Source organism: Pseudomonas sp. P97.38, from assembly GCF_001269745.1.
GTDB classification, from domain to species: Bacteria; Pseudomonadota; Gammaproteobacteria; order Pseudomonadales; family Pseudomonadaceae; genus Aquipseudomonas; species Aquipseudomonas chlororaphis_E.
On record NZ_LHVJ01000020.1, the window covers coordinates 56791 to 114461 of the forward strand.

Sequence of the window (57671 nt, forward strand, 5' to 3'; positions counted from 1 at the left end):
TTGGCCCCGAAGTGCCGCTGGTCGCCGGTGTGGTCGATCTGTTCCGCGCTCGCGGCCTGGATTGCTTCGGCCCAACGGCGGGCGCCGCCCAGTTGGAAGGTTCCAAAGCGTTCACCAAGGATTTCCTGGCACGCCACAAGATCCCGACCGCCGACTACCAGAACTTCACCGAGATCGAACCGGCCCTGGCGTACCTGCGCGAGAAAGGCGCACCGATCGTGATCAAGGCCGATGGCCTGGCCGCCGGTAAAGGTGTGATCGTTGCCATGACCCTGGGCGAAGCCGAAGACGCCGTGCGCGACATGCTGGCCGGCAACGCCTTCGGCGATGCCGGTTCTCGCGTGGTGATCGAAGAGTTCCTCGACGGCGAGGAAGCCAGCTTCATCGTCATGGTCGACGGCAAGAACGTCTTGCCCATGGCCACCAGCCAGGACCACAAGCGTGTCGGCGATGGCGACAGCGGCCCGAACACCGGCGGCATGGGGGCCTACTCTCCGGCTCCGGTGGTCACCGCCCAAGTGCACCAGCGCGTCATGGACCAGGTGATCTGGCCGACCGTGCGCGGCATGGCCGAGGAAGGCAATGTCTACACCGGTTTCCTCTATGCCGGCCTGATGATCGACAAGGCTGGTAACCCAAAAGTCATCGAATTCAACTGCCGTTTCGGCGATCCTGAGACCCAACCGGTGATGCTGCGCCTGCAATCGAGCCTGGTGCTGCTGGTCGAAGCCGCGCTGGCCCAGGCGCTGGACAAGGTCGAAGCCCAGTGGGATCCACGCCCAAGCGTGGGTGTCGTGCTGGCCGCCGGCGGTTACCCGGGCGACTACGCCAAGGGCAGCGCCATCCAGGGCCTGGACGCCGCCGCCCGGTTGGAAGGCAAGGTCTTCCACGCCGGCACGGCGCTGAAGGATGGCCAGGTGGTCACCGCCGGCGGTCGCGTCCTGTGCGCCACCGCCATGGGCGCCAGTGTCGACGACGCTCAGCAGCAGGCTTACCGCCTGGCCGCCGAGATCGACTGGGAAGGTTGCTTCTACCGCAAGGACATTGGCTACCGTGCCATTGCCCGCGAGCGTGGCGAAAATCTGGAATAACCCGGCTATTGAGTCCGGCAAGGGTCTGTGGCCCTTGCCGGACTGTTCCGGCGCCGCGCATAGTTATAATCTGGCATCAACCTACGAAGGGATTTCGCCGTGCGCTGGCTCAGGATTGCCATAGGCTTTACCGTCACCCTGCTGACACTGCTCTGCATGCTCCCGGCCCAGGCCGCGCCAGGCAGTGGATGGGCGGTATTGCTCGACGAACAGGGCGACCTCAAGCTGAGCGACATCCGCTCTGCCCGCTACACCAATCAATTCAGTCCCATCGACCTCGACCGCCTCAAGGCCGCCGAAGCCGGCGGGGCATTGTGGCTGCGCTTTCGCCTGGCCCCCGACAAGCACGAACAGATCCTGCGAGTCTTCGCTCCCGACCTCTCGCGCCTCAATCTCTACGTGCTCGACGGCGACACCCTGGTGGACCAACAAACCACCGGCAATGAGCTGCCGCGCAACGAACACCCCGTGCCCAGCAGCGATTTCATGCTGGCGCTGCCCCACAGCGACAAGCCCCTGGACGTCTACCTGCGCCTGGCTTCGCGCCATGAACTGCGCCCCTACGTCACCCTGCAACCGGCCGTCCTGGCCGCGGCCGACCAGAACCAGACGCTGATCTATGGCTTGCTGTTCGGCTGCATCGCCATGTTGATCCTGCATAACCTCACCCGGTACGCCTACACCCGTTCGCGCAGTTGCCTGTGGCTGGCCGCGTGCGAAGGCCTGCTGATGCTCAGCCTGTTGCTGTTGTTGAACCTGGCCGGGCCGTGGCTGCCGGACTGGCCGGAGGTCCAGACCCCGGGGGCCTACCTGGCCTTGCTGCTGACCGCCCCCTGCGGGCTGATGTTCGCCTACCGATTCTTCGCCCCATTGGGGCCGCATCCGTTGAATCGGCTGCTGCTGGGCGACATCGTGTTCACCGTGCTGTGCAGCCTGTTGCTGCTGTTCGTCAACACGCTGCCGCTCAATATCATGACCTACGGGCTGGTGGCCCTGGCCGGCCTGAGCATGCTGTTCGTCAGCGCCTGGCACTGGCAGAAGGGCTACCGGCCGGCCCGGCTGTTCGTCGCGGCCATGGTGGTCTTCAACCTGGGCACGCTGATCATCCTCCCGGCGCTGCAAGGGCTCACGGAAGTTCCGCCCCAGGGCCTGATCATCACCCTGCTGGTCTTCATCTGCATCAGCGGCCTGTTGATGAGCGTGGCCTTGGGCGAGCGCCAGCGCTCGATCAACGAAAGCCGCTTCAGCATCAGCCGCGACCTGGCGGCCAGCAACGCCGAGATCAACGCCAAGGCCGAGTTCCTGGCGAAGATCAGCCACGAGATCCGCACACCCATGAACGGCGTGCTTGGCATGACCGAGCTGCTGCTGGGCACGCCGCTGTCGGTCAAGCAGCGCGACTACGTGCAGACAATCCACAGCGCCGGTAACGAGCTGCTGACCCTGATCAACGAGATCCTCGACATCTCCCGACTCGAATCCGGGCAAATCGAACTGGATGACGTGCAGTTCGACCTCAACGCGCTGATCGAGGATTGCCTGAGCATCTTCCGCGCCAAGGCCGAACAGCAGAACGTCGAGCTGATCAGCTTCATTCAGCCCCAGGTGCCGCGCGTGATCAGCGGCGACCCGACGCGGTTGCGCCAGGCGCTGCTGAGCCTGTTGGAAAACGCCTTGAAAAAGACCGACGAGGGAGAAGTCTTGATCGTCGTGGCCCTCGACGAGCGCAGCGACCAACCGCGCCTGCGCATTGCCGTGCAGGACAGCGGCTCGCCCATGGACGCGCAAGAGCGCGACACGCTGATGCACGCCGAATTGCACAGCAAGAATTTCCTCTCGGCCACGCGCCTGGGCGGCAACCTGGGCCTGGTGATCGCGCGCCAGTTGATCATCCTGATGCACGGCGAGTTCGGCATCAAAAGCGGCAGCAACCAGGGCAGCACCTTGTGGCTGACCTTGCCGCTGGACCCTGATCGCCTCGAACACCCGACGTCCGACCTCGACGGCCCGCTGCAAGGAGCCCGGGTGCTGATCGTCGACGACAACGACACCTGCCGCAAGGTGCTGGTGCAGCAGTGCAGCGCCTGGGGCCTGAACGTCAGCGCCGTGCCATCGGGCAAGGAAGCCCTGGCACTGCTGCGCACCAAGGCACACCTGCGCGACTATTTCGACGTGGTGCTGCTGGACCAGAACATGCCGGGCATGACCGGCATGCAACTGGCGGCCAAGATCAAGGAAGACCCGAGCCTGAACCACGACATCCTGCTGATCATGCTCACCGGCATCAGCAACGCACCGAGCAAGATCGTGGCGCGCAACAGCGGGGTCAAGCGCATCCTCGCCAAACCGGTGGCCGGCTACACCCTCAAGACCACCCTGGCGGACGAACTGAACCAGCGCAACCGGGGCCAGGCGACGCACTCGCCGGCCAACACCGGCCCTACTGCGCCGGTGATCGTACCCAGCGACTTCCGTATCCTGGTGGCCGAGGACAACAGTATTTCCACCAAGGTCATCCGGGGCATGCTCGGCAAGCTCAACCTGCAACCCGACACCGCCAGCAATGGCGAGGAAGCCCTCAAGGCCATGAAGGCGCAGCGCTACGACCTGGTCCTGATGGACTGCGAAATGCCGATCCTCGACGGGTTCTCCGCCACCCAGCAGCTGCGCGCCTGGGAAGTCGGCAACCAGCGGACCCGCACGCCGGTGGTGGCGCTCACCGCGCACATCCTCGCCGAACACAAGGAGCGCGCGCGCCAGGCCGGGATGGACGGGCACATGGCCAAGCCGGTGGAACTGTCGCAGTTGCGCGAGTTGATCGAGCACTGGGTGGCCCAGCGTGACCAGCAGAACCGCACGGCGCAGACGACCTGAGCCGACAGACGGCAAAACGCCTGTTAGACTCGCGTCGTCTCCCTTCGCCTGAGCCTCGACCATGCTCCACGTGCTGTTCAGCGTTTACCTGAAGATGCTGGTGCTCTACAGCCCCTTCTTCGTGCTCTCGTGCTTCATCGGCCTGACGCGTGGCTATTCACGCAAGGAACAGCGGCGCCTGGCCTGGAAAGTCGCGACCGCGACGTTGGTGTCCAGCGTGTTGCTGTACCTGTTCGGGCGAGTGATCTTCAGTGTCTTCGGCATCACCGTGGATGCGTTCCGTATCGGCGCCGGCAGCGTGCTGTTCATCTCGGCGCTGGGCATGGCCCAGGGCAAATCGGCGGTGCAGACCGACAATGTCCAGCAGGACGTGACCATCGTCCCGCTGACCATTCCATTGACCGTCGGCCCCGGCACCATCGGCGCCCTGCTGGTGATGGGCGTGAGCCAGCCGCACTGGGACGACAAACTCATGGCCATCATCAGCATCGCCCTGGCGAGTTTCACCGTCGGCGTCGTGCTTTACCTGTCCAGCCGCATCGAGCGGATCCTCGGCGACCAGGGCCTGCAAATCGTCAGCCGCCTGATGGGCTTGTTCGTTTGTGCGTTGGCCGCGCAGATTATCTTCACCGGCGTCAGGGGCTATCTGGTCCCCTGACGGCCGCGCCCGCGCAAGCGATCAATCCACCGGGTGAGTGGCCACGGCCGTCGAGGCACTGGCCAGGGCCTTGAGCGTCGCACTGCCCTGGGTGTCCCGCCAGGCGAGCAATACCTGCACCAACGTCGAGACGGCATAACTTCGCGCCTCTGCGAACGCCAGTTGCAGGTTGTTGCGCACGCAGGCATCGCGAGCGTTCGCGTCGCGCAGGATCACGCTGTGCCCGCTGTCCGGATCAATGATCACCAGGTGTTCCTCGACCAGGCTCAGCATCAGCCTGTCCGGCTCATCCACCTCCCAGACCAGACTGGCGGGATGCTTCGCCGGGGCATCCGGCAAATGCCAGCCGTCGACGATCACCGACTCGAGTTTCAACCAGAGCGCCTTGGTCAACCGGCAACCGGTCGCCCCCTGCCCCATCCGCAAGACCAGGGTGGTGACGTCGTCCGGCAACAGCAGCAAAACCTCATCGACCTTCATCGCCCCCTCGACGACCAACACCTCGGCATTGCGCTGGACATAATCGAGCGGCCCGGCGCTCGCCCGGTCCGGATAGGTCAACAACCGGCGATCCTTGTCTTCGTGCAGCAATACGTTGCGCCGCTGGCGCGTGCCCAGCACGGCAAACGACTCGGGTATCGCGGCACGCGGCACGCGAATCATCCGGCCGGTTTCAACCACCAGCCACTTCAGGCTGTCGTCAGCCTCGATCGACAGCAGCGCGGCGTGGGGCTGGCCGTCCACCAATCGCCTGAGGTTTGCGGACAGTTCGCCCACCTGAGTGGCGACCCAGGCCTGGGTGACGCCGCAGATCATCGCCGGCTCCCGGTCACGCAAACGCATCACCACGCCGTCGAATGTGACACCCCGCAACCCCGTTCCCTCGACGGTGAGCCCGGCAAACTGACACGGTGCCCATTCGCGCGTTGCCACGGGCAGCGCGCCCGCCTGCAACAGCTTCGTCCCTTCGGCAAACGCGACCTCCAGGCCCTGCGGGTCGATAAAGCCCTGGCGCTGGACTTCGCCACTGGCCACGTCGAATAACCAGGCTGCCTCGCCGTCCGGGGTCATGCCCAACAGGCGCACCTCGCGTCCAGATCCCAGGTCGGCCAGCAACAGCCGACCGCCCAGGTACCAGGCACACAACGCTGCGTCGCCGCTGGCGTTGCGCAACCCGACGATGGCCAGGCGCTCGGCCGCGTAGTGCCGGGCCAGCGGCGCCAAGGCCTGCCACCAACGCGGGCGGTCCTTGAGCCATGCATCGCTGACGCCGCCCAGCGCCAGTTGGCCCTGTTCCGTCAGGTTGAAGAACAGGCCCTGCGAGGTCAGCGCCACGTAGCCGCCCTCGACGGCGACGACATGCTCGAGGTTTTCCGGCTGTATCCAGGTCTGCGACCACTGCCCCGCCGCCGAGCGCTGCTGGCGGCACAGCGTCTGGTCGAGCGCGTAGTAGATGACAAACACGTCATCGTCGCCGGCCGGCGTGAGCAGGGTCATGTCGGTCATGTGCTTGATCGAGTCATTCCAGCCGCGATAGCGGTGCCCAGGGCTCGTCGAGGGACGGATGATCAACCGGTCGCTGCGGCGCACCCAGGCCATGTCGCGCCAATGGGTGCGAATTTTCCAGCACACCGACACGAACGCCGCCGGCTGCCAGTCGACATTCACGAATGCCCGGTCACCGCTGTCCGGCGCGAAGGCGTGATAGCTGCCGAGCACCTGCGACCAGTCGGCCAGCGTGTCACGGGCGCTGAGCAGCGCTTCCAGCGCGTTGTCCCGGTCGCGGATGATCGAGCTCAGCACCAGTTGCCCGTCATGAATCACATAGACCAGCACATCGCTGGCCTGGTCCTGGCGGGTGATCTGCTGCTCCACGTGGATCACTCCCTGGGCGTCGGCCTCGATGCGGGTGATCCGCATGGCGCCGGCGGCCACGCCGGTATTGACCAGCAAGCGATACCGGTGGCTGAGCAGTCCGGTCGCGGCATCGACCTGCCATATCAGGAAGTTCTCCGGCTCGTAGAACCAGGCGTAGCCGCCTGCCACCGCGCCCAGCAGCGCGTCCTCGGCCTCCAGCACATCCTCGTCGCGGATGTAGAGGAAACGGTCCTGCCCTGCGTCGTACCAGGCCGTGGTGGTGCGGGGTTCGTCGGGTTTCTCGAACGGAATCGGGTAATGGCGCACCTGGGTGTAAGGCATCACCAGGCGATGGGCACGGGCCATGTCCTTGAGGTGCGCCTGCAACGCCTGCCGGTCCATGCCCGGCGGCACAACCTGTTCCACCAGGGCCAGCTCACGCTCGCCCAGCACAAACTGGAACACCTGGTCGTTGCGCAGTCGCAGCAACGTCTGGTGGCGACCGGCACCGGAGAACGTGACCGGCACGCCCCCCAAGAACAGCTTCCCGGAAGGCTCGATGCGTACGTCGCCCTCCTCGGCCCAGGCTGCCTCGAGCACCCAACTCGAGGTGCCGGAACCTGGCGACTCGAGGGTCAGGCTCACGCCGGGATTGAGCGCCACGGTGCACCGTTGGCCGGCGCCCTGGATCCGGTAGGTCACGGTGTCGCGCCAGGCCGGTGGGATGACCGGCACCGCCAGCGAGCGCTCGACGGCGTCGAGCAGCACGTCGATCACCGTTGGCCGGAAGGCCGGCTGCGTCAGGCGATGAAGGATGTATTCGCTGGGGAACGAGTAGAAGGAAAACAGGAACAGCCATCGCCCCTCGGCGTTCTTTTTCTCCAGGCGCCGCGCCACATCGAACCCGGGGTCATGGCGCAGCGTGGCGAAAGGCAGCGCCTTGTATTCATAGCCATAGCAGGTTTGCGGGGTGCACGGCAGTACCAGGGCTTGTCCGGCCGGCACCGTGAACGGGACGCGCTCCGGCAGTGCCAGTTCTCGGCGAATGTCGATCGCCCGCGCGTAATCGGCATCAAACGTCGGCACACCGAAATGGTCCCGCAGCGGGTACAGTTTCGGGCCGTCCAGCCTCAGTTCGCCGCTCGCCAGGTCCAGCGCCTGGACGATCAGCGACGCCCGCGGCAGCCAGGCACGGTGACTCGCCTGGTATCGATAGGCCTGGAGATGGGCCTTCGCCACGTCATCGAAGAACAGCCCGACCTGCCTGGCCTCTTCGGCAATGCCGGCGAAGCCCTGGGCCAGTGCGGCCACGCCCACCGCCAGGCCACCCAGAATGACGGCGGTACCACCGAGCACCGCACCGGCGGTGGCACCGGCGGCATAAGCACCCGCCGACAACAGCAGCCCGGCGGAATCGAACGCCAGTTGCGTACCGAACTGGGCACGGGCCACTTCATCCTGGGCGGTGACCAACTGGTAGATGTCGAAGCCGACATTCGCCAGCTGCAGCAAACCACCGGTCGCTTCACTGATGCTGCCGCCCACGGCGGCCTTGACCACGGGCGCCACGGTGTCGGCGATCAACCGATCCTCGGCCAGTGCCTGCCGGACCAGGCCGACGAGGCCGGCGATGTCAGCCACATTACCGTGCACCAGTTGCGCGTAGTTGACATAGGCATGCAGGCGAACCGCCAAAGACAGCGGCCGGTCGGGCCCTTCCTGGGCCCTCAGCGCGTTCATCAGCGCCTGCACGGCGAAGCCGGCGTTCAGGGTGTGGACGCCGCCCACTTCGGTGGGATCGACCGGCACGGCGGGCCGGTTGGCCAGGGTGGTAAAACATTCCGCCAGATACTGCTTGATCCGCGGCAGGCGAGCGTCCTCCGTGCGGACCTGCACCAGGCGCTCGGCGTTCGACGGATCGATGAAACTCATGCGGTAGGCGCCCTCCGTCGTCACCTCCAGGGTGTCGAACAGCGGCACCAACCCGGGCGCCAAGCGATTGGCCTGCCGCAGGTCGGCCGTCACCTGTGCCATCTGCCGCGCCCAGCCGTGACCGTCCAGCGCCAACAGGCAACTGCCCAGGCGCGGGTTGCTCATCAGCGACTGCCCACGGGCCGAGGCCAGCCGCTGCCTGACCGGGCGTTTCGACTGCTCCGGCAAACCGCCCGGCTGCAGCAGGTCGACAACCCGCACCGCCCCCGGCAATGCCAGCTTCGACAGCCGTGCGCCGTCCAGCTCGATCAGGTCGAACGTCGGCAATGCCGCATCGCCATAGGCCGCGTATTGGCCGGCCATGCCCTGCTGGACGAAGAACCGGTTCAACGCCTGCCCGAACCGCGCCGGGTGCTCGAACTCGAACACGCCAAAATTGGGATCGTAGAAGTGATAAGTGCCTTGCTCGCCCTCGAAGGTTTTGGCCACCAGCATCGCGTGGTTATCGGAGTTGAGCATCAGCGTGCTGGTGGCGGTACGGGCCTTGAGGATCTGCACCACCTCGTCCAGGCTCGAACGCGCCAGGGCGCTGCCGACGTCGCCGACCTGTACGTCGCGCAAGGACTCCAGGCTGTTGAGGAAGGTCACCGAGTCGCTGCCCTCGGGTTCGAGCACCCCGAGATAGAACCGTCCGCGCAAGGTATAGGCCGCCGCCGCGCCTTCTGTCAGGGCGGCAGCCATGGCCAGGGCCAAGGGGTAGCACCGCCCGCCCACCCGATCGCCCGAGCCCTGGAGCAGCAGGTCCTGGGGCACGAGCTTGATCGCGGCGTTGTCGAAAACATCCAGGACATTGCCCAGGCGCTCGGCGATCCGATCGCGATATTCCAGCTTGGCCATCTGCTGGATCCGTGCAGCCAGGCGGCCCCACTGGCGCAACGTCATCGGTTGCTCCAGGGCGTTTTTCTTCAAGCCCAAGGCCGTTTCGCCATGGACCGGCGGATCCACCGGGTGGCCCAGCCCGGCGAGAAATGCCGGCGCCTGGTGCTGGTAAAGCAAGCGCTCGATCGTCGCGTAACGGCCGGCGGTGCCCAGTTCGACGAGGCTGTTGGCCAGGTTCTCGACCTGCGGCCGCAGCGCGTCGAAGCTGCGGTTATCCAGGGCGTTGGCCCCCACCAGCGCACCGAGCTGCAAGCGTTGCAGCGGGCTCAACTGGGCGAATTCGAAAGCGCCTTTGGCAAACCGCCCCAGCAGTTCGTCGATGGACAACTGGCGGGTCTGCGAGTCGCTCAACGAGGCGGGGGGCAATACACCCGCGTCCTGGGCCCGGATCGCCTGGCGCTCATCGAAGCTCAGGGGGATGGCCTTGTTGAATGTCACCGTGCCGTCATAGCCCTGGCTCATGCGCATCATGAACGGCTCGCCCAACTGATCGGCCAGGTGCTGCAACACACCCGTCGACAACACGTGGCGGCCCTCGACCAGCGGCCAACCATCGTCGAACTCCAGCGTCCGGTGGTGCAGCAGTTGCTTGAGGTCTCCCTGATAGCGGGCCTTGAATCGCCCGTCCTGCCAGCGCTGTTGTTCATCGGCAAGCCATTGCACGGTGTCGTTCTGGTTCTCTTTCCAGGAATGGTCCAGCTCTTCCTCGGTGGCCAGGTTGACCGTGTCGACGGCGTCGATGGTCATCTGCCTGCGCCACTCCAGGGCCGTTCGCGGGGTCAGGTTCGCTCGCTCGTAGTCCGCCATGCCGTCGCGCATGGCGGCAGGCCCGGTGAGGTAGATCGTCACCTCGCTCTGCGGGCGGAGACCATCGCTGTAGTAGGTGGCGGCGGCGTGAGCCAGGAGCGACACCGCCAACTCATCTTCCGCCGCCAGCTCGTGCAAGGGGCCGAACACTTGTGTCGCCACCTGGGTCGCCAGTGCGATCAAGCCCTCGACATCGGTCAGGCCGGTGTTCTGTTCATCGGCCAGGCGCGCGGTGGCCTCGACGATTTCATAGTTGAGCCGGAACCGTTCGATCACCGCTTCGAGCATCGCCGAGCCGGGGTGGGCCATCAGGAACGCATTGCTCAGGGTGTGTCGCTGGGCGACCGCTCGCAGCCCGTCCAGGGGCGCCAGGCGCTCCAGCGGAGCACGGAACACCTGCTTGAGCTCGGGTCGGCTGTCGGCAAACCGTTCCAGTGCGGCCCGGTGCTGCGCCGGAATCTGCTTGAAATAGCCGGTGTAGCGATCGCGCAGGGCCTGGCGGCCCGGCATCCACTCGGGGTTGCGATCCAGCAACAGTTGCAACACCCCCAGGCGCGCGTCGGTCTTGAACGCCCGGATGTCCACCTCGCCGAGTGAGTCCAGCAGCGGCGGCAGGCTATCGACGTCGGCATATCGACCCCCTTCGGTGAACAATGCCTCGACCCGCACGATATCGGACGCCGCCGCGAAATTGCCGCGCAGGCTGATCTCGCGCTGGTAGAGCGCGTCCAGTTGCAGCGACACCTCACCACTGCCCAGGTCACGCAAGATCACGCCGCTTTCGCCCAAAGCCGCGACACTCTGTTGATTGGCACGCTTCAGGGCACGCAGTCGTGCTTCATCCTGGCCATAGGCGCGAACCAGCAAATCGATACGCGCAGCGTCGGCGCTGCCGCCCTTTGCCAGCGCTTGGGTGATATGTGCGTACATCTGCTGCTTGAGGACGATGGCGCGTTCTTCATAGCGATCACCCAGTTTGATCGCATCGGCAATGACGTCCCCGCCATCGAGCATGGCATGGGCCTTGGCCGCCTCGACGATGATCCGGTTGGTTTCATAGGCCAGCAATGCATCGCTGTCGTACCAGAGCCTGAGCGAGTGCCCCTGGGGCGCCATCACCTGCCGCCAGAGGTTGATGTAGTCGCGCTGGATGGCACCGACGCCGCCCCCCAGCCAGGCAAAATGCAGATGCTTCGGCACCTCGGTGGCGGGCTGTTTCAACTGTTCCAGGCTGCTGTGCAGGCGCGCCTCGAAACCTTCCACACGGCGGTAGATGTGCGTCAGGCTGTCGAGGTTTTCATCCGCGCTCGCCGGCGGCGACAGCTCCGAGGCCCGGCGCTGGCGACGGTTGCCGCCCAACGCGCCCAGCGCCTGCTTGAGCAACCCCAAGGGCTCGAGCATCTGCGGGCTGTCCAGCGAAGCGATGCAACCGGTGTAATAACGCAACACGGCATCATATTGATCGGTGCCCTGGTAGGCCGCCAAGGCATGTTCAAGTTCTTTCAACTTGAACACATTCAGGAAACTGACAAAGTCCTCGGCCATTGAATCATTGGCGCCACTCATAAAGTAAATACTTCCCTGTATCTTTCATCCACCGTCAGACGCCATTGAACAACCGCCTGCATGAAACAAGCGGTTATTCAAGGCCGACGCAAGAGTGTTAGTTATGAAGTGCGAGGATGATCAGGCCAACCGGCGCCGACTGAACCGTTGACGCAAGACTTGCCGACGATGTTCGCCAAGGTACTCTTCGATCTCGCCCCGAAACTCTTCATAGCGGGCCGGATTGAATGTCACGAACGACTTGCCGCGAAAAATATCCCGCGCCGAAGCCTGCCAATTCACAAAAAGAACACCGCCGTTACTGGAAGTGCCGTGCTGGCGTATCGACGTCGACGAGGCAATCAGCACACCATTGGCCAATTGTTCGCAGGGGATGACCGACAGGCGCGCGCCTTCGGCCGTCTTGACCTGGCCGTTGTACAAGGCGAGGGTCTGCTCATCTTTCTTCAGGCCCTCGAGGGTGGTGTCCACCACGGCACCGAGCACCGAGACCGCCGGGACGCTGGCCTTCACGCCATCGATGATGCCCTTGACGATATCGCTGATCACGTAATCGATGTCCACCCGGGTCGAACGCTCGGAGTAGCGGGTATAGCCGTCATCGGCGATGAAGCAGCCGAGGTCGCGCAGGCACTGGATGAAAGCGTCATACCAGGCCAGGGTGTTCTTGCCGGTGGGGACTTCATAGTTGGCTTCCATGATCGCCATGGTCATCAGGTTTTCCATGATCGCCATGTTGTTGAGCGACATGTTGTGGCCATAGCCCAGCAGCGCGTCGCCCAGCATCAGCGCATCCAGCGCCTTGGTCGGGTTGTCATCGTGCTGCACGCCGACGCTGCGGCGCATGCGCCGGCTGGTGGAGGCCAGGGGTTTGCGCCGGTTCAAACGGCCCCTGATCAATTCAATGCTGTGGGCAATGTCGAGTTCACTTTCCAACGTATTCATACAATATCCTTATTTGAGTTGATGGCCGCTCCTGCGGCTCAGCGACAATCTAGTTCAGTCATTTAAAAAACCACAACCCCAGCTGATTACAACGTATGTAGATCAATTATTATTTTGATCGCTCATATTTACTCTCAAATAAAACCCTCCCGTCGATTCAAACAACGCGGGGGCTGCGCTATAAAAAATATCGCAAACCACTCACGTTGTAATTTGTACTGGAGCAAACTTCATGACCCTGGCAACTTTCTCGGGACTGGTCACAGGCCCGAACTTATTTTCTTATATCGGCGCCTTGCACCTGCAAGAGCACGATGACCTTGCCGACTGCCACAATATCGCGACGAAATCGGCGGACCTGGCCCACCATCGCTATCTCGCCGCCAAAGACTGGTTCGAAGAATACGTGCGCACCCTCTGGTTCCTCGGGTGGTCGCTGTACGGCGACGCCATCAACACCCGCACGGCCCATGTCGTCGCCGGTTCCGTGGCGGACTTCTTGGTACAGAGCGCGGCCGCGATGAAAGATGTACGCCAGGCGAATGCGATGATCGACACGCTGGACAACTTGCAGTCCGATCACGGGGCCCTGTCATCCTTCGATGGCGAAACCCGCCAGGGAGAAACCTTCCAGGTCATCCCGGCGCGATACGACGCACAGGGCCACCTGAACATCGCCCTCTACAAACTCGAACTGAAGGTTGAAACCAGGCGCAGCCGGTTCCTGTTCTGGCAATGGGAGAAGCGCTCGGCCACGATCGTCCAGCAACGGGCCTTCCTGCAACTGGACAGGCGCGAATTCGAGGCCAAGCGGGCCTTGATGAAAAAGCACCTGGAGGCCCACCGCATGCGCCGGTTCACCTTGAAGAAAACCGCCCCATGAAGCGGCCGGGCAGCAAGCGATTGCGCCGGCCATTGGCTCACGCGCCGGGCTTTTCACCGTACCAGCGCGGCGTGTACACCCATTCACCGCCCCCGCTGCGCGGGAACGCACAGGTGGTGGAGGAACCGATCAGCACCATGGTGCGCATGTCCACCTGGTCCGGGGTCAACTGCCCCAGCGTCGTGACCCGCAGGGTCTGGCCCGGACGGCCGATGTCACGGCCCAGCACCACCGGCGTCTGCGCGGTGCGGTGCTGCGCGACGATCTCCAGCGCCCGCTCCAGTTGCCAGGGCCGGGATCGGGAAATCGGGTTGTAGAACGCCAGGGCCAGGTCCGCTTCGGCCGCCAGGTCCAGGCGCTTTTCGATGATCGACCACGGCTTGAGGTTGTCCGACAGCGACATCACGCAGAAGTCATGGCCCAGCGGTGCGCCCGCCTGGGCGGCCGTCGCCAGCGACGCCGAGACCCCGGGAAGGATCTGCAGGTCAACCGCGTGCCAACGAGCATCCGTTGCTTCGTGCAACGCTTCGAGGACGGCGGCGGCCATGGCGAACACACCCGGATCGCCGGAAGAGACCACCACCACGGAGCGCCCCTGGGCTGCCAGTTCGAAGGCATGGCGGGCGCGCTGCATTTCTTCGCGGTTGTCGGTGCAGTGCTGCACCTGGTCGGCCCGGAAAGGGCCGGCCATGCGCACGTAGGTTTCGTAGCCCAGCACATCGGTGGCGCGATCGAGCTCGGCGCGCACCGCCGGCACCATCAACTCGGCAGCGCCCGGGCCCAGGCCGATCACCGCCAGGCGCCCGCGCGGGCGACCGATTCGCTGCGGGTCGACGGGCTGTTCGGCCACGGCGACGGCACGTTCGCCCAGCACCCGGACCGACGCCGGCTGACCTAGGGTTGCCCCCAGCCATGGGCCGAGTTCGCCCTCCGCCGACGCAAACCGCAGCGGTACATTCAGGGCTGCCGCCGCGTCATGCAATTCGCCGCGAACCATATCGCTGTCCGCCGCCAGCAGGCAGGCCAGCGACTGCACCGCCAGGCCAGCCTCCTCCAAGGTCTCGGCAATGGCCGGTGACGCGCCCGCCGCCAGCGCGACCACGACCGTGCGCGGGTAGATGCGCAACTCGTCCGTCGCCGGCACGCCCGCGGCGCTGTCGACACGAATCGCCAATCGCGCCTGGGGGTGCTGGGGCAACTGTGCCGGGTCCAGCCACGGCGCGGCCCCGTCGATACGCACCGACGCACCGGCCAGCAGGTCGGACACGAAGCGCTTGCCCTGCTCCAGGTCGCCGAGGTGATAGCCGCTTGGCGGATTGAGCAGGCAGGTGCCGAAACGCAGTTCGCCGCTGGTGGTGATCGCCGGTGCCACTTGCAGTGCCTGGGCGATTTCCCGGGCCATGACATTGACCCCGCCCAGGCCCCCCAACAGCGGCACCACGGCACTGCCATCCTCGGCCACCGCCAGCACGGGCGGCTCCTGGCCTTTTTCCAGCAGCAGCGGCGCCAGGGTGCGAATGACGATGCCGGCGGCGCACAGGGCGATGATCGGCGTGCCCTGTCGATAGAACGCGCGCAGGGTCGCGCCGAACTCGGCGTAGGAACGGTCCGCCCCTTCGACCCGCCCGGCCAGGCCATGGATCAGGGCGTGCGGGTAGCACTGCTGCAGACGCCGGGCCGTGGCGAGGCTGCCCGGCCCCAGGAGGACGATGGCGGGAGCGCTGGACGTCATCAACCCTGCCACCGTTCGCCCGGCACGATGATCAACGAGAAGTACGGCGAGGACATCGGTTCGACGTCATCCAGCGGCACGATCTTCTGGTTGGCCATGGTCGCCCGCTCGACATACAGCGCCCGCCCATCGAGGCCCAGTTCCTGGAGCACCTGGCGGACCTTGGGGAAGTTGCGCCCCAGCTTCATGATCACCGCCGCATCGGCGTCAGCCAGGCGGCGCTTGAGTTCTTCATGGGGCAACACGCCGGAGAGCACCGACAGGCTCTGGTTGCGGTACACCAGCGGCGCGCCGAGCACCGAGGCACCGCCCAGCATCGAGCATACGCCCGGAATGACCTCGGCGTCGTAGCGCTCGGCCAGGCGATCGTGCAGGTACATGTAGGAGCCGTAGAAGAACGGGTCGCCCTCGCAGATCACGGCCACGTCGCGGCCGGCATCCAGGTGCACGGCCAACTGCTCGGCGGCGGTGTCGTAGAAGTCGGCGATGACCTGCTCGTAGGACAGCGGCGCCGGCAACGCTTCGGTAGTCACCGGGTAGACCAGCGGCAGCAGGGTTTGCGCGTCCTGCAAATGGGCTTCGATGATGCCGAAGGCGTTGCCTTTCTTGCCCTTGGCGACGAAGTACGCCACCACCGGTGACTCGCGCAGCAGGCGCAGGGCTTTGACAGTAATCAGTTCCGGGTCACCGGGACCCACGCCGAGGCCGATCAGACGTCCAGGCTGGTGCATCATTCAACCTCCGTGGCGAGGGCGTTGACGGCGGCGGCGGCCATGGCGCTGCCGCCCAGCCTGCCCTGCATGATCACGAACGGTACGCCGCGGCTGTTGGCCGCCAGCATCGCCTTGGACTCGGCAGCGCCGACGAAGCCCACCGGGAAGCCCAGGATCAGTGCCGGTTTCGGGGCGCCGGCGTCGAGCATTTCCAGCAGGTAGAACAACGCCGTCGGCGCATTGCCGATGACCACGACGCTGCCCTCCAGGTGCGGCCGCCACAGTTCCAGGGCGGCGGCCGACCGGGTGTTGCCCAGATCGAGGGCCAGCGCCGGCACGCGTTCGTCACGCAAGGTGCAGATCACCGGGTTGTTGGCGGGCAGGCGGGCACGGGTCACGCCTTCGCTGACCATCCGCGCATCGCAGAGGATCGGCGCACCGGCAGCCAGCGCCTGGCGCCCGGCCGTGCCGGCACCGTCGGAAAACTGCAGGCCGTCGACGGCTTCGACCATGCCGCAGGCGTGGATCACCCGCACCGCGAGTTTCTCCAGGTCGGCCGGAATGCGCGCCAGGTTGGCCTCGGCGCGGATGATCGCGAAGGAGTTGCGATAGATCTCCTGACCGTCGCGGATGTAATCAAGCATCAAGGGGGCTCCGGGGGCGAGCGGCGAGCCAGTGGCCGACCGCTTCAATAGTCAGATTGTGCGCCTGCAACGCGCCGAAACCCGGCAGCGTGGCGTCGCGAAGATACAGGTCGTAGTGACCGGGGGCGACCGCCAGCAAGGTGACGGGCGCGGTGTGGGCCGCCGCGCAGGAACGCGGGCACCCGGACAGGTGAACCTTCAAGCCTCGGCCATGGCGTTGCAGCCACCCGGCTAGCTGCCGGGCATCGTCCTTGGTGTCGGCCAACGCCTTGCCGCATCCGCTGGAACCGGTGCAGGCGATCAGTTGTGCCAGGGGTTGGTCCACCGCGTTCAGCAGGCCAAACCCTGCCAGACGCGCCAGCACCTCGTCCGTGTCCTGGCGACGGACATTGGGCAGCAGCAGGCTTTGCCAGGGCGTGAAGCGCAGCGTGCCGTCCCCTCGTTCCCGGGCCAGTTGCGCCGCGCCGCGCAACATGCCGGCATCGAGTCGACCCAGGGGCGCTGCAGCGCCGACATAGCAGCGTTCGTCGTGCTGGGCGTAAATGCCGATGTGCAGGCCATCGCTGGACGCCCCTCGCCGCCAGCCGCTGCACGGGTGCAACGAGATGCGGCGAGCCAGTCGCTGGATGAATTCAGCATGGGGACATTCGGCCAGCAGATGACGCATGCGTATCTGGTCCGGGCGCGCCAGGTCGAGGAACAGCTCCAGCACCGCCACCACCAGGCCGTGCCCTTCGGCCAGGGGCACGGCGCCGGCCGGTTCGTCCCGGGGCGAACCGGCCAGCCCGAACGCCAGCCAGGGTTCGCCGCCGCGCAGCCAGGCCGACAGCCACAGGTCATGGTGGTGATCGAGCATCGCCAGCGCTTCGCCGCCGTCCAGTTGCACGGCGAACTTGGCCGACAGCTCCGGGAAGCGTTCGTGGGTTTGCAGGGTGACGAGAATCTCGGCGGCCAGCGCCCGGGTATCGAGCAGCCCCTGTCGATCGATGCCGGCCGTGGGGCTGAGCATCAGGTTGCGTACGTCGTCGCCAGTCGGTTTGCGCGGGCCAAGGCCGGCGGCGAGCAAACACTCGATCAGGGCGGCGTGCTCGGCACCGATCCCGCGGATCTGCAGGTTGGCCCGGTTGGTCGCCTCGATCACCCCACCGGCGAACCGCTCGGCCGCCGCCGCCACGGCCTCGGCCTGGTCGGCCTGGATGGCGCCGCCGTCGAGCTTGATCCGGCAGATCCCACCGTCCAGCGCCTGGACGACGCGCAGCAACCCCGGACAACCCGAGGGACGCATGACGCTGGAGGATGGATGTTCGTTCAAGGGACAACCGGTCAATGAGACACGCCGCATCGGCGAAGGAGCGCCATTATGCCTGCTTTGCCGGGGAGCATGAAAAGCTTGCCGGTCGGATTGTGCGCCGCGGCATCAAGAATGTGAGGTGCTCGGGCTGGGGCATCGAGGTTGAAGGTGCCACCGTCTTCGCGGGCAAGCCCGCTCCCACAATGTTATTTGGCAGGCTCGATATGTGTGTGTCCACCACAGATCCCCGGTGGGAGCGAGCTTGCTCGCGAAGAGGGTGGGTCAGTCGATGAAGAGGTTGACTGACCCACCGCCTTCGCGGGCAAGCGCACCCCCACAGTGTTATTTGGCAGACTCGAGATGTATGCCCACCACAGATCCCGTGTGGGAGCGGGCTTGCTCGCGAAGGCGGTCTGGCTGAGACGCTGATGTCGGATGGCAAGCCTTGCTCCCACGGGTTCGCATGCTGATCAGGGCGCGCGGTATGATGGCGGCCCGGTTTGCGGGGGCGAGACTTCGCCGACCCCATCCACCTGATTCGAGGAACAGAGATGACCCCCTGGCTGACCGTAGTGGGCATCGGTGAAGACGGCTTCAAGGGCCTGGGCCGCACGGCTCGCCATGCGCTGCTGCGGGCTTCGCACATCGTCGGCAGCCCTCGCCAGCTGGCGTTGTTGCCGCTGTGCATCCGCGGCGAACGGGCATCGTGGCCCAGCCCGTTTTCCCTGGACCCACTGCTGGCGCGACGGGGCGAGCCGGTGTGCGTGCTCGCCAGTGGCGATCCCATGTTCTATGGCGTCGGCGCCAGCCTGTCCAGGCAGGTCCCGGGGGATCAGATGCTGATCATCCCGGCACCGTCTTGCTGCTCACTGGCGGCGGCGCGCATGGGTTGGCCGCTGCAAGAGGTGGTCACCCTGTCGCTGGTGGCGCGGCCCCTGGCGGCGCTCAATGCGCACCTGTCCACCGGCGTCAGGCTGCTGCTGTTGAGCAATGACCGGCACAGCCCCGCCGCCGTGGCGGCCTTGCTGCGCGAGCGTGGGTTCAGCGCCAGCCGCATGAGCGTGCTGGAACACCTCGGCGGCGCAGCGGAACGGCGCATCGACGCCACTGCCGACCAATGGTCCGACGCGGCCGTTGCAGACCTCAACCTGATCGCCCTCGAATGCCGGGCCGAGCCGTCGGCGTTGCGCCTGTCGCGCCTGGCCGGGTTGCCGGACAGCGCCTTCGAGCACGACGGCCAGTTGACCAAGCGTGATGTGCGCGCCGTGACCCTGTCACGCCTGGCCCCCACGCCGGGTGAGTTGCTCTGGGATGTCGGCGCCGGCAGCGGTTCCATCGGCATCGAATGGATGCGCGCCCACCCCAGTTGCCGGGCCCTGGCCATTGAAGCCGACGAAGGCCGCCAAGGCTTGATCGAACGCAACCGCGACCGCCTCGGCGTGCCGGGCTTGCACCTGATCCGCGGCCGAGCCCCGCAGGCGCTGGAAGGACTGGAGCGCCCGGACGCGGTGTTCATCGGCGGCGGTGTCACCCGCGAAGGCGTGCTCGATGCCTGCTGGGCGCAACTCAAGCCCGGCGGCCGGCTCGTGGCGAACGCCGTGACGCTGCAAAGCGAGATGACCCTCATGGACTTTCGTGAACGCCACGGCGGCGAACTGACCCGGCTCCACATCGCCCAGGCCCAGCCACTGGGCGAATTCGACACCTGGCGCCAGGCGTTGCCGATTACCTTGCTGGACCTGACGAAACCCCTCGATGCGTGACGAAACCGCCGAACAACCCGCGCCCCTGCGCAGCGGCCTGACCACCGGCAGTTGCGCCACGGCCACCAGCCTGGCGGCCGCTCGATTACTGCTGCGCGGCACCGAAGCCGATGCCGTGGAAATCGTACTGCCCAAAGGCAAGCAGGTGCAGATGCGCCTGGAGTTCTGCCGGCTGACCGAGCAAGGCGCCGAAGCCGGGACGATCAAGGACGCCGGCGATGACCCGGACGTGACCCACGGCGCGCTGTTGTTTTCCCAGGTGCGCTTGATCGCCGAGCCCGGAGTACGTTTCATCGCCGGCCGCGGCGTCGGCACCGTGACGCGGCCGGGGCTGGTGCTGGCCGTCGGGGAGCCGGCGATCAACCCGGTGCCGCGCAAAATGATCAGCGATCACCTCGGCCGGCTGGCCGAAGAGAGCGGCTACACCGCCGGGTTCGAAGTCACGGTCAACGTCGAGGGCGGTGAAGCCCTGGCGCTGAAAACCATGAACCCGCGGCTGGGGATCCTGGGCGGGCTGTCGATCCTCGGCACCAGCGGCATCGTCCGGCCGTTCTCCTGCGCGGCCTATATCGCCTCGATCCACCAGGGCATCGACGTGGCGAAAACCAACGGTTACCTGCACATCGCCGCCTGCACCGGCAACGCCAGTGAAGACACCATGCGCCGGGTCTACGACCTGCCGGAAATCGCCCTGATCGAAATGGGCGATTTCGTCGGCGCGGTGCTCAAGCATGTGCGCAAGGTCCCGGTGGACAGGCTCAGCCTCTGCGGCGGCTTTGGCAAAATCAGCAAACTCGCCGCCGGCCACATGGACCTGCACAGCCGTCATTCGAGCATCGACCTGCCGCAACTGGCCGATTGGGCGGCAGCGATCGGTGCCGACGAGGTCTTGCAGCAGGGCATCCGTGCCGCCAACACCAGCCAGCAAGCCCTGGCGATGGCCAGCGCGGCCGGCATCGCCCTTGGCGACGCCGTGTGCGAACACGCCCTGGCCTTCGCCCGCAGCGTGGTGCCGGCGCAGGTTCAAGTCGAAGTCTTTGCCATCGATCGCCAAGGCGGGATCGTCGGTCACGCCGGAGCCTTTACATGAAACGCATCCTGCTGCTGGGCGGCGTCACCGAAGCCTTGGCGATCGCTCGCACCCTCGGTCCGCCCCACATCTACAGCCTGGCGGGCGTGGGTCGCGTGCCCACCGACCTGGCCTGCCAGATACGCGTCGGCGGCTATGGCGGCGCGCAAGGCCTGGCGCAATTCATTCGCGAGCAAGGTATCGACCTGCTGCTGGATGCGACGCACCCCTTTGCCGCGCAAATCAGCCACAACGCCGCCCAGGCGGCACGCACCTGCGCCATTGCGTGCTGGGCCCTGCGCCGCCCGGCCTGGCAACCCCAGGCCGGCGATGACTGGCGCGAAGTGGCCGACTGGGCCGAACTGACCCAGGCCCTGCAACCCTTCCAGCGCCCGCTGTTCACCCTCGGCCGCGAACCGCTGCAACATCTGCACGAAATTCCCCCCGGACAATTCTGGACCCTGCGCGCCCTGGACGTGTACCCCGGCAACGAACGCTGCGAAGTCATCGGCGCCCGCGGGCCATTCCATATTCAAGGCGAGCGCGAACTGTTCGAACGACGGCAGATTGATGTACTGGTCAGCAAGAACAGCGGCAGCACCGCCACCGAACCCAAGCTGGAAGTGGCGCGCGAGCGTGGAGTGCCGGTGCTGGTGTTGAAGCGGCCGGTGTTGCCGGAGGTGGATCGAGTGTTCGAGACGGCAGATCAGGTGTTGCAGGGGCTGCGGCATTTGGTCGGACTATAAACACACAATTGTCGAACGCGCCAAGTGTGATCCGGAGTTCGCGAAAATTCTGCTGGATGAAGCCGCTACTCTATTTTTGAACGGAGAGCAGGAGATGGCGAGGATGATCCTTCGCAATGTCTTCATTGCCATCTGAACCCTGTGGCGAGGGAGCTTGCTCCCGCTGGGCTGCGCAGCAGCCCCAAGAAGGCGAACGTTCTTTTCCTGATAGACCGCGATGTTCAATTTCAGGGCCGCTTCGCGCCCCAGCGGGAGCAAGCTCCCTCGCCACAACAGCATGCACTTACAAAACTATTGCTACTGTTAATGCAAACCCTGCGACCCTACACCGCACATGGCTTTTTTACTTCTCACCCCCGATCAGGCTAAATACCGCCACCTGATCGCCCAACCGAGCGGATTCACCCATGTCCCGACAACGGCTTGCATTTGCCTGGATCGCCTGCTTCGCAGTGCTGTTCAACATGCTTGCCATGCCGCTTTCCGGCAACGCGGGGGCGAAGGCGGAGGCGCCGGTCGAGCAATTGTTGTGGGGCAGTTTCTGCTCCTCCAGCGGCACGAAGCTGGTGGCGATGTCCCTGGGCAAGCTTGAACAGGGCACACCCCGCAACGATGATCACTCGACCATGCAGCATTGTTGGTGCTGCGCAGGTTCGACGGTCCTGACGGCTCTGAGCGGGCATGCCCCGCAGTTGTACCTGGACGCGCAACCGGCCCACCGCACCGCGACCCAACGCCCGCTCGACAGCCCCACGCCTCGCCAGCAATGGCCGAGCCTCAATCCCCGCGCTTCCCCCCTGGTGTGATGGCTGTGCACGACAACACCGTGTCCTGAATCATTCCGGAGAATCACCATGTTGAACCGTCTTATCCTGCTGGCTGCCCTGCTGCTTCCGGTTGGCCTTGCCCAGGCGCATCAATACAAGGCTGGCGAACTCGAGATCGCCCACCCCTGGTCCCAGGAACTGCCGCCCAATGCGCCGACCGTGGCCGCGTATTTCGTGATCCACAACGCAGGCGCCAGCGCGGACACCCTGCTGGGCGCCGATTCGCCGATCGCCGGCAAGGCCGAGCTTCACGAGCATGTGAAGCAAGACGACCTGATGAAGATGCAACCCGTGCCCACCGTCACCATCGCCCCTGGCGCGACCGTTACGTTCGCCCCGATGGCTTATCACGTGATGCTGCTGGACCTGAAGGACCGCAGCCTGCTGACTGACGGCAAACGCTTTGCCATGACCCTGCATTTCGAGAAAGCCGGGGATGTCACGGTCGACGTGGCGGTGCAGAAGAAAGCCCCGGACGGGACTAAAACCGAAGCCCACACGCACTGATCGCACCGCCCATGCCCTTGTCCCGCGCCAGGCGTCCCATGCCCCGTCGTCAGCCCATGAGCCTGACCCGCGGCAGCTGGATCAGCCTGTTCGCCATGCTGATGATCTTTATCGGTCCACTGGTTTCCCAGTCGATGCCGATGGAGCAGCGCATGCCTTCGTCCATGAGCATGACCATGGACATGGACATGTCGGCGAGCGCCCATGCCGGGCATGAGGCCCCCGCAGCCGAGCACTGCCCGCCGCAAAGCGAGCATCACGCGCTGTGGGAGAAATGCGGCTATTGCAACCTGCTGTCCAACTGCCCGGCGCTGCCTGGCGGCCACGGCTTCAGCGTCTTCGACACGCCGCCGGCCCTGACCTTCACCAGCCCGTCCCCACGCCTGGGCCATGCCCGGTCGTCGTTCTTCCCGGGTGCGCGCACCCGCGCACCACCCCTCGCAGCGTAAGCCCGACACCTCACCAACCGGTCGCACAAGAGCCACAGGCCACCCGACCGTGTCGTCTACGTCTGTTCGATGGAATCATCATGTCCAGGTTTTCTGCCGGCATCGCTTTGGGCACCGCCCAGGCCAACTGCCCCCCGAATGAGCCACGGGTTCGTTTACCCTCCAGAGTCGCCGCCCTGTGCGGCTTGCTACTGGCCCCTCACGTCCTGGCCGATGAGCACGATCATCATCAAGGCCAGGTTGAAGAACTGAGCCCGACGGTCATCACCGCCATTGCGCCCAGCTCGCCCCTGACCGTCGTCACCAACCCCAAGGATCCACGCCAGCCCGTGCCGGCCAGCGACGGCGGTGACTACCTCAAGACCATTCCCGGCTTCGCCCTGGTGCGCAACGGCGGCACCAACGGTGACCCGGTATTGCGCGGCATGTTCGGTTCACGACTGAACATCCTCACCAACGGCAGCATGCTGCTGGGGGCGTGCCCCGGCCGGATGGACGCGCCGACGTCCTACATCTCGCCGGAAACCTACGACAAGCTCACGGTGATCAAGGGCCCGCAGACGGTGCTCTGGGGCCCCGGTTCGTCCGCCGGGACCATCCTGTTCGACCGCGAGCCGGAGCAGTTCGGCGAACTGGGCACCCGGGTCAACGCCAGCGTGCTGGCCGCCTCCAACGGTCGCTTCGACAAAGTGCTGGACGCCGCGGCAGGCGGGTCGCTGGGCTACGTACGGGTGATCGGCAACACCGCCCATTCGGACGACTACCGCGATGGCAACAACGACACGGTGCCGTCGCGCTACGACAAGTGGAACGGCGACGTCACCCTGGGCTGGACACCCGACGCCGATACCCTGCTGGAGCTGACCGCCGGCAAGGGCGACGGCGAAGCGCGCTACGCCGGGCGCGGCATGGATGGCTCGCAGTTCAAGCGCGAAAGCCTCGGGCTGCGTTTCGAACGCTCGAACCTGGGCGAGGTGCTGGACAAGGTCGAGGCCCAGGTCTACTACAACTACGCCGACCATGTGATGGACAACTACACGCTGCGCACGCCGTCCGGTACCGGGATGATGGCCGGGCCCATGGCCTCCAACGTCGACCGGCGCACCCTCGGCGCGCGCATCAAGGCCACCTGGCGCTGGGCCGATGTGCAACTGATCAGCGGCCTCGACGCCCAGGTCAACGAACATCGCCAACGCAGCGGCATGGGCGTCGACACCTACAAAGAGCTACCACGCACCAAGGACGCCGACTTCCACAACTACGGCGCGTTCAGCGAGCTGACCTGGTACGCCGCCGACCGCGACAGGCTGGTCACCGGCGCCCGCCTTGACCGGGCCTCGGCCAAGGATTACCGGCAGAGCATCGGCTCCGCCATGATGGCCCGGCCCAATCCCACCGCCGACGACACCCGCGCCGACACCCTGCCCAGCGGCTTCGTCCGCTACGAGCACGACCTGGCGGACAGCCCGACGACGGTTTACGCCGGCCTGGGGCATGCACAGCGTTTCCCGGACTACTGGGAGCTGTTCTCGGCGAACGCCGGCCCCAGCGGTTCACGCAATGCCTTCGACGCGATCAAGCCGGAGAAGACCACCCAGCTGGATGTCGGCCTGCAATACAAGACCGAGACCCTCGAAGCCTGGGCCTCGGCGTATGTCGGGCAGGTGCGCGACTACATCCTGTTCGACTACACGCCCGGCATGATGGGCAGCACCTCCCGGGCCGAGAACATCGACGCGCGGATCATGGGCGGTGAGCTCGGCGCGGCCTATCAGTTGACCGAGCGCTGGAAGGCCGACGCGACGCTGGCCTATGCCTGGGGCAAGAACAGCAGCGATGGCAGCGCCCTGGCGCAAATGCCGCCGTTGGATGCCCGCCTGGGCCTGACCTACAGCGCCGACCGCTGGAGCGCCGGTGCGCTGTGGCGCGTGGTGGCGGCGCAGCATCGGGTCGACGAGAACAAGGGCAACGTGGTGGGCAAGGACTACGGCACCAGCTCAGGGTTCGGGGTCTTCTCCCTCAACGGCGCCTATCGCATCAATCAACACTGGAAGGTCAGCAGCGGCGTCGACAACCTGTTCGGCAAAGCCTATGCCGAGCACCTGAACCTGGCCGGCAACGCCGGGTTCGGCTACCCGGCCAGCGACCCGCAAGCCATCAACGAACCGGGGCGCACGCTCTGGACCAAGGTGGATATGAGTTTCTAACCAGCACCGGAGATCTGTCAGCAAGGACACCACTGTGGGAGCGAGCTTGCTCGCGATAGCGAAGGCACATCCAACATCGATGCAAGCTGAACCATTGCTAATCGCGAGCAAGCTCGCTCCCACGGGGTTCGTTTCCACCTTGACTGACCGCACTACATAACAATCCAATTTGCCCTGCGGAGCGCTTTTACATGAGCCAACCGAAACCGAATTTCTACAACCTGGCCTGGCGCTGGCATTTCTATGCCGGGCTGTTCGTGGCGCCGTTCATGGTGATGCTGGCCCTGACCGGCATCATTTACCTGTTCAAGCCACAACTCGATCCACTGATGTACGGCAGCCTGTTGAACGTGCCGGCCGGACACCACACCCTGGCGGCGGATGACCTGCTCAAGCAGGTTCGCCAGGCCTACCCCGAGGGCCAGGTCAAGCAGTACCTGCCACCGATCAACGCCGAACGCAGCGCGCAATTCGTGGTGATCGACAAGGGCCGCGAACTGAACGTGTTCATCGACCCTTACCATGGCGACGTCCTCGGCGAACAGGATGCCAAGAACAACCTGCAGGCCATGGCGCGGGCCATTCACGGCGAGTTGCTGATCGGCACCGTCGGTGACCGCCTGGTGGAAATGGCCGCCGGCTGGGGGGTGGTGCTGGTGGTCTCGGGCTTGTTCCTGTGGTGGCCGCGCGGGCAGTCGTCGGCCGGGGTGCTGTGGCCTCGCTGGAACGCCCGTGGCCGCTTGTTCTGGCGCGACCTGCATGTGGTCATCGGTTTCTGGGGCGCGGCCTTGCTGTTGGTGATGCTGCTCAGTGGCATGACCTGGACCGGCTTCTGGGGCAAGCAATACGCCGATCTCTGGAACCGCTTCCCGGCGGCGATGTGGAACGACGTCCCCAAGTCCGACGTCGAGGCGGGCAGCCTGAACAACGCCCATCGCCAGACCGTGCCCTGGGCCATGGAAAACACCCCGATGCCGATGTCCGGCGACCACGCCGAACACATGAACCACGGCGGCGCCCACGAAGGCCCCGCCGCACCGACCGTCAGCCTGCAAGCGGTGCAGGACATCGCCCGCGAGCGCAAGGTGGAACCGGGCTACAGCATCACCCTGCCGACCACATCGACCGGCGTGTTCACCATCGCCGTGTTCGCCGATGACCCGCGCAACGACGCGACGCTGCATGTCGACCAATACACCGGCAAGGTCCTGGCCGATGTGCGCTGGGCCCACTACAGCGTGGTCGCCCGCGCCACCGAGACCGGCGTGATGCTGCACGAAGGCAAGATGTTCGGCCCGGTGAACCAGATCATCGTGCTGCTGATTTGCCTGATGATTCTGCTCAGTGCCGTCAGTGGCCTGGTGATCTGGTGGAAGCGCCGGCCACAGGGCAAGTTCGGCGTGCCGCCCTTGCGCCACGACCTGCCGACCTGGAAGACCGGGGTCTTCATCATGCTCGCCCTGGCGGTGGTGTTTCCGCTGGTGGGCGCCTCGCTGGTAGCGGTGTGGCTGCTGGATCGGCTGGTGGTGCGCGCCAATCGCCGGGCTGAGGTGGCTTCATCTTCAAGTTGAAGACACCGCGTTAACGGAAGGCGGCGCGAAACCTCTACAATCGCGCCGCCAGTCAAAGCTGAACACGGCTCAACTGTGGGAGCGGGCTTGCTCGCGAAAGCGGTGTGTCATCCGATGCAGGTGTTGAATGACACACCGCCTTCGCGGGCAAGCCCGCTCCCACAGAGGGAACTGTGTGTCGATCCATTATTCGAGTACATGCATGACCTCGCTGACCCTCTCCCACCTCGCCTGGACCCCCCTGGGCCATGGCCACTGCCATCACCAGTTCCAGCTGCGTGACGTCACGTTGCACGTGGCGGCCGGGGAGTTCGTCGGCTTGATCGGGCCCAACGGCAGCGGCAAGACCAGCCTGCTGCGCTGCGCGTATCGCTTCAGTCGGCCGGAACACGGCGAGGTCACGCTGGCGCATCACAACGTCTGGCAGCAATCCTCACGCTGGTGCGCCCAACGCATCGCCGTGGTGCTGCAAGAGTTTCCCGACGCCTTCGGCCTGAGCGTGGCAGAAGTCGTCGCCATGGGCCGCATGCCCCACAAGGGCCTGTTCGATGGCGACAGCCAGGAGGATCGACGCCTGGTCCTCGCCGCGCTGGCCTCGGCGGGGCTCGAAGGCTTCGAGGACCACGGGTTCGCCACGCTGTCGGGTGGTGAAAAGCAGCGAGTGATCCTGGCCCGCGCCCTGGCCCAGCAGCCGCAACTGCTGATCCTCGATGAGCCGACCAACCACCTCGACCCGCATTACCAACTGCAATTGCTGCAACTGATCAAGGGCCTGGGCATCGGCACCCTCGCCAGCCTCCATGACCTGAACCTGGCCGCCGCGTTCTGCGACCGGCTGTACGTGATCGATCACGGTCGCGTCGTCGCCAGCGGCACGCCCGCGCAAGTGCTGACCGTCGAGCTGTTGCGCGAAGTGTTCGGCATCGACGCCCTGGTGGACGAACACCCCCTGTCCGGCTACCCACGAATCACTTGGATAACCCAACCATGACCTCGCGCTTTCTGCTGTTGCTCGCACTGCTGCTGGGCAGCGCCCCGGCCCTGGCCGACGCCACCCGCTACCCGTTGACGATCCAGAGTTGCGACCGCCAGGTGGTGTTCAACCAAGCCCCCCGGCATGCCGTCAGCCACGACATCAACATGACCCAGATGATGCTCGCCCTGGGCCTCAAGCCCCGCATGGTCGGCTACAGCGGCATCAGTGGCTGGAAGTCGGTGACCCCCGAAATGGCGAAGATCCTCGACGGCCTGCCGGAACTGGCGGCCAAGTACCCGTCGGTGGAAACGCTGCTCAATGCCGACGTGGATTTCTTTTTCGCCGGCTGGGACTACGGCATGCGCGTGGGCGGCGACCTGACGCCGCAGACGCTGCAACCGCTGGGCATCAACGTGTACGAGCTGACCGAGTCCTGCGCGTTCGTGATGAAGCGCCCCGCTGCGTCGCTGGACGACACCTACAACGACCTGCGCAATCTCGGCAGGATCTTCGACGTGCAGGATCGCGCCAACCAATTGATCGCCTCGATGCAGGCCCAAGTGGCCGACATCCGCCAGCACCTGCCCACCCGGCAACCCCGTGTGTTCCTGTACGACAGCGGCGAAGACCGAGCCATGACCTCCGGGCGCCTGGGCATGCCCCAGGCGCTGATCGACGCGGCCGGCGGGCGCAACATCCTCGACGACCTGGAGACCAGTTGGACCCGGGTGAACTGGGAGAACGTGGTCGAGCGCAACCCCGAGGTCATCGTGATCGTCGACTACGGCGAAGTCAGCGCGCAGCAGAAGGAACAGTTCCTGCTGAACCACCCGGCCCTGCAATCGGTGGACGCCATCAAGCAGCGGCGCTTCATCGTGATCCCCTACGTCCAGGCCACGCCAGGCATCGATAACGTGCTGGCGGTACGAACCCTGGCGCAGGGCTTTCACGCCCAATGAACAGCCGTCGCTATGGCGCGCTGCTGATCGCCCTCGGCGCGCTGCTGCTGGTGTCGTGCGTGGTGTCCCTGGGTTTCGGCCCGGCGCGGGTGCCCGTGGCGGTGGTCTGGGACATCCTGTTGAACAAGGCCTTCGGCGTAGGCAGCGTGCATTGGACCGCCGGCCAGGAACACATCGTCTGGCTGATCCGCGTGCCGCGCCTGCTGCTCGGCGCCCTGGTGGGCGCGGGGCTGGCGTTGATCGGCGCGGTGTTGCAAGCGGTCACGCGCAACCCGCTGGCCGACCCGCACCTGCTGGGGGTCACGTCCGGCGCCACCCTGGGGGCGGTCATCGTCGTGCTGCATGTCGGTGAACTCATCGGTCTGTTGACGCTGCCCCTTGCCGCGTTCATCGGCGCGTTGCTGAGCATGCTGCTGGTGTTGGCGATCGCCAGCCGACAGGGGCGCCTGGAAAGCGATCGCCTGCTGCTGTGCGGCGTGGCCGTCTCCTTCGTGATGATGGCGGCGGCCAACCTGCTGCTGTTCCTGGGTGACCACCGCGCCAGCTCCGCGGTGATGTTCTGGATGCTCGGCGGCCTGGGCCTGGCGCGCTGGGAACTGCTCGCCGTGCCGGCCGCCAGCGTGCTGCTGGGGCTGGTGTTGCTGCTGGGCATGGCCCGACCGCTGAACGCCCTGATGGCCGGCGAACAGACCGCCGTGACCCTGGGCCTGAACGCCGCGAAAGTGCGACTGTGGATCTTCCTGATCGCCTCGCTGATGACCGGGGTGCTGGTGTCCATCAGCGGTTCGATTGGCTTCGTCGGGCTGATGGTCCCGCACATCGCCCGACGCCTGGTGGGCGCCGAGCATCGTCGCCTGCTGCCCGCTTGCGTGCTGCTGGGCAGCCTGTTCCTGGTGTGGGTGGACGTGGCCGCCCGCACCTTGATCGCCCCCGAGGACCTGCCGATCGGCGTCGCCACCGCGGCCATCGGCGGGCTGTTCTTCATTGGGTTGATGCGCCGGCGCTGAACCCTCCTCCTTCCCCGGCTTGCACAGTGGCCTGTGGGAGCGAGCTTGCTCGCGATGGCGGTGGATCAGCTAGCAGAGATGTGACTGACACTCCGCTATCGCGAGCAAGCTCGCTCCCACAAAGGCTGCAATCCTTCGCCCCAACGTGGCGCATCTGATCGCACCCGCGTCCACACAGCGCTCATTCGTGGTGCGCCCGCTCTTTTTTCCCTCTGCACCGCCCCGTATTCCCAAGCCTTTTCCCGACCGGGCACACCCCTTGCAAAAGCACCTTCAGCGTCCGCATCTGCCAACCAAGAAAATCCATAAGTCCACGGAGATCGCACCATGAAGCGTCGTAGCTTGATCAAGGCTTTTACACTCTCGGCAAGCATTGCCGCGATGGGCATGGCCTGGACCGTCCAGGCCGCCGAGACCATCAAGGTCGGCATCCTGCATTCGCTGTCCGGCACCATGGCGATCTCCGAGACGTCCCTCAAGGACATGGCCCTGATGACCATCGACGAGATCAACGCCAAGGGTGGAGTCAACGGCAAGAAGCTCGAGGCGGTGGTGGTAGACCCGGCGTCGAACTGGCCGCTGTTCGCGGAAAAGGGCCGCCAGTTGCTGACCCAGGACAAGGTCGCCGTGGTGTTCGGCTGCTGGACCTCGGTGTCGCGCAAATCGGTGTTGCCGGTGTTCGAGGAACTCAACGGCCTGCTGTTCTACCCCGTGCAGTACGAAGGCGAAGAGATGTCGCCGAACGTGTTCTACACCGGCGCCGCGCCGAACCAGCAGGCGATCCCGGCCGTGGAATACCTGATGAGCGAAGAAGGCGGCAGCGCCAAGCGCTACTTCCTGCTGGGCACCGACTACGTCTACCCGCGCACCACCAACAAGATCCTGCGCGCGTTCCTGCATTCCAAAGGCGTGGCGGACAAGGACATCGAAGAGGTCTACACCCCGTTCGGCCACAGCGATTACCAGACCATCGTCGCCAACATCAAGAAGTTCTCGGCCGGCGGCAAGACCGCCGTCATCTCCACGGTCAATGGCGACTCCAACGTGCCCTTCTACAAGGAACTGGCGAACCAGGGCCTGAAGGCCACCGACGTGCCGGTCGTGGCGTTCTCGGTGGGCGAGGAAGAACTGCGCGGCATCGACACCAAGCCGTTGGTGGGCAACCTGGCGGCGTGGAACTACTTCGAATCCGTGGATAACCCGGCGAACAAGAAATTCGTCGATTCCTGGAAAGCCTACGCCAAGGCCAAGAACCTGCCGGGCGCCGACAAGGCGGTGACCAACGACCCGATGGAAGCCACTTACGTCGGCATCCACATGTGGGCCCAAGCGGTGGAAAAAGCCAAGTCCACCGACGTCGACAAAGTACGTGAAGCCCTGGCCGGCCAGACCTTCGCCGCCCCGTCGGGCTACACCCTGACCATGGACAAGACCAACCACCACCTGCACAAGCCAGTGATGATCGGCGAGATCCAGGCCGACGGTCAGTTCAACGTGGTATGGCAGACCGAAGGCCCGATCCGCGCCCAACCGTGGAGCCCGTTCATCCCCGGCAACGACAAGAAGCCCGACTATGCGGTGAAGAGTAACTGAGCCCATGGGTGTCGGCCCGAGCATGACGCTTGGGTCCGACACGAATCCCCTGTGGGAGCGGGCTTGCTCGCGAAGGCGGGCTCATGTTCAACATTTGAGTCGCCTGACACACCGCTTTCGCGAGCAAGCCCGCTCCCACAAAAAGAAGCCCTGCGCAAGGCGACTCTCTATGCCCACTGCCCTCTACCGCCTCATCCTCGCCCTGGTGCTGCTGTTGCCAGTGGCCGCCCACGCCGGCGACGCCGAAGACTTCGTCGCCGCCAACCCGACCCAGCAGGCCAGGCTCCTGGAAGACTGGGCCGCACAACCCGCGCCCGGACGCGTCGAGTTGATCAACGCCTTGGCGCAAGGCCAGTTGACGATCGACGGCCAGCCCAAGACCCTGCGCCTGAACAACCGCTTGCGCGGGCTGATCGAAACCGCCCTCGCCAGCCATCAACTGTTGGCCATCGATGCACGCCTGCGCCTGGGCGCCGCCCAACAACTGCAAAAAAGCGCGCGCCCGGCCCAACTGGCGTTTCTCGACCGGCAACTGGTCGGCGAGCAGGACGAAGCGGTGCACGCCGCCCTGAGCCTGGCCCTGGCGAACCTGCAACTGGTGGACACCAACCCGAACGTGCGTCTGGCCGCTGTCCGGCTGCTGGGCGAAACCGGCGACCCGCTGGCCCGCACGCGGCTCGAAGGGCTGCTGGAGCCCGGCGTCGAAACCGATGCCAGCGTGCGCACCGCCGCCGAAACCAGCCTGGCCCAGGTCAAGCGCAAACTGTTGGTGGGCGAGCTGCTGGGCCAGGCGTTCAGCGGCATGTCCCTGGGCTCGATCCTGCTGCTCGCCGCCCTCGGCCTGGCGATCACCTTCGGCCTGCTGGGGGTGATCAACATGGCCCACGGCGAGATGCTGATGCTCGGCGCCTATTCCACCTACGTGGTGCAGATCCTGTTCCAGCGCTTCGCCCCCAATGCCATCGAGTTCTACCCGCTGATCGCCCTGCCGGTGGCATTCTTCATCACCGCCGCCATCGGCATGGCCCTGGAGCGCACGGTGATCCGTCACCTCTACGGACGCCCACTGGAGACCCTGCTCGCCACTTGGGGCATCAGCCTGATGCTGATCCAACTGGTGCGCCTCGTGTTCGGCGCGCAGAACGTCGAAGTGGCCAACCCGGCCTGGCTGTCGGGCGGGATCCAGGTGTTGCCGAACCTGGTGCTGCCGTACAACCGCATCGTGATCATCGCCTTCGCGCTGTTCGTGGTGGCGCTGACCTGGCTGCTGTTGAACAAGACACGCCTGGGCCTGAACGTGCGCGCCGTGACCCAGAACCGCAACATGGCCGCTTGCTGCGGCGTGCCCACCGGCCGCGTGGACATGCTCGCCTTTGGCCTCGGCTCGGGCATCGCCGGGCTCGGCGGCGTGGCCCTGAGCCAGATCGGCAACGTCGGCCCGGACCTGGGCCAGGGCTACATCATCGACTCGTTCCTGGTGGTGGTGCTCGGCGGTGTCGGCCAGTTGGCCGGTAGCGTATTCGCCGCGTTCGGCCTGGGCATCGCCAACAAGATTCTCGAACCGCAGATCGGCGCCGTGCTCGGCAAGATCCTCATCCTGGCGTTGATCATTCTGTTCATCCAGAAGCGTCCGCAAGGCCTCTTCGCGCTCAAAGGACGGGTAATCGACTGATGAACCAGCCCCTGATGCTCACGGCCGCGCAAAAGGCCGGCCCCAAAGTCACCCTGGCCCTCGGCGCGTTGATCCTCGCGCTCCTGTTGAGCCTGCCGCTGTTGTCACTGCTGGCGGCGGACCACCCGTTGCACGTCTCGGCCTATACCCTGACGCTGGTGGGCAAGATCCTCTGCTACGCCATCGTCGCCCTGGCGCTGGACCTGGTCTGGGGCTACGCCGGCCTGCTGTCCCTGGGCCACGGCCTGTTCTTCGCCCTGGGCGGCTATGCCATGGGCATGTACCTGATGCGCCAGGCCGCCGGCGACGGCTTGCCGGCCTTCATGACGTTCCTGTCGTGGAACGAACTGCCCTGGTACTGGGCCGGCACCGACAGCTTCCTCTGGGCCCTGTGCCTGGTGGTGCTGGCGCCGGGCCTGCTGGCGTTGGTGTTCGGCTTCTTCGCCTTTCGTTCGCGGATCAAGGGCGTGTACTTCTCGATCATGACCCAGGCGCTGACGTTCGCCGGAATGCTGCTGTTTTTCCGCAACGAAACCGGTTTTGGCGGCAACAACGGCTTCACCAACTTTCGCACGATCCTGGGCTTTGGCATCACCGAACCGGGAACCCGGGCGGTGCTGTTCCTGGCCACCGTGCTGTTGCTGGTGGCCAGCCTGTTCGTCGGCTGGCGCCTGGCCCGCAGCAAGTTCGGCCGGGTGCTGACGGCCCTGCGGGATGCCGAGAACCGCCTGATGTTCTGTGGCTACGATCCGCGCGGCTTCAAGCTGTTCGTCTGGGTGCTGAGCGCGGTGCTGTGCGGCCTGGCCGGGGCGTTGTACGTGCCCCAGGTGGGCATCATCAACCCCAGCGAAATGTCCCCGACCAACTCCATCGAAGCCGCCGTGTGGGTCGCCCTCGGCGGACGCGGCACGCTGATCGGCCCGTTGCTGGGCGCCGGCGTGGTCAATGGCATGAAGAGCTGGTTCACGGTGGCGTTCCCCGAGTACTGGCTGTTCTTCCTCGGCGCGCTGTTCATCCTGGTGACCCTGTATCTGCCCAAGGGCGTGATCGGGTTGCTGAAGAAAAGGGGCCAATCATGAGAATCACACCCACGGCCGAGTTCATGCTCGAACCCGTCCTCGACCCCTCGCTCGATGCCAACCGGGACTCGGGCAGCAGCCGCGACGCCATCGGCCTCGGCCAGGCCGCCGGCAAGGGCCTGAACACCCGCCACGGGACGATCCTGACCCTGGAAGACATCAGCGTCAGCTTCGACGGCTTCAAGGCCCTGAACAACCTGAACCTGTACATCGGCGTCGGCGAGCTGCGCTGCATCATCGGTCCCAACGGCGCGGGCAAGACCACGCTGATGGACGTGATCACCGGTAAGACCCGGCCCAGCCACGGCAAGGCCTGGTTCGGCGAAACCCTCGACCTGACCCACATGAGCGAAGTGCAGATCGCCCAGGCCGGCATCGGCCGCAAGTTCCAGAAGCCGACGGTGTTCGAAGCCTTGAGTGTGTTCGAGAACCTGGAGCTGGCCCTCAAGGCCGACAAGTCGGTGTGGGCCAGCCTGCGAGCGACACTCAACGGCGAGCAGCACGACCGTATCCGCGAAGTGCTGGACACCGTCCGCCTTGCCCCGTCGCTGCATCGCGCGGCCGGGTTGCTGTCCCACGGGCAGAAGCAGTTCCTGGAGATCGGCATGTTGCTGGTCCAGGACCCGCAACTGTTGCTGCTGGACGAACCCGTGGCGGGCATGACCGACGCCGAGACCGACTTCACCGCCGAGCTGTTCAAGTCCTTGGCGGGCAAGCACTCGTTGATGGTGGTGGAACACGACATGGGCTTCGTCGGCAGCATCGCCGACCACGTGACGGTATTGCACCAGGGCAGCGTGCTGGCCGAAGGGTCGCTGGCGCAGGTGCAGGCCGATGAACGGGTCGTTGAAGTTTATTTGGGAAGATGAATCGGCAAGCTTCGAGCCGCAAGCTTCAAGCGGCAAGTGAAAGCAAGTCCTACACCGTCCCGCTCTTACTTGAAGCTTGAAGCTTGCCGCTTGAAGCCCTACGAACGGAGTTCAAATGTTACAGGTCCAACACCTTCACCAGTACTACGGCGGTAGCCACATCCTGCGGGGCCTGTCGTTCGACGTGAAGGTCGGCGAGGTGACGTGCCTGCTGGGACGCAATGGCGTGGGCAAGACCACCCTGCTCAAATGCCTGATGGGCCTGCTCCCGGCCAAGGAAGGCGCGGTGAATTGGGAAGGCAAAACCATCACCGCGTTCAAGCCGCGCCAGCGGGTCCATGCCGGCATTGCCTACGTGCCCCAGGGCCGGGAGATTTTCGGCCGGCTGACCGTGGAAGAAAACCTGCTCATGGGCCTGTCGCGCTTTCCCGGCGCCGAGGCCCGGGAAGTGCCGGCGTTCATCTATGAGCTGTTCCCGGTGCTGCTGCAAATGAAACACCGCCGTGGCGGCGACCTGTCGGGCGGCCAGCAACAGCAGCTCGCCATCGGCCGGGCCTTGGCCAGCCGGCCGCGCCTGTTGATCCTCGACGAGCCCACCGAAGGCATCCAGCCCTCGGTGATCAAGGAGATCGGCGCGGTCATCAAGAAACTGGCCGCCCGCGGCGACATGGCGATCTTGCTGGTGGAACAGTTCTACGACTTCGCCGCCGAGCTGGCCGATCAGTACCTGGTAATGTCCAGGGGCGAGATCGTGCAGCAAGGCCGCGGAGAAAACATGGAAGCCGAGGGTGTGCGCGGACTGGTTACGATCTAGTCTGTAGCGTCCTGACGATAATCAGAAATCATGAACCTACCCGTATCCGCGCCCGCCCTGTTCACCCCCCATTGGCACGCCGAGCTGGACCTGGGCTATGCCCGCTTCGGCGACAGCACACGCCCGGTGCAACGCCGCCATCACGGCCCGTTGCGGGTGCAGAAGCACCTGTACGCCGAAGGCCCCGAGGTGTGCCAGCACATCATCGTCCACCCGCCCGGCGGCATAGCCGGCGGCGACCGCCTGGACATCCGGGCCCACGTCGGCCCCGGCGCCTGGGCGCAACTGACCAGCCCCGGCGCGGCCAAGTGGTACCGCGCCGCGAGCCCGGCGTACCAGCACCTGGCGCTGAGTGTCGATGCCGGGGCGACGCTGGAATGGCTGCCCCAGGAAACCATCGTGTTCAGCGCGGCCCAGGCCGAGCTCAGCACCACCGTCGACCTGCAGGGCGACGGGCGCTTGTTCTACTGGGACATGGTTGCCCTCGGCCGACCGGCCAGCGGAGAGCGTTTTGACCTCGGGCATTTTCAATCGCACCTGGACATCCGTCGCGACGGCCGCTTGCTCTGGCACGAGCGCCAGCGCATCGTCGGCGGCGACGGCTTGCTCGACTCGCCCATCGGGCTCGGCGGCGATCCAGTGTTTGCCACGTTGTTGGTGACCGGTGAGATCGAGAGTGACTTGCTGGAACAGTGCCGCTCCCTGGGCCACGCCGTGCGTGGCGACCTGACGCAATTGCCTGGGCTGGTCGTGGCGCGGTGCCTGGCGAGCGAGGCGTTGCTGGCGCGGGGCTGGCTGGTTGAGTTGTGGCGGTTGCTGCGTCCGGCGTTGCTTGGTCGAGAAGCCGTACCCCCTCGGATCTGGAGTACCTGAACTTGCTTTTCCTGTGGGAGCGAGCTTGCTCGCGATAGCGGTGTATCAGCCAACAGTTATGTTGAATGTTCGATTGCTATCGCGAGCAAGCTCGCTCCCACAGGGGAACGGTGTCTAGCCGAATTATTTATCTGCCCTTATGGATTGCACATGGACCTGACCCCACGCGAAAAAGACAAGTTGCTGATCTTCACCGCCGGCCTCGTCGCCGAACGACGGCTGGCCCGTGGCTTGAAGCTCAACTACCCGGAGGCCATGGCCTACATTTCCGCCGCCCTGCTCGAAGGCGCCCGTGACGGCCAGACCGTGGCCGAACTGATGCATTACGGCACGACGTTGCTGAGCCGCGAGCAGGTGATGGACGGCATTGCAGAGATGATCCCGGAGATCCAGGTCGAAGCGACGTTTCCCGATGGCACCAAGTTGGTCACCGTCCACCAGCCCATCGCCTGAGGCCCGCCATGACTTGCCACGTTCGTGATGCCCAACCCACCGACCTGCCGGCGATCCGCGATATCTACAACGACGCCGTGCTCAACACCACCGCGATCTGGAACGATGCGCCCGTCGACCTGGACAATCGCCAGGCCTGGTTCGCCGCCCGGCACGCCCAGGGCTATCCGGTGCTGGTCGCCGTCGACGGCGAGGCCAATGTGCTCGGCTATGCTTCATTCGGCGACTGGCGGCCGTTCGACGGTTTCCGCCACACCGTGGAGCACTCGGTGTACGTGCGCAGCGACCAGCGCGGCCAAGGCCTGGGCCCGCTGCTGATGAGCGCACTGATCGAGCGCGCGAAGGCTTGCGGCAAGCACATCATGGTCGCCGCCATCGAAAGCGGTAATGGCGCCTCGATCCGCCTACATGAGCGGGCCGGTTTCGTCATCACCGGGCAAATGCCCCAGGTGGGCACCAAGTTCGGCCACTGGTTGGACCTGACCTTCATGCAGTTGAACCTCAATCCCGGAGCGCCCGCGCCGGGTGCCAACAAGGAGTGAACCCCGATGAACGCCGCCCAGTTGCGTCGAGTCCACGCTGAAAGCTTTGCGCATTATCGTCAGGGCCTGATCGATCTGTTGCTCGACGCCGTCGGCCATGGCGCCAGCGTGGGGTTCATGGCGGACCTGGATGCCGCCCAGGCCCGTGCCTATTTCGATGAGGTCCAGGCCAGCCTCAACCAGGGCAGCCTGCTGCTGTGGGTGGTGGTCAAGGACGAGCAGGTGCAGGCCAGTGTCCAATTGGCCCTGTGCCAGAAACCCAACGGGCTGAACCGCGCCGAGGTGCAGAAGCTGCTCGTGCGCGGCGAGGCCCGTCGCCGCGGCCTCGGCCAGCAGTTGATCAATGCCCTGGAGCTCGGCGCGCGCCAGTGCAAGCGCGGTTTGCTGTACCTCGACACCGCGGCTGGCTCAGAGGCTGAAGCCTTCTACCGCGCCATGGGCTACACCCGCGTCGGCGAGCTGCCCGATTACTGCCAGACCCCGGACGGCACCTATTCGCCGACCGCCATTTACTTCAAGACGTTGGGACAACCGCAATGATTCCAGGCCAATACCAAATCCAGCTCGGCGACATCGAACTCAACGTCGGCCGCCGCACGCTGACGCTGACCGTCGCCAACAGCGGTGACCGGCCGATCCAGGTCGGCTCGCACTACCATTTTTTCGAAACCAACGACGCCCTGGCCTTCGACCGCGCCGCCAGTCGCGGCATGCGCCTGAACATCCCGGCCGGCACCGCCGTGCGCTTCGAGCCGGGGCAAAGTCGCGAGGTGGAACTCGTGGACCTGGCGGGGCTGCGCCGGGTGTTCGGGTTTGCCGGGCGGGTCATGGGCGAGCTGTAAGTCATAGGGTGTCTGCACTGGCCCTTTCGCGAGCAAGCCCGCTCCCACAGGTGTCCGCATTCCAATGTGGGAGCGGGCTTGCTCGCGAACTGTGAGCGACAGCGAACAGCCTCAAACTCAATTGAATTCCAAGGCAAGCACATGAAGATTTCGAGACAAGCCTATGCCGACATGTTCGGCCCCACCGTCGGGGACAAGGTCCGCCTGGCCGACACCGAGCTGTGGATCGAAGTGGAAAAAGACTTCACCACCTACGGCGAAGAAGTGAAATTCGGCGGCGGCAAAGTGATTCGTGATGGCATGGGCCAGGGCCAGTTGTTGGCCGCCGATGTCGTGGACACGCTGATCACCAACGCGTTGATCATCGACCACTGGGGCATCGTCAAGGCCGATGTCGGCCTCAAGGACGGGCGCATCGCGGCCATCGGCAAGGCCGGCAACCCGGACATCCAGCCCGACGTGACCATCGCCATCGGCGCCAGCACCGAAGTGATCGCCGGCGAAGGGATGATCCTCACGGCCGGCGGCATCGACACCCATATCCACTTCATCTGCCCGCAGCAGATCGAAGAAGCGCTGATGAGCGGCGTCACCACCATGATTGGTGGCGGCACCGGCCCGGCCACCGGGACCAACGCCACCACCTGCACGTCCGGGCCGTGGCATTTGGCGCGCATGCTCCAGGCTGCCGATGCCTTCCCCATGAACATCGGTTTGACCGGCAAGGGCAACGCCAGTCTGCCGGAGCCGCTGGTGGAGCAGGTCAAGGCTGGCGCCATCGGCCTGAAGCTGCACGAAGACTGGGGCACCACGCCGGCGTCCATCGACAACTGCCTGAGCGTGGCTGACCAGTACGACGTACAAGTGGCGATCCACACCGACACCCTGAACGAATCGGGCTTCGTCGAAACCACCCTCGGTGCTTTCAAAGGCAGGACCATCCACACCTACCACACCGAAGGCGCTGGCGGCGGCCATGCGCCAGACATCATCAAGGCTTGTGGCTTCGCCAACGTACTGCCCAGCTCCACCAACCCGACCCGACCGTTCACCCGCAACACCATCGACGAACACCTGGACATGCTGATGGTCTGCCATCACCTGGACCCGAGCATCGCCGAAGACGTGGCGTTCGCCGAGAGCCGCATTCGCCGCGAGACCATCGCCGCCGAAGACATCCTCCACGACCTCGGCGCGTTCTCGATGATCAGCTCCGACAGCCAGGCCATGGGCCGCGTCGGTGAGGTCATCACCCGCACCTGGCAGACCGCCGACAAGATGAAGCGCCAACGCGGGGCCCTGCCCGGCGACGGTGAAGGCAACGACAACTTCCGTATCAAGCGCTACATCGCCAAGTACACCATCAACCCGGCGATCACCCATGGCATCAGCCACGAAGTGGGCTCCATCGAAGTGGGCAAGTGGGCCGACCTGGTGCTGTGGCGCCCGGCGTTCTTCGGGGTCAAACCGACGCTGATCCTCAAGGGCGGGGCGATCGCCGCCAGCCTGATGGGCGACGCCAACGCCTCGATCCCGACGCCGCAACCGGTGCACTACCGACCGATGTTCGCAAGCTTTGGCGGCTCGCGTCATGCCACCAGCCTGACCTTCCTCAGCCAGGCCGCCGTCGAGGCCGGGTTGCCGGAACAGCTCGGGCTGAAGAAGAAAATCGCCGTGGTCAAAGGCTGCCGCGACGTGCAGAAGACCGATCTGATCCACAACGACTACCTACCGAACATCGACGTCGACCCGCAGACCTACCAGGTCAAGGCCGACGGCGTGCTGCTGTGGTGCGAGCCGGCGGACGTCCTGCCGATGGCGCAACGGTATTTTCTGTTTTGACCTGAAGCAGACAGGGTATTTGGCCGAACACCCGTGGCGAGGGAGCTTGCTCCCGCTGGACTGCGCAGCAGGCCCATTTTTTCAGGGCCGCTGCGCGCCCCAGCGGGAGCAAGCTCCCTCGCCACAAGGTTTACGACTGACGAATGAGTGTGCATCACTCCACCAACCGCCCCAACCGCTGCTTGAGCATGCGGTTTTCATTGCGCAGCAGTTGCACTTCTTCCAGCAGGTCCAGCGCCAGGGCGACGCCTTCCCATTCCAGTTCCAACTCGCGCCGCAGCTTGGCCGCGCGCCGCGCCAGGACCAGTTCGTAGTCGGTGAAACGCCAGTCGGTCGGTGCCGCGCCGTGAGGTTCGAGAATGCCATGGGCGACGATTTCGATCACATGCACATCCGCCAACGCCGCGGCCTCGCAGAATTCCTTCAGGTTCAGTTCAATGATCGGGTTGTTCATGGTCTGCTTCTCCCAATGCTTCAACTGTCGAGTCTAGCCAGGCTTGTGACAAATCTGACTGTGGCGAGGGCGTTTGCTCCCTCGCCACAGGTTTTATATTGAGCCGGTCAGAAATTCTCTCGCGGATCGAACGCGGCCTTTTTCGCCAGCTCCGCCCACAAGGCCTTGACCGCCTCGTCGCTGGCCTTGGGCATCACCGCCTTGAGCTGCACGAACAGGTAGCCGCGCTCGCCGGCCTTGTTGCGCAGGCCATGGCCCTTGGCGCGCATGCGCTGGCCGTTCTGGCTGCCGGCCGGGACCTTGAGGTTGATCTTGCCGGTGAGGGTCGGGACCGCCACTTCGGTGCCCAGCGCCAGTTCCCACGGGGCCAGGGGCAAGGTGATGATCAAGTCCTGGCCCTCGACGTCGAACTTGGGGTGCGGGGCGAAGCGGATGGTCAGGTACAAATCGCCGTTGGCACCGCCGCCGATGCCCGGCGCGCCCTGGCCCTTGAGGCGGATGCGCTCGCCGTCGGTCACCCCCAGCGGAATCTTCACGTTCAGGCTCTTGCTGGTGTTGCTCACGTGCTGGCCCGCCGCGTTGTATTGCGGCACCTGGTAGCTGACTTTCTTCGACTCGGTCGAGAGGGTTTCTTCCAGGAAGATCGGTAATTCCAATTCCACGTCTTGTCCCCGACGGCCGGCGCTGCGACCTGATTGTCCGCCACCGAAACCTGATCCGCGATTACCGAAGATCGAACTGAAGAAATCCGAGAAATCGCCGGTGTCCTGGCCACCGAAGCCGCCACGGCTCTGCCAGCCCGGCGGGCCCTGGAACGGCTGGCCGTGCTGGCCATAGCGGCGCAGGTCGTCGTATTCCGCGCGCTTGTCGGCGCTTTTCAGCGCTTCATAGGCTTCGGAAACGTCCTTGAACTTGGTCTCGGCGTCCTTTTCCTTGCTCACATCCGGGTGGTACTTGCGCGCCAGCTTGCGGTAGGCGGCTTTGATCGTGGCATCGTCCGCCGTCGGCTCCACACCCAGGATCTTGTAATAGTCTTTGAAGTCCATCTAAGCATCACCATCCGTTATCGATGTCGCACCGCCACGCACAGCCTGCCTGAATGACCAGGCAGCGGATTGACCGATCTCAAGATTGGGACCGGGCGGCGCATCAGAAGTTTATCGGCAGCCGGTGGCGGTTCTTGTACTCGCCCTGTGGCTGCCAGGCCCATGCCAGCAAGTTTGGGGGGATTGCGCGGTCTTTCAAGGCCAGCGTTTGCAAATTAGCGGATAACCGGCCTTCGAATCCGGGCCGCACTGGCATACACTGCGCGGCCGTTTTTTTAGCTGGAACCGCAAAGACATGAAAAACGCATCCCCGGCCCGTGCCTGCGGTATCGACTTCGGCACGTCCAACTCCACCGTCGGCTGGCTGCGCCCCGGCATGGAAACGTTGATCGCGCTGGAGGACGGCAAGATCACCCTGCCGTCGGTGGTCTTTTTCAATCTTGAGGAACGTCGGCCCGTGTATGGCCGCCTGGCCCTGCACGAGTACCTGGAAGGCTACGAAGGCCGGCTGATGCGCTCGCTCAAGAGCCTGCTGGGCTCCAAGCTGATCAAGCACGACACCAGCGTGCTGGGCACGGCCATGCCATTCAAGGACCTGCTGGGGCTGTTCATCGGCCAACTGAAGCAACGCGCCGAAGCCGCCGCGGGTCGGGAATTCGAAGAAGTGGTGCTGGGCCGTCCGGTGTTTTTCGTCGATGACGATGAACTGGCCGACCAGGAAGCCGAGAACACCCTGGCGAACGTCGCCCGGGCGATCGGTTTCAAGGAGGTGTCGTTCCAGTACGAACCCATCGCGGCCGCCTTCGACTATGAATCGACCATCGAGAAAGAAGAACTGGTGCTGATCGTCGACATCGGCGGCGGTACCTCGGACTTCTCCCTGGTGCGCCTGTCACCGCAGCGGCGTAACCACGACAACCGTCATGCCGACATCCTCGCCACCGGCGGCGTGCACATCGGCGGGACCGATTTCGACAAGCAGTTGAGCTTGCAGGGCCTGATGCCGCTGTTCGGCTACGGCAGCCGGATGAAAAGCGGTGCCTACATGCCCACCAGCCACCACATGAACCTGGCGACCTGGCACACCATCAACGCGGTGTACGCGCAGAAATCCACCCTCGCCCTGAACAGCATGCGCTACGACATCGAGGACACCGGCGGCATCGACCGGCTGTTCAAGCTGATCGAACAGCGCGCTGGGCACTGGCTGGCCATGGAAGTCGAGGAAACCAAGATTCAGCTGACCCACACCGACCAGCGCCATGTGGCCCTGGACCGGATCGAACCGGGCCTGAGCGTGGACCTGAGCCGGGCACTGTTCGAATCGGCCATCGACGGGCTGTTGGAGCGGGTGCGCGCCAGCGTCACGCAGCTGCTGGGCGATGCCAACGTCGGCGTCGAGCAGGTCGACACGGTGTTCTTTACCGGCGGCTCCAGCGGCATCCCGGCGCTGCGCAACAGCGTCTCGGCGATGCTGCCCCGAGCCAAGCATGTCGAAGGCAACATCTTCGGCAGCATTGGCAGCGGATTGGCGATCGAGGCGATGAAGCGTTACGGCTAAAGCCAGTTGCAAGCTTCGAGCTTCAAGCGCCAAGTAACGGCAGTAAAGCGGCACGACTGGCTTTTACTTGCAGCTTGAAGCTTGCAGCTCGCAACGGCTGTCCTAGACCATCCCGATCTGCTTCAACTCGCTCTTGAGGTACGCATAGTAGATCGGCCCCGCCACCACCCCCGGCAGGCCGAATGCGGCTTCGAACACCAGCATTGCCATGAGCAATTCCCAGGACTTGGCGCTGATCTGCCCGCCCACGATCCGGGCGTTGAGGAAGTATTCGAGCTTGTGGATCACGATCAGGTAACCCAGCGCCGCCACGGCGACCCAGATCGACAGCGACAGGCCGACGATGGTGATCAGGGTGTTGGACATCAGGTTACCGATGACCGGCAACAGCCCCAGCAGGAAGGTCATCACGATCAGGGTCTTGGTCAGCGGCAGCTTGATGCCGAACAGCGGCAGCACCACCGCCAGGAAGATCCCGGTGAAGAAGGTGTTGAGCAGGGAAATCTTGATCTGGGCGAAAACGATGTTGCGAAACGCCTTGACCAGCAGGTTCAGGCGATCGAACAACGCCGCCGCCAGGGGTTTGCGCTTGGTCAGGTCGGGGATGCGCTGCAAGGCGACGATGGCCCCCAGCACCATGCCGATCAGCAACGTCACGAACATGTGGGCCGCGTCCTTGCCCACCAGCTGCAGCTCGCTCAGGTGCTTGCTCATCCACGCGCCGATCGCCACTCGGAACTCGGCGGCGCTGGCCGGCAGGTAGGCGTCGATGAACGGCGGCAACTGCCCGCGGGCGCGGTCGACCACCGCCATGAACTTGTCCAGGGAGGCGCCCGGGTTTTCCGCTTCATGGAGCAGGAAACTGATGGCCCCGGCGAAAATCAACGTCAGCACGCTGACCACCAGCGTGCCCAGCAACGCCACCGCCAGCCAGCGGGCACGCCGACCCTCGATCAGTCGTTGCAACTGCGGGGTGAGCATGTTGACCAACTCGAACACCAGCAACCCGGCCAGCAGGCTCGGCAACAGGCGCAGCGGCAGCACCAGCAACAACCCACCGAAGATGATCACCCAACTGATCACCAACAACACATGACGCTGAGAAAACGTTGGCATACAGCCTCAAAGCAAACGGCGTGAAAGGATTGGCAGTCTGCCAGCCTTCCGCCGACAGCACTAGGCATTGTATCGGCCGATTCGGGTCGAGGTTCAGGGGATTTTTTGCTGCGTCTTCGATGGCCCATCGCGAGCAGGCTCGCTCCCCACAATGGGCCACACAACGCAAACCTGCCGGGGAGCGAACCTGCTCGCGAAGAGGCCCCCGCAGGCCCCGCGCCTATTTTTTCTTCAGGCAGTCGCTCATGAACGCCTTGCGGGCATCGCCCTTCAGGGCCTGGGTGGTGGCCGTGGCGTTGCAGGTTTTCATGCGCTCCTGCGGGGTGCTCGAGTCGGCCTTCAGGCAGGTGCTCATGAACGCCTTGCGCTCGTCACCCTTGAGCGCCTTGGCGCTGGCGTCGGCGTTGCAGGTGGTCATCTTGTTCTGCTGCGCCGTCGCGGCGAAGCCCTGGGAGCACAGCAGCAAACCGATCATCAACAAAGGAACACGCAGCATTTTCATGACGTCTTCTCCTGAGTGCCGCACAAGCGTGACGGCGATGCATCCAGTGTAGACAACCCGGGCCACTAGACACCGGCCGCTTTCAAGCGCTCGGCATGCTCGACGAACAGGCGGATCGGCTCGGCGCCCTTGCCGACCAGCCCCAGCGACTGGTTGACGATGTCGAAGTGGTCCAGCGGATAGTCATCGCGGATCACCGTGCCCAGGTGCGAACTGTAGCGCCCGACCATGCCGTCGCACTGGCCGGCCTCGCGCACGAAGGTGCGGGCGAACAGGCGACAACTGCGGTGGGTGCCATCGAACAGGTTGCGCCCCTTGTCGGTCTTGCCCGGTTGCAAGGTGCCGGACCAGGAGTAATAACGCACCCCGTTGACCTCTTCAGGGCCGTGCCCACCCCAGGTTGGCGGCAGCCCTTGTGGATAACGCTGGTTGAACAGGGCCACGCCCGCCGTCGTGAGGGAGGCATGGGACGCGTCAATGTCAACCGGCAGCCTGGGTCCGTGGTAGGCGGTTTCCAGCAGGCTCATCAGGGCGTTGACCAGCCGCAGCAGCGCACTGAGCACCCGCCCCCTAGCGCTGTCGGCGGGATAATGCCGTTGCAGGTAATCGGCCAGTTCCGAGCCATGGTTGGCGCCGGCCACCGACGTGACCGAGGCCACCAGGTCCGGGCGCTTGGCGGCAGCGTAGCGGGCCGTGAGGCTGCCCTGGCTGTGGCCGATCAGATTGACCTTCTGCGCACCGGTCTGGCGCAGGATTTCATCGATTAGCGCCAGCAGTTGCTCGCCACGCACCTCGGACGAATGCAGCGGCGACACCTTCACCGCGACAACCACCGCCCCTTCGCGGCGCAACGCCGAGACAATCCCGTACCAGTACGGGTACAGCACCAGCCGAATGAACCCGAGCATGCCTGGGACCAGTACCAACGGGTAACGAGTGGCGCAGCGTTGCGACATGGGCGGACATCCTTGTGCTCAGCGATGGAGGGGAAGGTCAGTCTATGCGTGCTTCATGACGCATCACCGTGATTGTAGGCGTTGGCACATTTCATAAAACTTTTTGCCCCGCTCATCACTCCCAAGCCTGTAAGCGATCACGCCCCGAGAGCGTGACGCTCCCAACCGGATCAGCCTCCAGGAGAACGAGATGAGCGACATGCACTTATCCGATGTAACCACCCTGCGCGAACGTGCACGGCAGAACGTAGAGAACGGCGCGGTGACCGAGGGCTACAGCGCCGATCGCCAGCAAGTCATCCGCCTGCTCAACGAAGCGCTGGCCACGGAACTGGTGTGCGTGCTGCGTTACAAACGCCACTACTACATGGCCACCGGCCTCAAGGCGAGCCTGGCGGCCAGCGAATTCCTCGAACACGCCAACCAGGAAGCCGAACACGCCGACAAGCTGGCCGAACGCATCGTGCAATTGGGCGGCGAGCCGGAGTTCAACCCCGACCTGCTGAGCCGCAATTCCCACGCCCAGTACGTGGCGGGCAACACCCTCAAGGAGATGGTGTACGAGGACCTGGTGGCCGAGCGCATCGCCATCGACAGCTATCGCGAGATCATCCAGTACATCGGTGAAAAAGACCCCACCACCCGGCGCATCTTCGAAGACATCCTGGCCCAGGAAGAAGAGCACGCCGACGACATGGCCGATATCCTGGCCGATCTGTAAGCCTTACCGGCCCCTTCGCGGGCAAGCCCGCTCCCACAATTGACCGAGTTCATTCAGAAAGAATGCGCTCGAATGTGGGAGCGGGCTTGCCCGCGAAGAGGCCCTAGGCCCCACCACAAAGCCACGGATTAGCGCGTTGGCTTCACCGTCACCGGCGCCTTGCCCGCCTTCATCTGCTCCAGCAACGGCGCACACTGGTTCGGCTCACCACCGCTGGGAGCCACCAGCGCCAGCAGGCCGGCGGCCGGAGCCGCGATCACGCCCAACGCCACCATCCCGGCACCGCGCAACATCAGTGGCACCGCCTTGACGCCGGCCGAAGGCTTGGCGAAAGGGCCGCGCACATACAACGGCGAGCGCAGGGAAATCAGCCGCCAGCCCTTGGACTCCGGCGAAATGGTCAGGTCCAGTTGCTCGGTGGCCATGTTCGCCGTGCCGTCGATGTAGATGATCGCGTTCTCGGTGTCGAACACGAACAGGCGGGTGGTCGCCAGGCCGGTCTTGATGTCGAAGTCCGCCGCCGCGCAGTTGATCTTCACTTCCTTGTCGCCAAAGATTTTCCCCACCACGTAGTTGCCGACGTTCAACCCCGCCAGCTCCATCAGTTCCCGGCTGATGGCGCCATCGTTGATGAGCATTTTCAGCGTGCCGTTGGAGGTGCCCAGCAACGCCGCCACCGAATTGCCGCGACCGCTGATATCGGCGTCGCCGTTGAGCTCGCCGAAGCTGGTTTTCATCGGTTCGAAACCGGGGAACAACTGCTTGAGCTTGAAGCCTCGCGCGGTCAACTTCGCCTGGCCCTCAAGGGGACGGGTGTGGCCATTGAGACGGACCTGGGCATCGAGCCGGCCGCCGGCCACGCCGAAGCGCAGCGGTTCCAGGCTCAGTTGCCCGTCGTTGAGCACCAGGTGGGTGTAGAGGTCGGTGAACGGCAACTGCGCGCTGTGGACAATGCGTTTACCGGTGAACTCCACGTCGGCGTCCATCGCGCTCCAGCGCTCGGTGCGGAATTCTTCCACCGGCAAGACCTTGTCGGCCGGCTGTTTGCTGGCGCCTCCCCGGGCCTTTTGCTCGGCGTTGGAGTCGGCACCGATCAGCGGCGCCAGGTCGCTGAACAGCAGCTGGTTGGACACCAGCGCGCCGCTGAGCTTGGGTCGCGGCTGGCCGGCGACGTAGGCGAGGTTGCCGTGGATGTCGCTGTCGCCGATCTTGCCGTTGAAGTCTTCGTAGCGGAACAGCGCCCCGCCCGGCTCGTGGAGCTTGGCAATCAGGCGACCGTCGGTGGCGTAGGGCGGTGAATCCGGCAGGGTCACGCCGGTCAGTGGATAGAGTTGGGCAAGGCTTTTACCGGCCAGTTTCAATTGCAGATCGAGTGCCCCCAGGCTCATCGGGTCAGTCAGCGTGCCCGCCAGCTCGACGCGGGTGTCGGCGATCCTGGCCTGGGCCTGCAACGGGAAAGGTCGCGCGGCATCCTGCAACGCCAGCAGGCCGCCGACCTTGCCTGAGCCACTGAGCGCCTGCCCGTGATAGTGCCCGTCGACCTTGAAGGCAAACGCGTAGTCCTGCGGCACCGCCCCCAGGTCCTGGGCTTTCCTGGCGGCCTTGTCGCCGACGATCTCGCTGAATGGGATGGGCTTGCCCAACGGATCGATCAACACGTCGAGGCGGGTCTTGAGCGTCTGGTCGTCGAGGGTGACGTGGCCCTTGTCGAAGCCGATGGCGCCGATGTCCACCGTCCAGCTGGACGGCTCGGCGTCCGGGTCCTTCGGGTCGAATTGGAACGTCCAGTTGGCGCGCCCATCGGCCAGGCGCTGCAGGCTGGCATTGGGCTCCGTCAGGTCGATACGCGGAATCACCACCCGCCGGCCCAGCAGCGCCAAGGGTGAAATACGCAATTCGACGCGCTTGAGCGTGGCCATCTCCGGGGTTTTCGACCAATCAGGGTTACCCAGGCTCAAATCCTCGGCCACCACATGGGGCCACGGCAGCCAGGCGCGCCAGCCCCCTTCCTCCAGCTCGCGCTGCCAGACCACCGCCAGGTTGCCGTTGATGGCGAACGGGCGATGCAGTTCCTCGGACACCTTGGCGTTGAGCGTGGGTTTGATCCGGTTCCAGTCGAAGAACGCGATCACCAACACCAACACGGCCAGCAAGATCACAAGGCAGGCAAAGCTCCAGGCAAGGATTTTCGAGGTGCGCGTCATGCACGAGGCTCCTGATACAAGTCGGCGTCCGAACGGCGGCGCCTGAAAAAAAGACGAACCTTAGCCTGTTCGTAATAAAAGGTCAGACTGGCAAAACGGCCAACAGGTTTAACGCCGTGGCCATCGTGGGCCAAAAAAGTCTCGAATTGCTGACCGATCCGTCAGCAAACTGTTACCGCACCCGCCCATTCGTGACGCAGCGATGGGTACAAAATACCCACTGCGGTGCAAAACCGCACCCTGGAAACGCCCGTCCTAGAGCCCTCGCCCAGAACAATCAATTCCGTTGATTATTACCATTGCGTTTATGAACTTTTATATCGACTTATCGAGAGTAGCATTGCCCTCGTACCCACTTTATCGCCCTCCCAAGGAGCACTGATCATGAAACGCCAATTACTGATGAGCTTGTCCCTTTCACTGCTGGCCTCGACTGCCTTCGCACTGCCAGCCTCCGAACAGGCCACTCCGCAAGTCAAGGACAGCCATTCGGTCTACAGCCAGACCGTCGCTGAAGGTGGCCGGGATCGACTGGAAGAAAAAGGTCTGGTCCAGGACGGTGGCGACCGCACTCCACAAGGTCAGTCCCTGGCAGCCGATGGTTCCGATCGCACCCCACTGGGTGAAAGCCTCGCAGCCGATGGTTCCGACCGCACCCCACTGGGTGAAAGCCTCGCAGCCGACGGTTCCGACCGCACTCCACTGGGTGAAAGCCTCGCAGCCGATGGCTCCGACCGCACTCCACTGGGTGAAAGCCTGGCAGCCGACGGTTCCGACCGCACTCCACTGGGTGAAGCCCTCGCTTCCGACGGCGGTGACCGTGTGATCGAACGCAACGGCTCCGTGAGCTAAGCCCATGGCGGCCTTGAAAAAAGCCCGATTCCTGCAATCGGGCTTTTGATTTTCAAAGCCCTCGTTTCCCCGCGTTAACCCCTTCTATCGTTCGACGTCGGCAAACCCGATTTGCTAGAGTGCGTCGCTCCCATGACTCGGAAGTCAGTCCTGCGATGCTGCCCCGCGCCGAACAGAAACAACAGACCCGAATTGCCCTGATGGACGCTGCCCGTCACCTGATGGAGTGCGGCCGGGGATTTGGCAGCCTGAGCCTGCGGGAAGTCGCCAGGACGGCAGGCATCGTGCCCACCGGCTTCTACCGGCACTTCGACGACATGGACCAACTGGGCCTGGCACTGGTCTGCGAAGTCGGCCAGACCTTCCGCGAAACCATTCGCCTGGTGCGCCACAACGAGTTCGTCATGGGCGGCATCATCGACGCGTCGGTGCGAATCTTCCTCGACGTGGTACAAGCCAACCGCTCGCAGTTCCTGTTCCTCGCCCGCGAGCAATATGGCGGCTCCCTGCCCGTGCGCCAGGCCATCGCACGGCTGCGCGAGGACATCAGTTCCGACCTTGCCGCCGACCTGGTCCTCATGCCCAAGCTGCAACACCTGAACACCGCCGCGCTGAGCGTGATGGCCGACCTCATCGTCAAGAGCGTGTTCGCCACCCTGCCGGACATCATCGACCCACCCGTCGAAGCACCACCCGAACACCTCACGCCCCAGGCCAAGATCACCCAGCAATTGCGGTTCATCTTCATCGGCCTCAAGCACTGGCAAGGCTTGGGCAGCACCGAGTAATCCCCATTGTGAGAGCGGGCTTGCTCGCGAAGGCGGTGGTTCAGCTACATGGACGTCGACTGACACGCCGCCTTCGCGAGCAAGCCCGCTCCCACAGGTTTGCCGCTCGCCACAAAATAGTGCGCCCCACTCATGACGCGCACCAATCCGGAACAAAACATCGCCCACGGTAAAGCGTTGGCCCAACGCCCCCGGCTATTTCCTACACCCTCTTCGATTGGCAAGCCCCTTGCTCTAAACACCACATCGCTCATTGCTGGAAGCACGCCGATGCTGGTGATTCATCGCAGAATCGACCCTCAACCCCACTGGGACGCCGAGCTGCACCTGACCTATGACGCCCGCAGCAAAAGCCGCCTGCGCTGTTTCAGTGCCGAGGGCGAAGACGTGGGGTTGTTTCTGGAGCGCGGCCAGCCGCCGTTGTACGACGGTGAATGCCTGCAGGCCGAAGACGGGCGCATCGTGCGCGTCTGCGCCCGCCCCGAACAATTGCTGCACGTGACCTGCGCCAACGCCTTTGAACTGACCCGCGCCGCCTATCACCTGGGCAATCGCCATGTCGCCCTGCAAGTGGGCGACGGCTGGTTGCGCCTGCTGGACGACTACGTACTCAAGGCGATGCTCGAACAACTGGGCGCCAGCGCCGAAGCCATCGAAGCGCCATTCCAGCCGGAACATGGCGCCTATGGCGGCGGCCATCACCATTCCCGGCATGGCGACGAAGCGTTCAACTATGCGCCGCGCCTGCATCAGTTCGGCGTGCGCACATGAACCCGGCCTGGGCGCTGCTGCGCCTGGCCAGCCCGCAGTTGCCCATCGGTGGCTACAGCTATTCCCAGGGTCTGGAGATGGCGGTGGATAACGGCCAGGTCGACACGCCCGACGCCGCGCGGCGCTGGATCAGCGACCAATTGCTGCTCAACCTGGCCCGCTTCGAAGCGCCGTTGCTGCTGGCCCACTGCACCGCGGCGGCCGCCGACGACTGGGAGGCCTTGCAGCACCACAGCGACCGACACCGCGCCAGCCGGGAAACCCGTGAGCTGTATCAAGAGAGCCGGCAGATGGGCTACTCGCTGCAGCAGTTGCTCAACGGCTTGCCGGAACTCGATGACGCCGCGCGGCACTTTCTCGACGCCCACAGCGAACCGCACCTGGCCCTGTGCTGGGCGCTGGCGGCCCGCGCCTGGCATATCGCGCCCCAGGATGCGCTCGCCGCGTGGCTGTGGAGCTGGCTGGAGAACCAACTGGCGGTGCTGATGAAAACCCTGCCGCTGGGCCAGCAAGCCGCCCAGCGCCTGACCAGCGAACTGCTGCCGCTGCTGCAACAGGCCCAGCACACCGCTTCAAGCATCGACCCCGATCACCACGGCGGCGCCGCGTTTGGCCTGTCCCTGGCGTGCATGGCCCATGAGCGCCAGTACAGCCGTCTGTTCCGTTCCTAGGAGACACACATGAATACACAACCTTTGCGCGTCGGCATCGGCGGCCCGGTGGGCTCCGGCAAGACCGCCCTGACCCTGGCCCTGTGCCTGGCATTGCGCGAGCGCTACAACCTGGCGGTGGTCACCAACGACATCTACACCCGCGAAGACGCCGACTTCCTGGTACGCAACGAGGCCCTGGCGCCGGAGCGGATCATCGGCGTGGAAACCGGCGGCTGCCCGCACACGGCAATTCGCGAAGACGCCTCGATCAACCTGGAGGCGGTGGACCAGTTGAACCGGCGTTTTCCGGGCCTGGACCTGATCCTGGTGGAATCGGGCGGTGACAACCTCTCGGCGACCTTCAGCCCGGAGCTGTCGGACCTGACCATCTACGTGATCGACGTCTCGGCCGGCGACAAGCTGCCGCGCAAGGGCGGGCCGGGCATCTGCAAATCCGACCTGCTGGTGATCAACAAGATCGACCTGGCGCCGCTGGTGGGCGCATCCCTGGAGATGATGGACAGCGACACCCGGCGGATGCGCAACGGTAACCCCTTCGTGTTCAGCAATCAGAAAACCGGCCAGGGCCTGGACGAAATCATCGCCTTCATCGAACGCCAAGGCCTGCTGACCGCCGCCTGATTCTTAGACTTTTCAACAAGGAAGCCGCTTCATGACATTCAAACGCATCCTCGCCACCCTTGCCCTGCTGCTGGCGCCAGCGCTGGCCTTCGCCCACCCCGGCCATGGCGACAATGGCCTGATCGCCGGCCTCGGCCACCCCATTGGCGGGCTCGACCATCTGCTGGCCATGCTGGCGGTCGGTTTGTGGGCGGCCCAACAACAGGGCGCGGCACGCTGGGCACTGCCGTGCACGTTCGTCGGCACGATGTTAGTCGGCGGCCTGCTGGGTTTTGAAGGGCTGGAGCTGCCGGCCATGGAAAGTGGAATCGCCGCCTCGGTACTGGCCTTGGGCCTGGCAGTGGCACTGGCGGTGCGTCCACCGTTGAGCCTGGCGGTCGGCGCCACGGCTGTATTCGCGTTGTTCCATGGCGTCGCTCACGGCCTGGAGCTGCCAGACATGTCGAGCCCTTGGGCCTACGCGGCAGGGTTCGTCGCAGCCACGGCGGTACTGCATGGCGCTGGTTTCGCGGTGGTACGTGTATTGCCGCGGGCAGCAGCGCCACTGGTGCGACTGGCCGGAGCCGCTTCGGCGGGGGCTGGGGTCTGGCTACTGGCAGGTTGACTGGCTGGGCCTTCACGGCCGCTTTCGCGGGCAAGCCCGCTCCCACAGGTCCGCGTACGCCGGTCGAATCGTGGGAGCGGGCTTGTCCGCGAAGGGGCCTTGAAGGCACTGCATCGCTCGCCCCTGCCACTCTGCTACCATGTCGCGCAATCGCCCCCTGCCGTGACGACGCTCGCCAATGCCTGATGCTTCCCGCCCCGCCCTGCCGCCTGAATTGATCACCCTGTTCGCCACGGTGCGCCGGCATTTTCACGAGGTGATCGTGCCCATGTGGCAAGGCCCGGGCTGGAACAGCGAACTGGCGTTGCCTTATGAATCCCTGGACGCCCACCATGTGCCACTGCCGCCCCAGCGCTACCGCGCCATGGCCTGTGCACGCCAGTTGTACGTGTTTGCCAGCCTGATTGGCGAAGTCCCCCAGGCCGAGGAACGGGCCAGCGCGCTGTTTCGTTCGCTGCAGCGGCACTTCCACGATGCCGAGCACGGCGGCTGGTTCTACAGCATCGACCCGCAAGGGGCGCCGCTGGACACCGGCAAGGACCTCTACACCCACGCCTTCATCCTGTTCGCCTGCGCCCACTACTGGGACAAGGTGCGCGAGCCGCTGGTGGAATCGGTGCTCAATGCCGCCCTGGAAGTCATCGCCCGACGCTTTGCCACCGGCGACGGCCTCTACGAAGCCAGCCTCAGGCGTGACTGGTCAACCCTGGAATCGGGCCCGCTGCAAAACCCATTGATGCATTTGGCCGAAGCGTTTCTTGCCACCCTTTCGGTTCGCGAAGACGCCCATGTGCAACAAGCGTTGTCGAGCCTGTGCGACGGGATGCTCAAGCGCTTCATCGAACCGACGCTGGGCGTGATGATGGAGAAACCGCTCAAGTCTGTGGATAACTGGTTCGAGCCAGGGCACCAGTTCGAATGGTATTTCCTGCTGGCATCGTCGCCCTTGTTGCGTGACGGCAAGCTGCGCAAGGCCCTTGAGCGAAGCTTCGAATACAGCGAGCAACGTGGCGTAGACCGAAAGTCCGGCGCGGTTTGCGCGATGCTGAGCCTAGAGCCGCATGCCGCCCCGCGGGACGCGACCCAGCGCATCTGGGCCCAGGCCGAATACCTGCGCTCACTGACCTTACGTGCGGACGGTCAGCAGGCTTTGCTGCCGCAGCTAAAGGCCCTGCAGCAACACTTCCTGCATGCCAAGGGCTGGAACGAATGCCTGGATGCCGATGGCATCGTCAGCCGGCGGGACATGCCGTCCACCACGCCCTATCACCTCATGACCTGCTATCTCGGGTTGGCCGACTGCCTGGCGTAATGCGTTTGTGGCGAGGGAGCTTGCTCCCGCTCGGCTGCGAAGCAGTCGCAAAATCCTGGGCCTGCTTCGCAGTCCAGCGGGAGCAAGCTCCCTCGCCACAGGCTTCCATCAACCGCCTCCCCAACTCAGCGGTCAGGCCTTGTTGCGCTCGATGGCAAACCCGGCCCAGGTCTGGCTTACCGGCATCAACTCCAGGCTGTTGATGTTGATGTGCGCCGGCGTGTTGAGCACCCAGTAGATCGTTTCGGCGATATCCTGCGGCTGGATCGGATCGGCCCCGGCGTAGGTGGCGTTATAGCGGTCCTGGTCACCACCGAAGCGCACCAGCGAGAACTCGCTTTCGCACAGGCCCGGCTCGATATTGCTCACCCGCACGCCCGTGCCTTGCAAGTCGCAACGCAGGTTCAGGGAAAACTGTTTGACGAACGCCTTGCTCGCGCCATACACGTGGCTGCCCGGGTACGGGTAGTTACCGGCGATGGAGCCCAGGTTGATGATTCCGGCGCCACGGCCATGGGCGATCAGGCGCGGCAGCAGCAAGCGAGTGCTGTAGAGCAGCCCTTTGACGTTGGTGTCGACCATGGTGTCCCAGTCATCGAGGTCGCACTTGGGGGCCGGGTCGACGCCCAGGGCCAGGCCGGCGTTGTTGATCAGCCCGCGCAGCGTGGCGAACGACGGCGGCAGGTTGGCGATGGCTTCCTCCATAGCCTTGCGGTCTCGTACGTCGAGCACCAGGCCGTGGACCTCGGTCTGCTTCGACAACTCGGCGCAGAGGGCATTGAGGCGTTCTTCACGACGACCGGTCAGCACCAGTTTCCAACCGGCCTCGGCAAAACGACGGGCGCAGGCTTCACCAAAACCGGACGTCGCGCCGGTGATAAACAGGGTGTTGGACATCGTGTTCTCCTTGCTTGGGCTTGAACCGCTCATTGAAATGGAAATCGGCCCACAGCATGCCCGCCCCGACATGGCAGGGGCAAGGCTTGTGAAACCCCGTCGACCGCCCTCAACATTGATCATAAAACAACCAACTGGCGCCAAGCCTCGCGGAATAAGGGCTACAGCCGGTTGCCCGCACCTTATCCACAGGCACGTCCACAGTAACCGGGGGCAACTGCACAAGCGCCAGGCCGCTGTGCACAAGGCTTTGCGGGGTGTTTGGAAATTTTTTTCGCTTGACCCCGCAACAACGGTTGTGCAGTTCAGGATCTCTGCTATAAGCCAGCGGCCAACTAGGCGATGGCTCCAAGCCAGTAACTACGGCCCTTCGCGCGGTCTTTCCAGAGTTTAGTCACAGACTTATCCACAGGCTTGCCCAGCGTTTTGCGCAGCCTCGCCCAAGCGCATAAAAGTGTTGACAACTGCCACCGCCGCGCCATCAAAAACACCTGATCAGAAATTAACCATCGCCCTGTAGGCCGCGTAATCAAAGGCTTTCAGCCAGCTACTCCCACGTTACCCACAGCCAGTTCCACAGCAAACGGGGACAAGTCAAAAGTGTGACAAAACAACTGTTTGCGGCGACTTTATGTCGCGGTTTGGCAAGGGTTCAGAATGGTTTTCCACAATTGTGAAAAACATACAAAGCCTCCTGTGGGAGCGAGCTTGCTCGCGATAGCCTCGGTTCAATCAACATCGATGTCGGCTGACCTGCCGCCATCGCGAGCAAGCTCGCTCCCACAAGTTGGGTGGTGGTTTGGAGGGATAAAAAACCGGCGATCTCTCGCCGGTTTTTCCATTACAGCAGCCGCTTCAATGCCCGCCCAGGTACGCGTTGCGCACCTCTTCGTTGGCGAGCAGTTCCTTGCCGGTGCCGGTCAGGCGGATTTCACCGTTGACCATCACGTAGGCCCGGTCCGACAGCTTGAGGGCGTGATTGGCGTTCTGCTCCACCAGAAAGATGGTCATCCCCGTGGACGCCAGCTCCCGCAGGGTGGAGAAGATCTGCTTCACCACGATCGGCGCCAGCCCCAGGCTCGGCTCGTCGAGCAGCAACAACTTCGGCCGGCTCATCAGTGCCCGGGCGATGGCGAGCATCTGCTGCTCGCCGCCGGACATCGTCATGGCCCGCTGGTTGCGCCGCTCCTTGAGCCGCGGGAACAGCTCGAACATGCGCTGCATGTCTTCGCTGGCGTACTTGTCACCGATGGGAATGGTGCCCATCAGCAAGTTTTCCTCGACGGTCATGTCGGGGAACACCCGGCGCCCTTCCGGCGACTGCGCGATGCCGTTGGACGCGATGTAGTGGGACGACTTGTGGGTAATGTCCACGCCCTGATAGATGATCTGCCCGCCGGCCGCGCGCGGCTGGCCGAAGATCGACATCAACAGCGTGGACTTGCCGGCACCGTTGGAGCCGATCAGGCTCACGGTCTCGCCTTCGCCAATGTGCATCGAGACTTTCTTCAGGGCCTGGATCGGCCCGTAGAACACGTCCAGTTCCTTGAGTTCGAGGATCGGTGTACTCATACCAATTCCTCTTCATCGGCGCCCAGGTAGGCCGCGATCACCTTCGGATCGTTGCGAATCGCCTCCGGACCGCCCTCGGCGATGACGTTGCCGTGGTCCAGCACCACGATGTGGTCGGAAATGCTCATTACCATGCCCATGTCGTGTTCGATCAGCACCACGGTCAGATCATGCTCGTCGCGCAGCAGCCGGATCATCGCGCTCAGCGCTTCGGTTTCCTGAGGGTTGAGGCCGGCCGCCGGCTCGTCCAGGCAGATGATCTGCGGACGGGTGCACATGGCCCGGGCAATTTCCAGGCGCCGTTGCTGGCCGTAGGAAAGCTCGCCCGCCAGGCGGTTGGCGCAATCCACCAGGTCCACCACTTCCAACCAGTAGAAGGCGTGGTCCAGGGCATCGCTTTCAGCCTTGCGGTAGCCTTTGGTGTTGAG

Annotated in this window: 50 protein-coding genes and 1 pseudogene (2 of these 51 only partly in view); 36 read left to right on the forward strand and 15 right to left on the reverse strand. The window is 64.6% G+C overall.

Going from position 1 to position 57671, the window contains the following annotated elements; genetic code table 11:
* The 3 genes from purD to AD664_RS16555 form a co-directional block, all read left to right on the forward strand.
* A protein-coding gene (purD, locus tag AD664_RS16545; RefSeq protein ID WP_053147945.1) for a phosphoribosylamine--glycine ligase crosses the window boundary here: on the forward strand, positions 1–1091 show its 3' portion. The gene continues 205 nt to the left of window position 1, outside the view; only the last 1091 of its 1296 coding nucleotides appear in the window; the start codon falls outside the window, past its left edge; its stop codon occupies positions 1089–1091.
* 99 nt (positions 1092–1190) lie between these two features.
* Positions 1191–3965 (forward strand): hybrid sensor histidine kinase/response regulator, encoded by a 2775-nt coding sequence (locus AD664_RS16550; protein WP_053147948.1) that lies wholly within the window; start codon positions 1191–1193, stop codon positions 3963–3965.
* A gap of 61 nt (positions 3966–4026) precedes the next feature.
* Positions 4027–4623, forward strand: coding sequence for a MarC family protein (locus AD664_RS16555; protein ID WP_014336378.1), 597 nt, complete (start codon positions 4027–4029; stop codon positions 4621–4623).
* 21 nt (positions 4624–4644) lie between these two features.
* Here AD664_RS16555 and AD664_RS16560 read toward each other — a convergent pair whose 3' ends face one another.
* Positions 4645–11724, reverse strand: coding sequence for a TcdA/TcdB pore-forming domain-containing protein (locus AD664_RS16560; RefSeq protein ID WP_053147951.1), 7080 nt, complete (start codon positions 11722–11724; stop codon positions 4645–4647).
* 120 nt (positions 11725–11844) lie between these two features.
* Complete coding sequence (locus tag AD664_RS16565) at positions 11845–12669, reverse strand: hypothetical protein (RefSeq protein ID WP_053147953.1); 825 nt, start codon at positions 12667–12669, stop codon at positions 11845–11847.
* Between the two features lie 232 nt (positions 12670–12901).
* On the opposite strand from AD664_RS16565, the gene AD664_RS16570 reads away from it, so the two are divergent.
* Positions 12902–13552: a hypothetical protein gene (locus tag AD664_RS16570; RefSeq protein ID WP_053147956.1), complete on the forward strand. Its 651-nt coding sequence runs from the start codon at positions 12902–12904 to the stop codon at positions 13550–13552.
* Between the two features lie 37 nt (positions 13553–13589).
* Here the strand turns inward: AD664_RS16570 and cobJ are convergent, their stop codons facing one another.
* From cobJ to cobG, 4 genes are read right to left on the reverse strand one after another with little or no spacing between them, the layout of a single operon-like run.
* Positions 13590–15284, reverse strand: a complete 1695-nt coding sequence (gene cobJ / locus AD664_RS16575; RefSeq protein ID WP_053147958.1) for a precorrin-3B C(17)-methyltransferase — start codon at positions 15282–15284, stop codon at positions 13590–13592.
* Positions 15284–16018, reverse strand: coding sequence for a precorrin-2 C(20)-methyltransferase (locus AD664_RS16580; RefSeq protein WP_172679736.1), 735 nt, complete (start codon positions 16016–16018; stop codon positions 15284–15286). The genes cobJ and AD664_RS16580 overlap by 1 nt, the downstream gene beginning before the upstream one ends.
* Positions 16015–16641, reverse strand: a complete 627-nt coding sequence (locus AD664_RS16585) for a precorrin-8X methylmutase (RefSeq protein ID WP_053147963.1) — start codon at positions 16639–16641, stop codon at positions 16015–16017. Before AD664_RS16585 ends, AD664_RS16580 begins: the two co-directional genes overlap by 4 nt.
* Positions 16634–17953: a precorrin-3B synthase gene (cobG, locus tag AD664_RS16590; protein WP_305728885.1), complete on the reverse strand. Its 1320-nt coding sequence runs from the start codon at positions 17951–17953 to the stop codon at positions 16634–16636. The genes AD664_RS16585 and cobG overlap by 8 nt, the downstream gene beginning before the upstream one ends.
* Before the next feature lie 530 nt (positions 17954–18483).
* On the opposite strand from cobG, the gene AD664_RS16595 reads away from it, so the two are divergent.
* The 23 genes and pseudogenes from AD664_RS16595 to ureC all read left to right on the forward strand — a co-directional run bounded on the left by AD664_RS16595 (position 18484) and on the right by ureC (position 40592).
* Complete coding sequence (locus AD664_RS16595) at positions 18484–19695, forward strand: bifunctional cobalt-precorrin-7 (C(5))-methyltransferase/cobalt-precorrin-6B (C(15))-methyltransferase (protein ID WP_053147969.1); 1212 nt, start codon at positions 18484–18486, stop codon at positions 19693–19695.
* Positions 19688–20785 carry a cobalt-precorrin-5B (C(1))-methyltransferase gene (locus tag AD664_RS16600; RefSeq protein ID WP_053147971.1) on the forward strand — a complete coding sequence of 366 codons (1098 nt, stop codon included), beginning with the start codon at positions 19688–19690 and terminating at the stop codon, positions 20783–20785. The genes AD664_RS16595 and AD664_RS16600 overlap by 8 nt, the downstream gene beginning before the upstream one ends.
* Positions 20782–21510, forward strand: coding sequence for a cobalt-precorrin-6A reductase (locus AD664_RS16605; protein ID WP_053147972.1), 729 nt, complete (start codon positions 20782–20784; stop codon positions 21508–21510). The genes AD664_RS16600 and AD664_RS16605 overlap by 4 nt, the downstream gene beginning before the upstream one ends.
* Positions 21494–21631: pseudogene (locus AD664_RS27920) on the forward strand (addiction module antidote protein); the annotation flags it as partial. The gene AD664_RS16605 and the pseudogene AD664_RS27920, both read left to right, overlap by 17 nt.
* A gap of 286 nt (positions 21632–21917) precedes the next feature.
* Positions 21918–22316: a DUF2946 domain-containing protein gene (locus tag AD664_RS16610; RefSeq protein WP_053147974.1), complete on the forward strand. Its 399-nt coding sequence runs from the start codon at positions 21918–21920 to the stop codon at positions 22314–22316.
* Between the two features lie 48 nt (positions 22317–22364).
* Entirely contained in the window at positions 22365–22844 is a 480-nt protein-coding gene (locus AD664_RS16615) for a copper chaperone PCu(A)C (RefSeq protein WP_053147976.1), read from the forward strand.
* Between the two features lie 56 nt (positions 22845–22900).
* Positions 22901–23293, forward strand: a complete 393-nt coding sequence (locus tag AD664_RS16620) for a DUF2946 domain-containing protein (protein WP_053147978.1) — start codon at positions 22901–22903, stop codon at positions 23291–23293.
* A gap of 80 nt (positions 23294–23373) precedes the next feature.
* Complete coding sequence (locus AD664_RS16625; RefSeq protein WP_053147980.1) at positions 23374–25500, forward strand: TonB-dependent copper receptor; 2127 nt, start codon at positions 23374–23376, stop codon at positions 25498–25500.
* A gap of 191 nt (positions 25501–25691) precedes the next feature.
* Positions 25692–27071, forward strand: a complete 1380-nt coding sequence (locus tag AD664_RS16630) for a PepSY domain-containing protein (RefSeq protein WP_053147982.1) — start codon at positions 25692–25694, stop codon at positions 27069–27071.
* 202 nt (positions 27072–27273) lie between these two features.
* On the forward strand, positions 27274–28062 hold the full coding sequence (locus AD664_RS16635) for an ABC transporter ATP-binding protein (protein WP_053147984.1): 789 nt from the start codon (positions 27274–27276) through the stop codon (positions 28060–28062).
* Positions 28059–29006, forward strand: a complete 948-nt coding sequence (locus tag AD664_RS16640) for an ABC transporter substrate-binding protein (RefSeq protein ID WP_053147987.1) — start codon at positions 28059–28061, stop codon at positions 29004–29006. Before AD664_RS16635 ends, AD664_RS16640 begins: the two co-directional genes overlap by 4 nt.
* Positions 29003–30013, forward strand: a complete 1011-nt coding sequence (locus tag AD664_RS16645; RefSeq protein WP_047736031.1) for an iron ABC transporter permease — start codon at positions 29003–29005, stop codon at positions 30011–30013. Before AD664_RS16640 ends, AD664_RS16645 begins: the two co-directional genes overlap by 4 nt.
* 327 nt (positions 30014–30340) lie before the next feature.
* Positions 30341–31606 (forward strand): urea ABC transporter substrate-binding protein, encoded by a 1266-nt coding sequence (gene urtA / locus AD664_RS16650; RefSeq protein ID WP_053147989.1) that lies wholly within the window; start codon positions 30341–30343, stop codon positions 31604–31606.
* 169 nt (positions 31607–31775) lie between these two features.
* Entirely contained in the window at positions 31776–33278 is a 1503-nt protein-coding gene (gene urtB / locus AD664_RS16655; RefSeq protein ID WP_053147992.1) for an urea ABC transporter permease subunit UrtB, read from the forward strand.
* A complete protein-coding gene (gene urtC, locus AD664_RS16660; protein ID WP_053147994.1) occupies positions 33278–34357 on the forward strand; it encodes an urea ABC transporter permease subunit UrtC in 1080 nt (359 codons plus the stop codon). Before urtB ends, urtC begins: the two co-directional genes overlap by 1 nt.
* A complete protein-coding gene (gene urtD, locus AD664_RS16665) occupies positions 34354–35226 on the forward strand; it encodes an urea ABC transporter ATP-binding protein UrtD (RefSeq protein ID WP_053147996.1) in 873 nt (290 codons plus the stop codon). The genes urtC and urtD overlap by 4 nt, the downstream gene beginning before the upstream one ends.
* Before the next feature lie 115 nt (positions 35227–35341).
* Complete coding sequence (gene urtE, locus AD664_RS16670; protein ID WP_053147998.1) at positions 35342–36040, forward strand: urea ABC transporter ATP-binding subunit UrtE; 699 nt, start codon at positions 35342–35344, stop codon at positions 36038–36040.
* A gap of 30 nt (positions 36041–36070) precedes the next feature.
* Positions 36071–36913 (forward strand): urease accessory protein UreD, encoded by an 843-nt coding sequence (locus tag AD664_RS16675; RefSeq protein ID WP_053148000.1) that lies wholly within the window; start codon positions 36071–36073, stop codon positions 36911–36913.
* A gap of 150 nt (positions 36914–37063) precedes the next feature.
* Positions 37064–37366, forward strand: a complete 303-nt coding sequence (ureA, locus tag AD664_RS16680) for an urease subunit gamma (protein WP_042730011.1) — start codon at positions 37064–37066, stop codon at positions 37364–37366.
* Between the two features lie 8 nt (positions 37367–37374).
* The gene (locus AD664_RS16685; protein WP_053148002.1) at positions 37375–37908 is read left to right on the forward strand and encodes a GNAT family N-acetyltransferase; all 534 of its coding nucleotides are present in this window, start codon (positions 37375–37377) and stop codon (positions 37906–37908) included.
* A 6-nt stretch (positions 37909–37914) separates the two neighbouring features.
* Positions 37915–38448, forward strand: a complete 534-nt coding sequence (locus AD664_RS16690; protein ID WP_053148004.1) for an N-acetyltransferase — start codon at positions 37915–37917, stop codon at positions 38446–38448.
* On the forward strand, positions 38445–38750 hold the full coding sequence (locus tag AD664_RS16695) for an urease subunit beta (RefSeq protein ID WP_053148006.1): 306 nt from the start codon (positions 38445–38447) through the stop codon (positions 38748–38750). The genes AD664_RS16690 and AD664_RS16695 overlap by 4 nt, the downstream gene beginning before the upstream one ends.
* 141 nt (positions 38751–38891) lie before the next feature.
* Positions 38892–40592, forward strand: coding sequence for an urease subunit alpha (ureC, locus tag AD664_RS16700; RefSeq protein WP_053148007.1), 1701 nt, complete (start codon positions 38892–38894; stop codon positions 40590–40592).
* 154 nt (positions 40593–40746) lie between these two features.
* On the opposite strand, the gene AD664_RS16705 is transcribed toward ureC, so the two are convergent.
* Entirely contained in the window at positions 40747–41046 is a 300-nt protein-coding gene (locus AD664_RS16705) for a chaperone modulator CbpM (RefSeq protein WP_042731803.1), read from the reverse strand.
* A gap of 107 nt (positions 41047–41153) precedes the next feature.
* On the reverse strand, positions 41154–42092 hold the full coding sequence (locus AD664_RS16710; protein WP_042731804.1) for a DnaJ C-terminal domain-containing protein: 939 nt from the start codon (positions 42090–42092) through the stop codon (positions 41154–41156).
* 295 nt (positions 42093–42387) lie between these two features.
* Between AD664_RS16710 and AD664_RS16715 the strand changes: the two genes are divergently transcribed.
* The gene (locus AD664_RS16715) at positions 42388–43653 is read left to right on the forward strand and encodes an Hsp70 family protein (RefSeq protein WP_053148008.1); all 1266 of its coding nucleotides are present in this window, start codon (positions 42388–42390) and stop codon (positions 43651–43653) included.
* 102 nt (positions 43654–43755) lie between these two features.
* On the opposite strand, the gene AD664_RS16720 is transcribed toward AD664_RS16715, so the two are convergent.
* From AD664_RS16720 to AD664_RS16730, 3 genes are all read right to left on the reverse strand, one after another.
* On the reverse strand, positions 43756–44769 hold the full coding sequence (locus AD664_RS16720) for an AI-2E family transporter (RefSeq protein ID WP_042731806.1): 1014 nt from the start codon (positions 44767–44769) through the stop codon (positions 43756–43758).
* 220 nt (positions 44770–44989) lie between these two features.
* On the reverse strand, positions 44990–45271 hold the full coding sequence (locus tag AD664_RS16725; RefSeq protein ID WP_042731807.1) for a PsiF family protein: 282 nt from the start codon (positions 45269–45271) through the stop codon (positions 44990–44992).
* 65 nt (positions 45272–45336) lie between these two features.
* Positions 45337–46227 carry a triacylglycerol lipase gene (locus AD664_RS16730; protein ID WP_053148009.1) on the reverse strand — a complete coding sequence of 297 codons (891 nt, stop codon included), beginning with the start codon at positions 46225–46227 and terminating at the stop codon, positions 45337–45339.
* A gap of 190 nt (positions 46228–46417) precedes the next feature.
* Between AD664_RS16730 and AD664_RS16735 the strand changes: the two genes are divergently transcribed.
* The gene (locus AD664_RS16735; RefSeq protein ID WP_042731809.1) at positions 46418–46948 is read left to right on the forward strand and encodes a bacterioferritin; all 531 of its coding nucleotides are present in this window, start codon (positions 46418–46420) and stop codon (positions 46946–46948) included.
* A 128-nt stretch (positions 46949–47076) separates the two neighbouring features.
* Here the strand turns inward: AD664_RS16735 and AD664_RS16740 are convergent, their stop codons facing one another.
* On the reverse strand, positions 47077–49152 hold the full coding sequence (locus AD664_RS16740) for an AsmA family protein (protein ID WP_053148010.1): 2076 nt from the start codon (positions 49150–49152) through the stop codon (positions 47077–47079).
* Positions 49153–49536: 384 nt separating this feature from the next.
* Between AD664_RS16740 and AD664_RS16745 the strand changes: the two genes are divergently transcribed.
* The 7 genes from AD664_RS16745 to AD664_RS16775 all read left to right on the forward strand — a co-directional run bounded on the left by AD664_RS16745 (position 49537) and on the right by AD664_RS16775 (position 54774).
* Positions 49537–50004, forward strand: a complete 468-nt coding sequence (locus AD664_RS16745; RefSeq protein ID WP_053148012.1) for a hypothetical protein — start codon at positions 49537–49539, stop codon at positions 50002–50004.
* Positions 50005–50159: 155 nt separating this feature from the next.
* Positions 50160–50792, forward strand: a complete 633-nt coding sequence (locus tag AD664_RS16750; RefSeq protein ID WP_042732582.1) for a TetR family transcriptional regulator — start codon at positions 50160–50162, stop codon at positions 50790–50792.
* Between the two features lie 270 nt (positions 50793–51062).
* A complete protein-coding gene (ureE, locus tag AD664_RS16755) occupies positions 51063–51563 on the forward strand; it encodes an urease accessory protein UreE (RefSeq protein ID WP_042732583.1) in 501 nt (166 codons plus the stop codon).
* Entirely contained in the window at positions 51560–52234 is a 675-nt protein-coding gene (locus AD664_RS16760) for an urease accessory protein UreF (protein ID WP_053148014.1), read from the forward strand. The genes ureE and AD664_RS16760 overlap by 4 nt, the downstream gene beginning before the upstream one ends.
* Positions 52235–52243: 9 nt before the next feature.
* Positions 52244–52858, forward strand: coding sequence for an urease accessory protein UreG (ureG, locus tag AD664_RS16765; RefSeq protein WP_042732585.1), 615 nt, complete (start codon positions 52244–52246; stop codon positions 52856–52858).
* A 31-nt stretch (positions 52859–52889) separates the two neighbouring features.
* On the forward strand, positions 52890–53462 hold the full coding sequence (locus tag AD664_RS16770) for a HupE/UreJ family protein (RefSeq protein ID WP_053148016.1): 573 nt from the start codon (positions 52890–52892) through the stop codon (positions 53460–53462).
* Between the two features lie 178 nt (positions 53463–53640).
* Positions 53641–54774 (forward strand): AGE family epimerase/isomerase, encoded by a 1134-nt coding sequence (locus AD664_RS16775; protein WP_053148018.1) that lies wholly within the window; start codon positions 53641–53643, stop codon positions 54772–54774.
* Between the two features lie 132 nt (positions 54775–54906).
* Here the strand turns inward: AD664_RS16775 and AD664_RS16780 are convergent, their stop codons facing one another.
* The 3 genes from AD664_RS16780 to AD664_RS16790 form a co-directional block, all read right to left on the reverse strand.
* Positions 54907–55671: an SDR family oxidoreductase gene (locus AD664_RS16780; protein WP_042732178.1), complete on the reverse strand. Its 765-nt coding sequence runs from the start codon at positions 55669–55671 to the stop codon at positions 54907–54909.
* Between the two features lie 855 nt (positions 55672–56526).
* The gene (locus AD664_RS16785; protein ID WP_042732179.1) at positions 56527–57243 is read right to left on the reverse strand and encodes an ABC transporter ATP-binding protein; all 717 of its coding nucleotides are present in this window, start codon (positions 57241–57243) and stop codon (positions 56527–56529) included.
* Positions 57240–57671 carry the final stretch of an ABC transporter ATP-binding protein gene (locus tag AD664_RS16790; RefSeq protein ID WP_053148020.1) on the reverse strand. 441 nt of this gene lie beyond the right edge of the window, so 432 of the gene's 873 nt are visible here — the last part of the coding sequence; the start codon falls outside the window, past its right edge — the gene reads right to left on this strand; it ends in the stop codon at positions 57240–57242. Before AD664_RS16790 ends, AD664_RS16785 begins: the two co-directional genes overlap by 4 nt.

Excerpts from the sequence above, each read along its gene's own strand:
- AD664_RS16555 (WP_014336378.1), top strand. The coding sequence starts at position 4,027 with ATGCTCCACGTGCTGTTCAGCGTTTACCTGAAGATGCTGGTGCTCTAC.
- AD664_RS16560 (WP_053147951.1), bottom strand. The coding sequence starts at position 11,724 with ATGAGTGGCGCCAATGATTCAATGGCCGAGGACTTTGTCAGTTTCCTG.
- AD664_RS16565 (WP_053147953.1), bottom strand. The coding sequence starts at position 12,669 with ATGAATACGTTGGAAAGTGAACTCGACATTGCCCACAGCATTGAATTG.
- AD664_RS16570 (WP_053147956.1), top strand. The coding sequence starts at position 12,902 with ATGACCCTGGCAACTTTCTCGGGACTGGTCACAGGCCCGAACTTATTT.
- cobJ (WP_053147958.1), bottom strand. The coding sequence starts at position 15,284 with ATGACGTCCAGCGCTCCCGCCATCGTCCTCCTGGGGCCGGGCAGCCTC.
- AD664_RS16580 (WP_172679736.1), bottom strand. The coding sequence starts at position 16,018 with ATGATGCACCAGCCTGGACGTCTGATCGGCCTCGGCGTGGGTCCCGGT.
- AD664_RS16585 (WP_053147963.1), bottom strand. The coding sequence starts at position 16,641 with ATGCTTGATTACATCCGCGACGGTCAGGAGATCTATCGCAACTCCTTC.
- AD664_RS16595 (WP_053147969.1), top strand. The coding sequence starts at position 18,484 with ATGACCCCCTGGCTGACCGTAGTGGGCATCGGTGAAGACGGCTTCAAG.
- AD664_RS16600 (WP_053147971.1), top strand. The coding sequence starts at position 19,688 with ATGCGTGACGAAACCGCCGAACAACCCGCGCCCCTGCGCAGCGGCCTG.
- AD664_RS16605 (WP_053147972.1), top strand. The coding sequence starts at position 20,782 with ATGAAACGCATCCTGCTGCTGGGCGGCGTCACCGAAGCCTTGGCGATC.
- AD664_RS16610 (WP_053147974.1), top strand. The coding sequence starts at position 21,918 with ATGTCCCGACAACGGCTTGCATTTGCCTGGATCGCCTGCTTCGCAGTG.
- AD664_RS16615 (WP_053147976.1), top strand. The coding sequence starts at position 22,365 with ATGTTGAACCGTCTTATCCTGCTGGCTGCCCTGCTGCTTCCGGTTGGC.
- AD664_RS16620 (WP_053147978.1), top strand. The coding sequence starts at position 22,901 with ATGAGCCTGACCCGCGGCAGCTGGATCAGCCTGTTCGCCATGCTGATG.
- AD664_RS16625 (WP_053147980.1), top strand. The coding sequence starts at position 23,374 with ATGTCCAGGTTTTCTGCCGGCATCGCTTTGGGCACCGCCCAGGCCAAC.
- AD664_RS16630 (WP_053147982.1), top strand. The coding sequence starts at position 25,692 with ATGAGCCAACCGAAACCGAATTTCTACAACCTGGCCTGGCGCTGGCAT.
- AD664_RS16635 (WP_053147984.1), top strand. The coding sequence starts at position 27,274 with ATGACCTCGCTGACCCTCTCCCACCTCGCCTGGACCCCCCTGGGCCAT.
- AD664_RS16640 (WP_053147987.1), top strand. The coding sequence starts at position 28,059 with ATGACCTCGCGCTTTCTGCTGTTGCTCGCACTGCTGCTGGGCAGCGCC.
- AD664_RS16645 (WP_047736031.1), top strand. The coding sequence starts at position 29,003 with ATGAACAGCCGTCGCTATGGCGCGCTGCTGATCGCCCTCGGCGCGCTG.
- urtA (WP_053147989.1), top strand. The coding sequence starts at position 30,341 with ATGAAGCGTCGTAGCTTGATCAAGGCTTTTACACTCTCGGCAAGCATT.
- urtB (WP_053147992.1), top strand. The coding sequence starts at position 31,776 with ATGCCCACTGCCCTCTACCGCCTCATCCTCGCCCTGGTGCTGCTGTTG.
- urtC (WP_053147994.1), top strand. The coding sequence starts at position 33,278 with ATGAACCAGCCCCTGATGCTCACGGCCGCGCAAAAGGCCGGCCCCAAA.
- urtD (WP_053147996.1), top strand. The coding sequence starts at position 34,354 with ATGAGAATCACACCCACGGCCGAGTTCATGCTCGAACCCGTCCTCGAC.
- urtE (WP_053147998.1), top strand. The coding sequence starts at position 35,342 with ATGTTACAGGTCCAACACCTTCACCAGTACTACGGCGGTAGCCACATC.
- AD664_RS16675 (WP_053148000.1), top strand. The coding sequence starts at position 36,071 with ATGAACCTACCCGTATCCGCGCCCGCCCTGTTCACCCCCCATTGGCAC.
- ureA (WP_042730011.1), top strand. The coding sequence starts at position 37,064 with ATGGACCTGACCCCACGCGAAAAAGACAAGTTGCTGATCTTCACCGCC.
- AD664_RS16685 (WP_053148002.1), top strand. The coding sequence starts at position 37,375 with ATGACTTGCCACGTTCGTGATGCCCAACCCACCGACCTGCCGGCGATC.
- AD664_RS16690 (WP_053148004.1), top strand. The coding sequence starts at position 37,915 with ATGAACGCCGCCCAGTTGCGTCGAGTCCACGCTGAAAGCTTTGCGCAT.
- AD664_RS16695 (WP_053148006.1), top strand. The coding sequence starts at position 38,445 with ATGATTCCAGGCCAATACCAAATCCAGCTCGGCGACATCGAACTCAAC.
- ureC (WP_053148007.1), top strand. The coding sequence starts at position 38,892 with ATGAAGATTTCGAGACAAGCCTATGCCGACATGTTCGGCCCCACCGTC.
- AD664_RS16705 (WP_042731803.1), bottom strand. The coding sequence starts at position 41,046 with ATGAACAACCCGATCATTGAACTGAACCTGAAGGAATTCTGCGAGGCC.
- AD664_RS16710 (WP_042731804.1), bottom strand. The coding sequence starts at position 42,092 with ATGGACTTCAAAGACTATTACAAGATCCTGGGTGTGGAGCCGACGGCG.
- AD664_RS16715 (WP_053148008.1), top strand. The coding sequence starts at position 42,388 with ATGAAAAACGCATCCCCGGCCCGTGCCTGCGGTATCGACTTCGGCACG.
- AD664_RS16720 (WP_042731806.1), bottom strand. The coding sequence starts at position 44,769 with ATGCCAACGTTTTCTCAGCGTCATGTGTTGTTGGTGATCAGTTGGGTG.
- AD664_RS16725 (WP_042731807.1), bottom strand. The coding sequence starts at position 45,271 with ATGAAAATGCTGCGTGTTCCTTTGTTGATGATCGGTTTGCTGCTGTGC.
- AD664_RS16730 (WP_053148009.1), bottom strand. The coding sequence starts at position 46,227 with ATGTCGCAACGCTGCGCCACTCGTTACCCGTTGGTACTGGTCCCAGGC.
- AD664_RS16735 (WP_042731809.1), top strand. The coding sequence starts at position 46,418 with ATGAGCGACATGCACTTATCCGATGTAACCACCCTGCGCGAACGTGCA.
- AD664_RS16740 (WP_053148010.1), bottom strand. The coding sequence starts at position 49,152 with ATGACGCGCACCTCGAAAATCCTTGCCTGGAGCTTTGCCTGCCTTGTG.
- AD664_RS16745 (WP_053148012.1), top strand. The coding sequence starts at position 49,537 with ATGAAACGCCAATTACTGATGAGCTTGTCCCTTTCACTGCTGGCCTCG.
- AD664_RS16750 (WP_042732582.1), top strand. The coding sequence starts at position 50,160 with ATGCTGCCCCGCGCCGAACAGAAACAACAGACCCGAATTGCCCTGATG.
- ureE (WP_042732583.1), top strand. The coding sequence starts at position 51,063 with ATGCTGGTGATTCATCGCAGAATCGACCCTCAACCCCACTGGGACGCC.
- AD664_RS16760 (WP_053148014.1), top strand. The coding sequence starts at position 51,560 with ATGAACCCGGCCTGGGCGCTGCTGCGCCTGGCCAGCCCGCAGTTGCCC.
- ureG (WP_042732585.1), top strand. The coding sequence starts at position 52,244 with ATGAATACACAACCTTTGCGCGTCGGCATCGGCGGCCCGGTGGGCTCC.
- AD664_RS16770 (WP_053148016.1), top strand. The coding sequence starts at position 52,890 with ATGACATTCAAACGCATCCTCGCCACCCTTGCCCTGCTGCTGGCGCCA.
- AD664_RS16775 (WP_053148018.1), top strand. The coding sequence starts at position 53,641 with ATGCCTGATGCTTCCCGCCCCGCCCTGCCGCCTGAATTGATCACCCTG.
- AD664_RS16780 (WP_042732178.1), bottom strand. The coding sequence starts at position 55,671 with ATGTCCAACACCCTGTTTATCACCGGCGCGACGTCCGGTTTTGGTGAA.
- AD664_RS16785 (WP_042732179.1), bottom strand. The coding sequence starts at position 57,243 with ATGAGTACACCGATCCTCGAACTCAAGGAACTGGACGTGTTCTACGGG.